Origin of the sequence: Paraburkholderia sp. MM5482-R2, assembly GCF_050436125.1 — a bacterium.
Classification (GTDB): domain Bacteria; phylum Pseudomonadota; class Gammaproteobacteria; order Burkholderiales; family Burkholderiaceae; genus Paraburkholderia; species Paraburkholderia tuberum.
In genome coordinates this window covers 2,930,643-2,988,313 of sequence record NZ_JBNDLP010000002.1, presented here as the reverse complement: position 1 = coordinate 2,988,313, position 57,671 = coordinate 2,930,643, and the positions used below count along the sequence as shown (strand labels likewise).

Genomic DNA, 57,671 nt, shown 5'->3' with positions numbered 1-57,671 from the left:
ATTCGCTTGAAATTTCCCTACGAATGGCAGATTGGCTGGCGCTACACACGCGCCGGCAAACGCACGACCGGTAACGGCTTCATTTCGTTCATCGCGCTGGTGTCGATGTCGGGCATCGCGCTTGGCGTCGCGGCGCTGATCGTCGTGTTGTCGGTGATGAACGGCTTTCAGAAAGAGGTGCGCGACCGCATGCTGTCGGTGCTCGCGCACGTCGAGATCTTTTCGCCGACCGGTTCGATGCCCGACTGGCAACTGACCGCGAAGGAGGCGCGCCAGAACAAGGAGGTGATCGGCGCGGCGCCCTACGTCGAGGCCCAGGCGCTGCTGACGCGCCAGGACGCGGTGAGCGGCGTCGCGTTGCGTGGCATCGAGCCGACGCTCGAGCCTGAAGTGTCCGACATCGGCAAGGAAATGAAAGGCGGGAAGCTGGCCGACCTCGTGCCCGGCGGCTTCGGCATCGTGCTCGGCGCGGATCTGGCGGCCAATCTCGGCGTGCAGTTGAACGACAAGATCACGCTCGTCGCGCCCGAAGGCACGATCACGCCGGCCGGCATGCTGCCGCGCCTGAAGCAGTTCACGGTGGTCGGCATCTTCGAGTCGGGCCATTACGAATACGACAGCACGCTCGCGCTGATCAACATCAAGGACGCACAGGCGCTGTTCCGGCTGCCCGCACCGACCGGCGTGCGGCTGCGCCTCACCGACATGCAGCGCGCGCCGGAAGTCGCGCATCAGCTCGCGCGCACGCTGTCGGGCGATCTGTACATCCGCGACTGGACCCAGCAGAACAAGACCTGGTTCTCGGCGGTGCAGATCGAGAAGCGCATGATGTTCATCATCCTGACGCTGATCATTGCGGTGGCCGCGTTCAATCTGGTGTCGTCGCTGGTGATGACGGTGACCAACAAGCAGGCCGATATCGCGATCCTGCGCACGCTCGGCGCGCAGCCCGGCTCGATCATGAAGATCTTCGTCGTGCAGGGCGTGACGATCGGCTTCATCGGCACGGCGACCGGCGTCGTGCTCGGCTGTCTGATCGCGTGGAGCATTCCGTGGCTCGTGCCGATGATCGAGCATCTGCTCGGCGTGCAATTCCTGCCGCCGTCGGTGTACTTCATCAGCGAGCTGCCGTCGGAGCTGGTTCCGGCGGACGTCGCGCGCATCGGCATCATCGCGTTCGTGCTGTCGGCGCTCGCGACGCTCTATCCGAGCTGGCGCGGCGCGAAGGTCCGTCCGGCGGAGGCGCTGCGCTATGAATGACCGCCTCGTCCATCCCTCAACCGATTCATCCATGACCGCTCAGGACTCCGCGTCGCATCCGTTCGTGCTCGAAGCCACCGGCATTTCCAAAGCGTTCGTGCAGGGCGGGCTGAACGTGCAGGTGCTCAACAATGCGCAACTCGCCGTGCGGCGGGGCGAGAAGCTCGCGATCGTCGGCGCGTCGGGCTCCGGCAAGAGCACGCTGCTGCACGTGCTCGGCGGTCTCGACGATCCGAGCACGGGCCACGTGTCGGTGCTCGGCAAGCCGTTCACGGAACTCTCCGAGCGCGAGCGCAACGTCCTGCGCAATCGCGCGCTCGGTTTCGTGTATCAGTTTCACCATCTGCTGCCGGAGTTTTCCGCCCTCGATAACGTCGCGATGCCGCTGCGGATTCGTCGCGAGACGACTGAAGTCGCGCGCCGCGAGGCCATGGCGGTGCTGGAGCGCGTCGGCATGGGGCATCGCGCGAAGCATCGGCCGGGCGAGCTGTCGGGCGGCGAGCGTCAGCGTGTCGCGATCGCGCGTGCGCTCGTCACGAAGCCCGCCTGCGTGCTCGCCGACGAGCCGACCGGTAACCTTGACGGCGGCACCGCCGACACGGTTTTCAACCTGATGCTCGAACTGTCGCGCACGCTCGAGACGAGCTTCGTGATCGTCACGCACGACCCGGAGCTGGCGGGCCGCTGTGATCGCATCATGCGGTTGCGCGACGGCGTGCTGCACGAAGAGCCGCCGGTGCCGGTCTGAGTGCGGGCCGGCACGGTCCGTCCTCTTGCCAGCGAGATAACCCATGTGGATCGATACGCACTGCCATCTCGACGCTTCGGAGTTCGACGCCGACCGTGATGCGGTTGCGGCGTCCGCACGCCATGCGGGGGTGTCGCGCATCGTGATTCCGGCGATCGGGCGACAGAACTTCGCGGCGGTGCGCGAGCTCGCGCATCGCGTCGACGGCGGCGCGTACGCGCTCGGCATTCATCCGCTCCTCACGCTGCACGCCGTCGATGCCGACCTCGACCTGTTGCGCATGGAGATCGAGGCGAGTCTCGACGATCCGCGCTTCGTCGGCATCGGCGAGATCGGGCTCGACTATTTCGTCGACGGCCTCGACGATGCGCGCCAGCAGTTTTTCTACAACGGCCAGTTGCAGCTCGCGCGCGAATTCGATTTGCCGGTCATCTGCCATGTGCGCAAATCGCAGGATCAGGTGATCAAAGGGCTGCGCAGGCATCAGATTCATCGCGGCATCGCGCACGCGTTCAATGGCAGTTTCCAGCAGGCGCAGGCGTACATCGATCAGGGCATGCATCTTGGGTTCGGCGGCAACCTCACGTTCGAGCGCGCCCGGCAGATCCGGCGACTCGCCGAACAGCTGCCGTTCGATGCGCTGGTCGTCGAGACCGACGCGCCGGATATCGCGCCGTCGTGGATGTACAGGCAGCGCAATTCACCCGAGCAGATTCCGGCGATCGGCGCGAGCCTCGCGCGACTGCGCGGTGTCACTTCCGACGCAGCCGCCCTTGGCACAACGGCTAACGCGCTCGCCGCGCTGCCGCGACTCGCGCTTTCCTCTGCATAATCGATTCCGTTGATCGAAAGGGTTCGCGTCGGGCGATCCCCACGCCCGGCGGGCTCGCTGCTGCCCGTTCGCTGGCGCGGTGACGAGGCCCGGCGCCAGCGGGTACGGAGGGCGGATGAGGGCGGTCTGGTGTGGATTTGCGTTGGGGGTGGTCTGGCTGCAGCGACAGGCGGTGTTGCCGGATACAGGCGCATGGTGCGCGTTGATACTGCTCGGCTGCACGGCGGCCGGCGTTGCGGTGTGGGGTTTGCGTGGCGGCGGAGCGGCTGCGGCGGCGGGTGTGACAGGTGCGGCAGGTGCGGCCGGTGCGGCGCTTCAGCGCGAATACGAGCGGGGCTTCTCGCACCAGCTCGCTAGCCGCGTATGGCGCGACGCTCGCATGCGGCGGGTGGCCGGTTGGGGCGCGGTGTGGTGCGCGGCGATCTGCGTCGGCTTCGGCTACGCGGCCGTGCGCGCGCAAACGCGGCTCGCGGTGAGCCTGCCGCACGAGTGGGAGGGTCGCGATATCGAGGTGGTCGGCACGATCAAGGGATTGCCGACGCGTGACGACAAAGGCGCGCGCTTCCTGTTCGACGTCGATACGAACGGTGCGCGGCTCGCCGCTTTCCCGCGCGTGATCCAGCTAGCCTGGATCGCGCGCGACGCCGCGGCGCCGCGGCTCGAACCGGGCGAACGCTGGCGTCTGACCGTGCGCCTGAAGCGCCCGCACGGCAACGCGAATTTCGGCGTGCGCGATGCAGAGGCGAGTCTGCTCGCGCGCAACGTCCGCGCGACCGGCTACGTGAGCGTGCCGGACCATGCGCGGCGCCTGACCGGTCACGCGCGCGGGCTCGCCGTGCTGGTCGACCGCTGGCGCGCCGGGTTGCGTGCGCGTATCGACACGGTGCTTGCCGATGCGCCGCATCGCGGCATCGTCGTCGCGCTCGCGATCGGCGCGCAGGACGAAGTGAGCCCCGCCGACTGGCAATTGATGCGCGCCACCGGCACGAGTCATCTGGTGGCGATTTCGGGCTTGCATCTCGGCTTGGTCGCGGGGCTGACCGGCTGGCTCGCGGCGGCAATCTGGCGACGTTCGGGGTGGCTCGGCCGCAACTGGCCGCTGCGCTTGCCCGCGCAGCTCGTCGGCGTGACGGCCGGTGCGATGTTCGCCGCACTGCATGCCGCGCTCGCGGGCTTCAACGTGCCAGCGCAACGCGCGCTGTGGATGGCCGCGCTCGTCGCGCTGGCGTTCGTCGGCGGCCGGCAGCTAGCGCGCTCCACGGTGCTCGCGTGGGCGCTCGGGCTCGTGCTGCTGGTCGATCCGTGGGCGGTCGTGTCGGCCGGATTCTGGCTGTCGTTTTGTGCAGTCGGCGCGATCCTGTTCGCGATGTCGGGGCGGCCGCGCGTGCGGGTTCCACTGGCGTCCCGTCATCATGAAGACGAGGAGGGCAGCGCGGCGCGTCCCGTATCGATCCGGCGTCTGCGCGCGCTCGCCGAACGGTTGCGCAGCGCCGCTCACGCGCAGGTCGCGGTGACGGTCGCGCTGGCGCCGCTGACCGCCTACTGGTTCGCGCAAATTCCGCTCGCCGGTCCGCTCGCGAACGCGTTCGCGATTCCCTGGGTGAGCCTGCTCGTCACGCCGACGGTGCTCGCGGGCGTCGCATTGCCCGCGCCGCTCGACGCGTTCGCGTGGCGCGCCGCGCACACGCTGCTCGATGGTCTCGCGGCCGGCCTGCAACTGGCGTCGGGACCGCGCTGGACGCTGTGGTGGCTGCCGCAGCCGCATGCGTGGGCGCTGGCCGCGGCGGCGCTCGGTGTGCTGTGGTGTCTCGCGCCGCGCGGCTGGCCCCTGCGCTGGGCGGCGCCGCTGTCGTGGCTGCCGCTGCTGATGCCCAGCGCAAGCGGCGCACTCGCCGAGCCATCAGGCGCGTTCCGTCTGACTGCGCTCGATGTCGGGCAGGGCTCGTCGGTGCTCGTGCAGACCGCGCATCACGCCTTGCTGTTCGATGCGGGTCCCGGTCCGGAATCGAGCCACGCTGGCGAGCGCGTGGTGGTGCCGTTCCTGCGGGCGCAAGGCGTGACGACGCTCGATACGCTGATGATCAGTCACGCCGATTCGGATCATGCGGGCGGCGCCCCTGCCGTTTTCGATGCGATCGAGGTGCGTCAGCTGGTGGCTGCTCTGGCGCCGGACAATCCGCTGTGGCCGAAGGCAAAACAGCATGGCACGCAGACGCTGCCGTGCGTGGCGGGGCAGCGCTGGCAGTGGGATGGTGTTGAGTTCGCCGTGCTGTGGCCTGACGTCGGGGCACTCACGGGCAAGGCGAACGAGCATTGCTGCGTGTTGAGGGTCAGCTCGTTGCCGCCCACCAACGCAAGCCAGGCGGCGGCGTTCGTCGGTGCGAACGCGCCGCGTTTCACGGCCCTGCTGACCGCCGACATCGAAGCGCCGACCGAACGCGCGCTGCTCGCGCGCGATCCCGCTATGCTGCGCGCGCAAGTGTTGATGGTGCCGCATCATGGCAGCAAAACGTCGTCGACCGAGCCGTTCCTCGACTCTATCGATCCGTCCATCGCGTTATTTCAGGTAGGCTACGAGAATCGCTTCCATCATCCGAATGCGGGCGTGTTCGCGCGCTACGCGGCGCGTCATATCGAACTCGGGCGCAGCGATCGCGATGGCGCCGTGAGGGTCGACGTCGATCCGGGCGCGCGCGGTGAGGAGGGCGCCGCGCTCACGCTCGAGCGCTATCGGGACACGCAGCGCCGCTACTGGATGGAGCCCTGAGCGCGTCGCGGCCCGATGAGCGCAACAGCGCAGACAACAGGCGCAAGCAGCGGTATAAGCAGCGGCACAGGCAAAGCACCGCCCACGCGTAAAAAACACAACGGAGATCGCCGCAGTTGAAAAACATCATCCATTTCACGCATGCGAACGGCTTTCCGGCCTCGACTTACCGGACGATCTTCGCCGAGCTCTCCGACGACTACGACGTGCGCTCGATCGAGCGGATCGGCCATGATCCGCGCTTTCCGGTCACGCAGGACTGGCCCCATCTGGTCGAGCAACTGCTTGACGACATCGCCCGCAAGTACGAGCAGCCGGTGTGGCTCGTCGGGCATTCGCTCGGCGGTTATCTGTCGCTGATGGCGGCGCTGAAAAAGCCGCAGTGGGTGAGGGGCGTCGTGATGCTCGACTCGCCGGTGATCGCCGGCTGGCGCAGCAGCATGCTGCGCGTGTCGCAATGGACCGGGCTCGACGAGCGGCTGTCGCCCGCCGCCGCGACGCGCAAGCGGCGCACGCAATGGACGAGCCGTGACGAAGCATGGCGGCACTTCCATTCGAAGCCCGCGTTCGCGCGCTGGGACGAGCGCATGCTGTCCGACTACATCGACTTCGGCATTCCGCAGAGTTCGCCCGACGGCACCCGGGTGCTCGCGTTCGATCGTCGCATCGAATACCAGATCTACCGGACGCTGCCGCATACGCTCGGCGCGCGGCTCGCGCGCGGCGCGCCGGTGCCGGTCGGGTTCATCGCCGGGACACGCTCGAAGGAAATCCGCCAGGCCGGGCTCGACGCGACGCGACGCGCGACCGGCGGCCATGTCGAGTGGATCGAGGGCAGCCATCTGTATCCGATGGAAAAGCCGATCGAAACCGCGCGCGCGGTGCAACGCATGCTGCGTGAGCTGGAGCGAACCGCCTGACGTGCTGCGCGCACGAAGCGGGCCCCAAACCGCTGCGCCGGCTGCCACGCGAGGCGGCCTCGGCACGCGTGGGTCGGCCGTTTTTTGCTGGGTCGGGACCATCCTTTACGGTATAATCCGTTTTTCCCGCGAGCATCCAGCGATGACCAAATATGTTTTCGTCACCGGCGGCGTAGTATCTTCCCTCGGCAAGGGTATTGCCGCCGCTTCCCTCGCCGCGATCCTCGAATCGCGCGGTCTTAAAGTCACCCTCCTCAAACTCGATCCCTACATCAACGTCGACCCCGGCACGATGAGCCCGTTTCAGCACGGCGAAGTGTTCGTGACGGAAGACGGAGCGGAAACCGACCTCGACCTCGGCCACTACGAGCGCTTCATCAGCACGAAGATGCGCAAGGCCAACAACTTCACCACGGGCCAGATTTACGAGTCGGTAATCCGCAAGGAACGCCGCGGCGATTATCTCGGCAAGACCGTGCAGGTCATCCCGCACATCACGAACGAAATCCAGGCATTCGTCGAGCGCGGCGCAGCGTCTGCGACGTGCGGCGAGCCGGATGTCGCGATCGTCGAAGTGGGTGGCACGGTGGGTGACATCGAATCGCTGCCGTTCCTCGAAGCCGCGCGCCAGATGAGCCTGCGCCTCGGCCGCAACAGCGCGTGCTTCGTGCACCTGACACTGGTGCCCTGGGTTGCCACGGCCGGCGAACTCAAAACCAAGCCCACCCAGCACAGCGTGCAGAAGCTGCGCGAAATCGGCATTTCGCCGCACGTGCTGCTGTGCCGTGCCGACCGCCGCATTCCGGACGACGAGCGCGCGAAGATCTCGCTGTTCTCGAACGTGCCCGAAGACGCGGTGATTTCCGTGTGGGACGCGGACAGCATCTACAAGATTCCGCAGATGCTGCACGACCAGGGTCTCGACGCGATCATCTGCGAAGAGCTGAAGCTCACGCCGAAGGCGGCGGACCTGTCCATGTGGTCGGACCTCGTCGAGAAGCTGCAGAACCCGAAGCACGAAGTGACGATCGGCATGGTCGGCAAGTACGTCGATCTGACCGAGTCGTACAAGTCGCTGATCGAAGCGCTGCGTCATGCGTCGATGCATACGTCGACGCGCGTGAACATCGAGTACATCGACTCCGAAGAGATCGAAACGCAAGGCGTCGGGAGCCTCAAGCATCTCGACGCGGTGCTCGTGCCGGGCGGCTTCGGCCGTCGCGGCACCGAAGGCAAGATCGCCGCGATCCGTTATGCGCGCGAAGCGAACGTGCCGTATCTCGGCATCTGCCTCGGCATGCAGCTCGCCGTGATCGAATTCGCCCGCGACGTCGTCGGCCTGAAGGACGCGAACAGCACCGAATTCGATCAGGAAACGAAGAACCGCGTGGTCGCGCTGATCACCGAGTGGTACGACCGCGAAGGCCGCGTCGAGAAGCGTACCGAAGAGTCGGATCTCGGCGGCACGATGCGCCTCGGCTCGCAGCGCTGTCCGATCAAGCCCGGCACGCTCGCCGAAGAGATCTACGGCACCGATGTGAACGAACGCCACCGTCACCGTTATGAGGTGAATAACCGTTTCGTGCCCCAGCTCGAAGGCGGTGGCCTCATCATTAGCGCCCGTACCCCGAGCGAGGATTTGCCGGAAATGATGGAGCTGCCGCGCAGCATGCACCCGTGGTTCGTCGGCGTCCAGTTCCACCCTGAATTCACGTCTACGCCGCGTGACGGTCATCCGCTGTTCAAGTCGTTCGTCGAAGCGGCGCTCGCGCATCAGCAGTCGAGGGTCGAGGAGAAAGCATGAAACTGGGCGATTTCGACGTCGGGCTCGACAAGCCGTTTTTCCTGATCGCCGGTACCTGTGTCGTCGAATCCGAACAGATGACGATCGACACGGCCGGCCGCCTGAAGGAAATCTGCGCGAAGCTGAACATTCCGTTCATCTACAAATCGTCGTACGACAAGGCCAATCGCAGCAGCGGCAAGTCGTTTCGCGGTCTGGGCATGGACGAAGGTCTGCGCATCCTGTCGGAAGTGAAGCGCCAGCTCGGTCTGCCGGTGCTGACCGACGTGCACGCCGAACACGAGATCGAGCAGGTGGCGTCGGTCGTCGACGTGCTGCAAACGCCCGCGTTCCTGTGCCGTCAGACCGACTTCATCCACGCGTGCGCGCGCTCGGGCAAGCCGGTCAACATCAAGAAGGGCCAATTTCTCGCGCCGCACGACATGAAGAACGTGATCGACAAGGCGCGCGACGCCGCGCGTGAAGCGGGTCTGTCCGAAGACCGCTTCATGGCGTGCGAGCGCGGCGTGTCGTTCGGCTATAACAACCTCGTGTCGGACATGCGTTCGCTCGCGATCATGCGCGAGACCAACGCGCCGGTCGTGTTCGACGCGACGCATTCGGTGCAGTTGCCGGGCGGTCAGGGCACGAGCTCGGGCGGCCAGCGCGAATTCGTGCCGGTGCTCGCGCGCGCCGCGGTCGCGGTCGGCGTCGCCGGTCTGTTCATGGAAACGCACCCGAATCCGGCGCAAGCGAAGTCTGACGGGCCGAACGCGGTGCCGCTCAATCGCATGGCCGACCTGCTCGAGACGCTCGTCACGCTCGACCGGGCCGTCAAGCGCGGGCCGTTCCTCGAAAGCGATTTCAACTGATTCAGGTGTGCGCCGCGTGTCACGATTGCCCTCGATAATCGACCCGCGGCGTTTTCGCATAATGGTCGTCGAACGTATCGGCGCGCGAGCTGTCTGTCGGGGAGACCGGCAGGTGCGCAATGCAAGGCCACAGTAAAGAATTCAACGTCATCCTTTGAGGAAACCATGAGTGCTATCGTAGACATCATCGGTCGAGAGATTCTCGATTCGCGAGGCAACCCCACCGTCGAATGCGACGTGCTGCTCGAGTCGGGCACGATGGGGCGCGCGGCCGTGCCGTCGGGCGCGTCGACCGGCTCGCGCGAAGCGATCGAACTGCGCGACGGCGAAGCCGGCCGCTACGGCGGCAAGGGTGTACTGAAGGCCGTCGAGCACATCAACACGGAAATCTCCGAAGCGATCATGGGTCTCGACGCTTCCGAGCAGGCGTTCCTCGACAAGACGCTGCTCGAGCTCGACGGCACCGACAACAAGTCGCGCCTCGGCGCGAACGCGATGCTGGCCGTGTCGATGGCCGTCGCGAAGGCCGCGGCTGAGGAGGCCGGTCTGCCGCTGTACCGCTACTTCGGCGGCTCGGGCGCCATGCAACTGCCGGTGCCGATGATGAACATCGTCAACGGCGGCGCGCATGCGAACAACAGCCTGGACATCCAGGAATTCATGATCGTGCCGGTCAGCCAGCCGAGCTTCCGCGAAGCACTGCGCTGCGGCGCCGAAGTGTTCCACGCGCTGAAGAAGATCCTGTCGGACCGCGGCATGAGCACGGCAGTCGGCGACGAAGGCGGCTTCGCACCGAACTTCGGCAGCAACGAGGAATGCCTGTCCACTATTTTGCAAGCCATCGAGAAAGCAGGCTACCGCGCCGGTGAAGACGTGCTGCTCGCGCTCGACTGCGCGGCCAGCGAGTTCTACCACGACGGCAAGTACCAGCTCGCGGGCGAAGGCCTGCAGCTGTCGTCGACGGAATTCGCGGACTACCTCGCGAACCTCGCCGACAAGTTCCCGATCGTGTCGATCGAAGACGGCATGCACGAGGGCGACTGGGAAGGCTGGAAGACGCTGACCGACAAGCTCGGCAACAAGGTCCAGCTGGTCGGCGACGACCTGTTCGTGACGAACACGCGCATCCTGAAGGAAGGCATCGAGAAGGGCATCGCGAACTCGATCCTGATCAAGATCAACCAGATCGGCACGCTGACGGAAACCTTCGCGGCGATCGAAATGGCCAAGCGCGCGGGCTACACGGCGGTGATTTCGCACCGTTCGGGCGAAACTGAAGACTCGACGATCGCGGACATCGCCGTCGGTCTGAACGCCGGCCAGATCAAGACAGGTTCGCTGTCGCGTTCCGACCGCATCTCGAAGTACAACCAGCTGCTGCGTATCGAGGAAGATCTCGGCGATATCGCGAGCTACCCGGGCAAGTCGGCCTTCTACAATCTGCGCTAAGCGGTCTTCGCCAGATTGTTCACGCCGATCGATGAGCCGGTTATCCTTCGTTTCTGATTGACCTCGCCGCCCTGCGTATAGCGCAGGGCGGCGCGTATTTATTGTGCTTACTTCATGCGGCTTGTCACTGCTGTCCTGATCGTTCTGCTGGCGTTGATCCAGTACCCGCTCTGGTGGGGGCACGGCGGCTGGCTGCGCGTGCATGAGTTGCAGGGACAACTCGCGCAGCAACTGCAGAAGAATGCCGACGCGAAGCTGCGCAACGAGCGCATCCAGGGCGAAGTGCAGGACCTGCAGAATGGCACGGCCGCGGTCGAAGAGCGGGCGCGCTACGAAATGGGCATGGTCAAGGACGGCGAAGTGTTCGTGCAGTTCGTGTCGCCGAACCAGCCGTTGCCGTTAGCGAATACGCCGTCGGCGAACACCTCGACGCGCGGTGAGGTGTCGGCCGCGCCGCTGCATGTGGTGCCGAATCCGGAGTCGCGCGCGAAGCCGGATCGCAAGCATGGCGGGAAGGCAGCGGCTGCGAAGGAGAAGAAGCCGGTGCACTGAGGTTCGATATTTCGCATCGGCCTCGCAGGAAGGCGCAAAAAAGCGCGGTTCATCCTGAACCGCGCTTTTTTGTTTTTATGCTGCCGTGTTCGCCCTACCAGCCCCAATACGGCCCGAACCCGACGCCGATCCCGGTTCCCCAGCCACGTCCCCAGCCGCCGCTCGAGAAGCCCGCGGAAAACCTCACGGGCGGCGAACGCGAGTAGTAGCGCGACCAGGCTTGCGCGGCGGCGTCCGCGGCCATCGTCTGATTCTGTTCGAACATGACCTGTTGCTCGATCGCGTCATAGCGCGCGCGTTCCTCCGGTGTCAGCGTCTGCGTATGACTGATGGCTTCGGCCTGATCGGGCGGCAGACGGCTCAGAATCGGCGCTGGGCCACGCGGATCGATCGAGCAGCCGGCCAGCACCGCGCTGCCCGTGAGGACGGCAAGGATCAACGAAAGCGTGTGCTTCATGGTCGAATCTCCATCGGTCCGAGGCTCGAGCAAGCTTCTTCCAACGCGCAGTACCGCATCCTTCCAAAGTATCAACGCCGCGCTCAAAAGCAACGCGCCGCCCGAGCCGTGACGAGGCATGGGGCGGCGCGGTCAGGACTTGCGTTGAAGAGCCCGATCAGTTCACGGGCACGTACTCCGCTTCGGCGAAAGCGCGGTCTAGTGCCGTTGCGCGGCCGCCGGCGTCACACCCTGTGAGAGTCCGCCGGCCACGAAAAGTTGCGCGACGTCGACCGGGTCGAACTCGTAGCGCTGATTACAAAACTCGCAGTGAATCTCGACGTGGCCGCGTTCCTCGATCACGCTGTCGACTTCATCGCGGCCAAGCATCTTCAGCATCGCGCCGACTTTTTCGCGCGAACACGTGCATTCGAAGCGCGCGGTAACCGGCTCGAAATGCTGGACGTTTTCCTGCCAGAACAGGCGTCGGAACACCGTCTCAGGTTCTTCCTTCAGCAGCTCGTCGTGCGACAGCGTGCCGCCGAGCGTGCACACGCGTTCCCACGTATCCGCGTCGAGCTCGCCCGGATGCGGGACGATGCCGCCGTCGCCCGGCAGTTTCTGCAGCAGCATGCCGACCGCGCGCTCGGTGTTCGCCGCGAGCCACATGCGCGTGTCGAGCTGCTCGGAGTGATGCATATAGTGCTCGAGCACCTCGGCGATCGACTTCAGCGCTCCGTCCACGCCCGACAGCGGCACGATACTCTGGTACGGCTGCTGGCCGGGCTGCTTGGCGGTCGGGTCGAGCGTGATCACGCAGCGGCCGTAGCCGCTCGCGTTCACCAGATCGATGAGCGAGGTCGTGTCGTCGATCGTATGGGCGGCTTCGCCGGACAGCTTCGCGGTGGCGCGCATCGTCAGGTTCGAGCTGCACTGCACGACCAGCATCTTGACCGGGCCATCGCCGAAAATCTGCATGACGAGCGTGCCGTCGAACTTCAGGTTCGCCGACAGCAGCGCGCACGCGGCCATCATTTCGCCCAGAATCGTTCGCACGGGCGCCGGATAATCGCGGCGCGTCAGGACGTCCTGCCAGGTATTGCGCAGGGAAACGATCTCGCCGCGCACCGGCGCCGCGCTGAACATGAATTTTTGCAACTGGTCGCTCACAACTTTTCCTCGCTGGAATGACGCGGCATGACGCCGCGCCTTTGCGCACCGCGCGCCGGCCGTCTAGCCGATGCGTACGAGCTGCGCCTTGAAATACTCGCGGCGCCCAGCATAGCTTGCCGCGCCGCGCTGCATGTTGGCGATATCCGCTTCCGTCAGTTCGCGTACCGCCTTCGCGGGCGCGCCGAGGATCAGCGTATTGTCGGGAAACACCTTGCCCTCGGTGACGATGGCGCCCGCTCCGACCAGACAGTTGCGGCCGATCACCGCGCCATTCAAGACCACCGCCTGAATTCCGATCAACGCGCCTTCCTTGATCGTGCAGCCGTGCAGCATCGCCTGATGGCCGATCGTCACGTTCGACTCGACCGTCAGCGGATAGCCGGGGTCGGTGTGCAGCACCGCGCTTTCCTGCACGTTGCTGCCGGCGCCGATCGTGATCGGCTCGTTGTCGCCGCGCAGTGTCGCGCCGAACCACACGCTCGCGTTCTCCTCGAGCGTTACGTTGCCGATGATGTTCGCCGAATCCGCGACGAACACGCTTTCATGAATGATCGGGGCGGCTTCGCCCAGCTTGTAAATCGTCACAATGTCTCCTTGTTGGTCAGAGCCGGGCCTTCGGTGACTCCGATCCTGCGCACGATGATGGTCTGATCGGTTGCCACGCATGGGCGGGGCGGCGCGCAGCCGGCGCGGTGCGAGGTTGGCGGTCTTGCGTCGCCAACTGACGGGCGTGCCCGAAAGCGCGCCGGTTGGTCGAATCGGGTATTGTAAACGGTTGTGTGCATGAGCCGCTTGGCCGCTCGCGCGCGGCTCAGCCGCCGTCTGTCCGCCGTCTTTACCGCCTCCAACGCCGATCCGTTTGTCATGACGTCCGCCGCTTCGCCCGTTTCTGTCGCTTCTCGCGCATCGAATTCTCACGACGAGCCGCCGTGTGCGCGCCGCGCCGCGCTCGCGGCGTTGCGCGAGCGGGATCCGGCCGCGAAGGCCGGGGCGGCCCGCGAGTTGTACGCTGCGGTACTCGACGGTCGCGCGCTCTGTGACTCCGGCCTCGATCTCGCCGAGCCCGCTGGCCTGCCGGGCCGCCCCGAACGGCCCGAACTGGTCGAACCGCGCCAACTCGGTCGACGCAGCATGCAGTCGCCGCAGGGCCGCGCGGTGCTGCTCCACGCGCTCGCGCACATCGAGTTCAATGCGATCAATCTGGCGCTCGACGCCATCTGGCGTTTCCCCGGCATGCCCGCCGGGTTCTATACCGACTGGCTCAAAGTCGCCGCCGAAGAGGCGTATCACTACTCGCTGCTCGCCGCGCGTCTCGCCGAATATGGCCACGCGTACGGCGACTTCCCGGCGCACGGCGGCCTATGGGATATGTGCGAGCGCACCCGTGGTGACGTGCTCGCGCGCATGGCGCTCGTGCCGCGTACGCTCGAAGCGCGCGGCCTCGACGCGTCGCCGCCGATCCGCGCGCGTCTGCAGCAGGCCGGCGATCACGCGTCGGCGGCGATTCTCGACGTGATCCTGCGCGATGAAATCGGCCACGTGCTGATCGGCAACCGCTGGTTCCGTCACCTGTGCGACGCGGACGGCCTCGATCCGCACCACACCTATCTGCGTCTCGCCGACCAGTATCACGCGCCGAAACTGCGTGGCCCGTTCAATTTCGAAGCGCGCCGCGACGCTGGTTTCGACGACGCCGAACTCGCCGCGCTCGCGAGTCAGGATGCGCAGCAAGCCATGCAGGCAACGGACGATCGAGCATCGCGTCAATAAACCGTTACCACTTCTTGCGCCGCTGTTCCTATAATCGAACGACCATTCTTTTTTACGGGTGCGCCGTTCATGAATACATCCCGCTCTGAGTTCGTTGCCGCGCGCGGCGTCCGGCTGCACGTGCGGCGCTGGGGCCATCCCGATGCGCGGATACTGTTCATGCTGCACGGCTGGATGGACGTCGGCGCGTCGTTCCAGTTCGTCGTCGATGCGCTCGGTGGCGACTGGCAGGTGATCGCGCCCGACATGCGCGGCTTCGGTCTGTCCGACTGGCCGGTCGCCGAGCGCGGCGGCGGCAGCTACTGGGTGCAGGACTATCTCGGCGATCTCGACGCGCTGATCGACCGCTACGCGCCCGACGGCCAGGTGAACCTCGTCGGTCACAGCATGGGCGCGAACGTCGTGTGCCTGTATGCGGGCGTGCGGCCGCAGCGGGTGCGGCGTGTGGTCGATCTGGAAGGCTTCGGGCTTGCGCGATCGCATCCGGCGCAGGCGCCGAAGCGCCTGCTCAATTGGCTCGACGAATTGCGCGATCCACCCCAGCTCAAGCGCTACGCGTCGCTCGACGAGGTCGCCGCCCGCCTGATCAAAACCAATCCGCGCCTCGTTCCGCGGCGTGCGCAATTTCTCGCGCAGCACTGGTCGAAGCCGGATGGCGAAGGGCGCTTCATGCTGCTCGCCGATCCAGCGCACAAGGTCCGCGGCCCGACGCTGTATCGCCTCGACGAGGTGATGGCGGTGTGGCGTAAGGTCAGCGCGAAGGTGCTGCACGTCGAGGCCGCCGGCTCGCCGACGCTCGCGCAGATCGCCGGCGACATTCCGCTCGATGAATTCAAGGCGCGTTTCCAGGCGTTTCCCGATTGGCGCGAGAAGATCATCGACGGCGCGGGGCACATGGTGCATCACGACCAGCCGGAGCAGATCGCCGCGTTGATCGAGGGGTTCTGCGCCTGACACCGCGCCTGAAGCTACGTTTGAAACGGCGCTCGTGGGTCGCCCGGAGGTCGCGGGATCGGCGCTGACTGGTCTTGACCTCGCGGCACGCCGGCAACCGGCACTGGCGTCGCGAGATACCCCTGCGGCCCCTTACTGCATTGCAGTAAAATGACCGCAGAACCCTTCCAGGACCACGATGAACGCCGATCTTCACTGCCACTCCACCGTTTCCGACGGCCAGTTCGCGCCGGCCGACGTCGCGCGCCGCGCGCACGCTAACGGCGTGACGCTGTGGGCGCTCACCGATCACGACGAAGTGGGCGGCCAGCACGAGGCGCGCACCGCGGCCGAGGCTCTCGGCATGGATTACCTGAGCGGCGTCGAGATTTCGGTCACGTGGGCGGGGCGCACCGTGCACATCGTCGGACTCGGCATCGATCCGGGCAGCCAGATCCTGATCGACGGTCTCGCCCGCACGCGCGACGGCCGCGCTGCGCGCGCCGAAGCAATCGGCGAGCAACTGGCCACGCTCGGCATTCCAGACGCGTACGAGGGCGCGCTGCATTACGTATCGAATCCCGACATGATGTCGCGCACGCATTTCGCGCGCTTCCTGGTCGAGCACGGCCACTGCGCAAACACCCAGGAAGTGTTCGACCGCTATCTCGGCGACGGCAAGCCGGCTTACGTCGCGCACCGCTGGGCCAGGCTCGCCGACGCACTCGGCTGGATCCAGGCCGCGGGCGGCGTCGCGATCGTCGCGCATCCCGGTCGTTACGCATATTCGCAACTCGAATTCGACGCGTTCTTTGGCGAATTCATCGACCTCGGCGGCGAGGCGATCGAGGTCGTGACCGGCAGCCACACGCCCGACCAGTACCGCGAATATGCGGACGTCGCGCGTCGCTATGGCTTCGAGGCCTCGCGCGGTTCCGACTTCCATGCGCCTGGCGAAGGCCGCGTCGAACTCGGTGCACTGCCGCCGCTACCCGCCGATCTGAAGCCCGTTTGGGAACGCTGGCTGTGACCGCGCGCCGTGCCGGAGCGGCACGGCGCGCGCGGGCCGGCTGGATGCGGCACGCGCTCTGCTCGCCGCAGCCCATCCGCCGCAGTTCGTCTGCCGCCATCGTGAGTCTCCATGTCCCAATACTTTCGGCTTCACCCCGACAATCCGCAACCGCGTCTCGTCAAGCAGGCCGTGCAGATCATCAACGGCGGCGGCGTGGTCGCCTTGCCGACCGATTCGACCTACGCGCTCGCCTGCCGTCTCGACGACAAGGATGCGGTCGAACGGCTGCGGCGCATCCGCGGACTCGACGAAAAGCAACTACTGTCGCTGCTCGTGCGTGATCTGTCGGAGCTCGCCAATTTTGCTATGGTGGACAACTGGCAGTACAGGCTCCTTAAGTCGGTGACCCCGGGTCCGTACGTGTTCGTGCTGCAGGCCACCAAGGAAGTGCCGCGGCGCGTGTCGCATCCGTCGCGCAAGACGATCGGCCTGCGCGTGCCGGATCACGCGATCACGCTCGCGATTCTCGAGGAGCTTGGCCAGCCGCTGCTCGGCTCGACACTGATCATGCCCGGCGAAACCGAGCCGCTGAACGACCCCGAGGAAATCCGCGCGCGGCTCGAAAAGCAGCTCGATCTGGTGATCGACGGCGGCGCGTGCGTGTGCGAGCCGTCCACCGTGATCGATCTGACCGGCTCGGAGCCGGTGCTGGTGCGGGCAGGGCGCGGCTCGCTCGCGCCGTTCGGTCTCGAGGAAACGGCGTGAGCGTCGTGAGCGAAAGCGGACAGACACGCGCGAGCGCATTGTTACAATAGCGAGCTATGGATTCTTCCCTGATACAGACGATTGCGGTGTACGCGCTGCCGGTGATCTTCGCGATTACGCTGCACGAGGCTGCGCACGGCTACGTCGCGCGCTGGCTCGGCGACAACACCGCGTACGTGCTCGGCCGCGTGTCGCTGAACCCGATGCGGCACATCGATCCGCTCGGCACGATTGCCATTCCGCTGCTGCTGTACTTCGCGACGAGCGGCGCGTTCGTGTTCGGCTATGCGAAGCCGGTGCCGGTCGCGTTCGGCAATCTGCGCAACCCGCGCTGGGGCAGCCTATGGGTCGCGGCGGCCGGGCCCATGTGCAATTTCATCCAGGCGCTGTTCTGGGGCGTGTTCGGCGTTGCGCTCGCGGGGCTCAATGTCAACGAACCGTTTTTCACGCGCATGGCGGGCGCGGGCGTCGGCGTCAATCTCGTGCTCGGCGTGCTGAACCTGTTTCCGCTGCCGCCGCTCGATGGCGGCCGCGTGGTGATGGCCCTGTTGCCGCCGAAGCAATCGATCGCGTTGTCGCGGCTCGAGCCGTACGGCTTTTTCATCGTGATGGCGCTGGTGATGACGGGTACGCTCACGCGTTTCTGGTTGAGGCCACTCGTGACGCTCGGGTATAGCGCGATCACCGCAATTCTGACTCCACTTGTTTCGCTTTTCTAAATAACCATGTTCCCAGACCGTATCTTCTCCGGCATGCGGCCCACCGGGTCGTTGCACCTCGGCCACTATCACGGCGTGCTGAAAAACTGGGTGCGGCTGCAGTCCGAATACCCGTGCTTCTTCTGCGTGGTCGACTGGCACGCACTGACGACGCACTACGAAACGCCCGAAGTGATCGAAAAGAACGTGTGGGACGTGCTGATCGACTGGCTCGCTTCCGGCATCGATCCGGCGCAGGCGACGCTGTTCATCCAGAGCAAGGTGCCCGAGCATGCCGAGCTGGCGCTGCTGCTCGGCATGAGCACGCCGCTCGGCTGGCTCGAACGCGTGCCGACCTACAAGGAGCAGATGGAAAAGCTGAAGGACAAGGACCTGTCCACCTACGGCTTCCTCGGCTATCCGGTGCTGATGGCGGCGGACATTCTGCTGTATCGCGGCTCGCTCGTGCCGGTCGGTGAAGACCAGGTGCCGCACGTCGAGATGACGCGCGAAATCGCCCGTCGTTTCAACTACCTGTACGGCCGTGAGCCGGGCTTCGAGGAGAAGGCGAACGAAGCCGCGAAGAAGCTCGGCGGCAAGCGCTCGAAGCTGTATCACGAGTTGCGCAACGCGTATCAGCAGGAAGGCGACGACGAAGCGCTCGAACGCGCGCGGGCGATGCTGCAGGAATCGCAAAGCCTGTCGATGAGCGATCGCGAGCGCCTGTTCGGCTATCTCGAAGGTTCGCGCAAGATCATCCTCGTCGAGCCGCAGGCGATGCTGACGGAGGCGTCGCGCATGCCGGGTCTCGACGGCCAGAAGATGTCGAAGTCGTACGGCAACACGATCGGCCTGCGCGAAGACGCGGAAACCATCACGAAGAAGGTCCGCACGATGCCGACCGACCCCGCGCGCGTGCGCCGCACCGATCCGGGCGACCCCGACAAGTGTCCGGTGTGGCAGTTGCATCAGGTCTATACCGACGAAGCGACCCACGAGTGGGTGCAGAAGGGCTGCCGCTCGGCAGGCATCGGTTGCCTCGATTGCAAGCAGCCGGTCGTCGAAGGGATTCTGCGCGAGCAGCAGCCGATGCTCGAGCGCGCGCAGAAGTACATGGACGACCCGTCGCTGTTGCGCGCGATCGTCGCCGATGGCTGCGACAAGGCACGCCGGTTCGCGACCGAAACGATGCGCGACGTCCGTGAGGCGATGGGGCTGTCGTACAGCTGATGCGCACCCGACGCGCCGCGGTGCAGCGATGAGCACGCCCGTTACCAGTGGCTTGCATGGCCTCGGTGAACCGTCGCGCTGGGTGCGTCACTGGGCGCACCTGATCGCGCCGGGCGGCGCGGTGCTCGACGTCGCGTCGGGGGCCGGGCGGCATGCGCGCTTTTTTGCGTCGCTCGGCCATCCGGTCACCGCGATCGATCGCGACGCGGTTGCTCTCGACCTGCTGCGCGACGCGCCGCTCGTCACACTTCTCGTGGCCGATCTCGAAGGCGCGACGTGGCCACTACCGGCCGATGCGGCGTTCGCCGCCGTCGTGGTCACCAACTACCTGCACCGGCCGCTTTTTCCGCAGTTGCTGCGCGCGCTCGCGCCCGGCGGCGTACTGGTTTACGAGACCTTCGCGCAAGGAAACGAAAGCGTCGGCAAACCCTCCAATCCGGCGTTTTTGCTCGCGCCTGGCGAGCTCCTCGACACCGTGCGGGGCCACCTGCGGGTGATCGCATTTCAGGACGGATTTCTCGCCGAGCCGCGTCCGGCCTACGTTCAGCGCATCTGCGCGGTTCGGGAAACGGCCCGGGCGCATGATCCCGCACGGGCAACAGCGCCACCTTGTTACGAGTTGGCTGGCTAATCCGCTACAATCGCGGTTTACCTGATCATATTCATGGCGTTTCATGACTAACGGCAACCACAGCGGTCACCAGGACGGCGTTCAGATCCGCGGCAGCATTCCTGCCATCATCACTCCGATGCTCGAAGACGGCAGCCTCGATCTGCCGGCGTTTCGCAAACTGATCGACTGGCACGTCGAGGAAGGCACGAATGCGCTCGTCGTGGTCGGCACGAGCGGCGAGTCGGCCACGCTGTCGGTCGAAGAACACGTGCTCATGGTCAAGACCGCAGTCGAGCACACCGCTGGACGCATTCCTGTCATCGCGGGCGCGGGTGCCAATTCCACCGCTGAGGCGATCGAACTCACGCAACACGCGAAGGACGTCGGCGCGGATGCCACGCTGCAGGTCGTGCCGTACTACAACAAGCCGACCCAGGAAGGCATCTACCGCCATTTCGCGAAGATCGCCGAAACCGTCGATCTGCCAGTGATTCTGTACAACGTGCCGGGCCGCACCGTCGCCGACATGAGCAACGAGACCATCCTGCGCTGCGCACAGGTGCCGGGCATCGTCGGCGTGAAGGAGGCCACGGGCAACATCGACCGCGCCGCGCATCTGATCAAGTCGGCGCCGGCGCATTTCGGCATCTATAGCGGCGACGACCCCACCGCGATCGCGCTGATGCTGCTCGGCGGTCACGGCAATATTTCGGTCACCGCGAACGTCGCGCCGCGCGCAATGAGCGAACTGTGCAAGGCCGCGCTCGCCGCGGACGTGAAGACCGCGCGCGACATTCATCTGAAACTCCTGTCACTGCACAAGTACCTGTTTGCCGAAGCGAATCCGATTCCGGCGAAGTGGGCGCTGCAGCAACTGGGGCGTGTGCAGGGCGGCATCCGCCTGCCGCTCACGCCGCTCGACGCGCAATACCACGAAGTGGTGCGCGGCGCGCTGCGCGAAGCGGGCCTGCTCGGCTGAACGGGCGACCGTCCCGCCGCCCACGCAAGACCGCCACCGGCATTTCATTAACCGACGTCGCTTCAGCCCACGTTCCCGGCAGATCGAACGAGGCATCGCGTTCCAGCATCACGAAGGACCTCATGAAACGTTCCGCACTTTCCCTCCACGCAACCGGCATGGCGGCGCTGGCGCTTGCCCTGTCGACGCTCGCCGGCTGTGACACGCTGAACGACTGGTTCGCTTCCGACCGCGTCAACTACAAGGCGACCTCGAGCGCGCCGCCGCTCGCCGTGCCGAGCGATCTGAGCACGTCGCCGAACGACCAGCGCTATGTGGCACCGCCGGCCAATCTGGCGCTTGGTGGCACGCCGACGCGCGCTGTCACGGCGGCCGGCAACGCGACCGAAGGTCAGCCGAACGCGCAGGATCCGCTCGGCATGCATATCGAGCGCGACGGCGACCGTCGCTGGCTGGTGGTAGACGGCCGTTCCCCGGAACAGCTCTGGCCGCAGCTGCAGGAGTTCTGGCAGGAAAACGGCTTCGTGCTGAAGACCGATGCGCCGGCCACCGGCATCATGACGACCGACTGGGCGGAAAACCGCGCGAACATTCCGGACGACTGGTTCCGCCGCACGATCGGCAAGGTCATCGACTTCGCCTATTCGTCGGGCACCCGCGACAGTTTCCGCACGCTGGTATCGCGCGGTCCGGACAGCGCGACCGATATCTCGATCACGCACAGCGCGATGGAAGAGGTGATGACCGGGCAGGACAAGACGTCTTCGCGCTGGGAAGAGCGTCCGCGTGATCCGGCGCTCGAGGCGCTGTTTCTCGCCAAGCTGATGCAGAAGTTCGGCCTGACTGAAGCACAATCGAAGCAGTTGCTGACCGACGCGCGCACCGCCGCCGCGCCGACCACGATCGAGCAGAACGCGGGTGCGTCGACGCTCGATCTGCAGGAGTCGTTCGACCGTGCCTGGCTGCGTGTGGGCCTCGCGCTCGATCGCACCAACTTTACGGTCGACAACCGCGATCGCGAGAAGGGCATCTACTACGTGCGCTACGCGGATTCGATGCAGGAACTGAAGAAGGAAGGCCTGTTCGGCAAACTGTTCTACAGCGGCAATTCGACGCGCAAGCCGGGCCAGGAATTCCTCGTCAACGTGCGCGCGAAGGGCGACGCAGTGACGCAGGTCGCGGTCGTCGACGCGAATGGGCAGATCGACACGTCGTCGGACGCGCAGCGCATCGTGTCGCTGCTGCACGCGCAACTGAACTAAGGCGGGTCGTGCGCTTCGCAAGTCTCGGCAGCGGCAGTGAAGGCAATGCGCTGCTGGTGGAGGCGCGCAGCGGTGCGGTCACCACGCGTGTCCTGCTCGATTGCGGTTTTTCCGCGCGCGAAGTCGAGCGGCGTCTGACGCGGCTCGGCGCGAGTGCCGAGCACCTCGACGCGATCCTGATTACGCATGAACATAGCGATCACATCGGCAGCGCATTGACGCTGGCGCGCAAGTGGTCGATTCCGCTGTACATGAGCTGGGGCACCGCGCGCGCGGTGGGCGCCGACGAAGCCGATGTTGACCTGCAGGTGCTGTGGGGCGACGAGGCGGTATCGATCGGAGAGCTCAGCGTTCTCCCTTATACCGTTCCGCACGACGCCCGCGAACCGCTCCAATACGTGTTCTCGAACGGCGCGAGCCGGCTTGGCGTGCTCACCGACGTGGGCACGTCCACGCCGCATATCAGCGCGGTGCTGAGTGGCTGCGACGCGCTCGTGCTCGAATGCAATCATGACGTGCAGATGCTCGCGGGCAGTCGTTATCCGCCGTCGCTGAAGGCGCGTATCGGCGGCAATCACGGGCATCTGAACAATCACGCGGCGGCTGAAATCCTGGCGTCGCTCGACCGCTCGCGCTTGCGGCATCTGGTCGCGGCGCATCTGAGCCAGCAGAACAATCTGCCGGAACTTGCGCAGGCGGCGCTGGCGGGCGTGCTTGACGCGGCTCCCACGGAGGTGGTGGTTGCGTCGCAGAGCGAAGGTTTCGCGTGGTTGACGGTGTGACTGTGGCGCCCGGTTGGCGTCCAGTCGCGCTGCACGCCATGCACTGGGTGGTCAGGTAATGAAAAGGCCCATAACGAGCAATCGTTATGGGCTTCTAATTTGAGCGTCGAGTGCGGCGTGGGGCACGCCGCACGACCGGGCAGGGCAAACTTAATTGCGGTTGCCGCCAAAAATGCCGAGCAGCGCAAGCAGATTGACGAACACGTTGTACAGATCCAGGTAGATCGCCAGCGTCGCCGTGATGTAATTCGTCTCGCCGCCGTTCACGACGCGCTGCACGTCGAACATGATGTAGGCGGAAAAGATCACGATTGCCATGACTGAAACCGTCAGCATCAGCGCCGGCAGTTGCAGGAACACGTTCGCGACCGAAGCCAGCAGGATCACGATCACGCCCATGAAGAGCCACTTGCCGAGGCCTGAGAAGTCACGTTTGCTGACCGTGGCGATGGTCGCCATGGCCGCGAAGATCACACCGGTGCCACCAAAAGCGAGCATGATCAGCGACGGGCCGTTCGAGAAGCCGAGCACGAACGCGAGAATGCGCGACAGCATCAGCCCCATGAAGAACGTGAAGCCGAGCAGTACGAAGACGCCGACGGCGCTGTCCTTGGTGCGCTGGATCGCGAACATGAAGCCGAAGGCGATCGCGAAGAATGCCAGCATGCTCATGGCGGGGCTGGTGGCGGCGAACAGTGAGAAGCCGGTGGCAAGACCCACCCACGCGCCGAGCACGGTCGGAATCATGGACAGCGCGAGCAGCCAGTAGGTATTCCGTAGCACGCGGTTGCGTGTTTCGACCGTGCTGACCGCGCCGTTGCGGCCAAACATATACGGATGTTCGTTCATGATCTCTCCTTACCTCGGAAGCGTGTTTCGTGATGGTGATACGGCAATTTGCGAAGCGCCGGCGGGCGCACCGTTCATCCGTAAGATTAGCGCGGCAGCACGGAGTTTCAATACCTCCAGTCGCCCACATCGCCTACGCTACCAGTATTTCGCGCCCTTTGCTTTGATCCTTTCAGTGCTGTAAGGGTTCAATCGCAATGATGCACGGGAACATGCTACAATAGCGGATTCATTTGAATCTGTAACTTCTTAATTTTTTGGAGTTTTTATGGCGATCGAGCGCACCCTGTCGATTATCAAACCGGACGCAGTGGCCAAGAACGTGATCGGCCAGATCTATACCCGTTTTGAAAACGCTGGTCTGAAGATCGTGGCATCGCGCATGGTTCATCTGTCGCGTGCTGACGCCGAGAAGTTCTACGCCGTGCACGCAGCACGTCCGTTCTTCAAGGACCTCGTTGAATTCATGATCTCGGGTCCGGTGGTCGTGCAGGCGCTGGAAGGCGAAAACGCGATCCTGAAACACCGGGATCTGATGGGTGCGACTGACCCGAAGAAGGCAGAAAAGGGCTCGATCCGTGCCGACTTCGCGGACAGCATCGACGCCAACGCGGTGCACGGCTCGGACGCACCGGAAACGGCCGCGATTGAAATCGCATTCTTCTTCCCCCAAGTCAACGTCTACTCGCGTTGAGCGCCTCGCGCTGAGGTCAGGCGGTGGCCTCGGTCGTACGCCGTGTCCGCCTGGCGCGTTTCGTGCAGCCGAGTTGTTTTATCGCATGAATCGCGCGCGTTGCACGGCAAAGTAGTAAGGTAAAAGCAGCAGGAATGGGCGCGAACGGGCACGGCGTTCATGCAGCTTGTTGCATGAACGTAGTCTCGCAATGAAATGGCAGGATTCGATATGACGAGCAGTCCCTCCGTCAACCTTCTCGACCTCGACGCCCAAGGGCTCGTCGCCTATTGCGACAGCCTGGGCGAGAAACCGTTTCGCGCCAAGCAATTGCAGCGCTGGATTCATCAATACAACGCTGCCGACTTCGACGGCATGACCGATCTCGCGAAGTCCTTGCGCGAAAAGCTCAAAGGGCGCGCCGCGATCACGATGCCGGGCGTCGTCAGCGACCACGTTTCGTCGGACGGCACACGCAAGTGGCTGATCGACGTCGGAAACGGCAACGCCGTTGAAACCGTCTACATCCCCGAAGAAACGCGCGGCACGCTGTGTGTGTCGTCACAGGCTGGGTGTGCGGTCAACTGCCGGTTCTGCTCGACCGGCAAGCAGGGGTTCTCCCGCAATCTCACCACCGGCGAAATCATCGGCCAGTTGCGCATGGCTGAGTTTGCGCTGCGCGCGTCGCGTGGTGATGCTGGCGGCCGCGCGATGGGCGGCGACGGCAAGGGCGAGCGCGTCGTCACGAACGTCGTGATGATGGGGATGGGCGAGCCGCTGCTCAATTACGACGCGGTCGTGCCGGCCATGCGCCTGATGCTCGACGACAATGCGTACGGCCTGTCGCGCCGGCGCGTCACGTTGTCCACTTCGGGTGTCGTACCGATGATGGACCGGCTCGGCGCGGATCTGCCCGTGGCGCTCGCGGTGTCGCTGCATGCCTCGAACGACGCGCTGCGCGACGTGCTGGTGCCGCTCAACAAAAAGTATCCGCTGCGCGAGCTGATGGCGGCGTGCGAGCGCTATCTGAAAGTCGCGCCGCGAGATTTCATTACGTTCGAATACTGCATGCTCGATGGCGTGAACGACAGCGAGGCGCACGCGCGCGAGTTGCTCGCCGTCACGCGTAACGTGCCGTGCAAGTTCAATCTGATTCCGTTCAATCCGTTCCCCGAATCGGGCCTTATCCGTTCGAAGCCGGAACAGATCAAGCGGTTTGCGCAGGTGTTGATGGACGCTGGCGTGGTCACCACTGTGCGCAAGACCCGCGGCGACGATATCGATGCTGCCTGCGGTCAGCTGGCCGGCGCGGTCAAAGACCGCACGCGTCTTGCTGAGCGCACCGGGAAGGCGGCGAAGGTGATTGAGGTTCGCGCCGTGTAATCGCGAGGGGCGGCAGGGCGTCGGCGTTCGGCGGAAAATACCGCGAGCGCAAAAATGCTCCCATGCCACCGGCGATTAAAAGAAAGTTTGCAGAATCGATCGGGAGCGGTACACAAAGCCGCACATTTTGTTATAAACGGTCTGCGATTTGGACGTGACGCTCGAGCCCGTCCGGTCGCACGATTAAAAGAATCGACGCGAAAGGATTTGGGATGAGTGAGCCGCAGCACCCGCAGCCGCACGAGACAGACACGAGCGATGGCCATCCGGCACCCGTTGCAAGGGCGGTGGTCCAGCCTGTCGTGCAGCCGGCCCTTGATTCGTTGGCAGCGGTTGGCGCGCGCTTGACCCAGTTGCGCGAGTCGAAAGGCTGGACTATCGAGGACGTGTCGGCGCGGCTGAAGGTGTCGGTCGTCAAGCTGAGCGCGCTCGAGGCGGGCGACGTCAACCATCTGCCGGACACGACGTTCGCACTCGGCGTCGTGCGCAGCTACGCGAAAATGCTGGGCGCCGATCCGGCGCCTTTTACGGCGGCGCTGCGTCGCGAGAAGGGCGTGCCGGCGCCGAATCTGTCGATGCCGGCGTCATCGGGCAAGGATCTGCCGCGCGGTAAGGTTTCGCTGTCGCTCGGCGACAGCGGGCATAAGAGCCGTTCGTGGCTGTGGGGCATTGCGGCGATCGTCGTCGCGGTCATCGCACTCGGGATGTGGCGCACTAACGGCGGTGATTCGTCCGCGTGGCTCGCGCGCCTGAAGGCAAGCGCGAATAGTTCGACTATCAGCGACACGGCGGCTTCGGGCGCGGTCGCTCAGGGTCCGGCGACGGCGGCGGAAGGGGCATCGGCGCCCGACGCGGCGGCCACGGCTGACAACGCGGCGAGCGCGGATAATGCGGTGTCTGCGTCGGCAACGCCGATGCCGGCTCCGCTTGCCACTGGCACCGCGCCGGGCTCGGCCCCGGCAGCGAATACAGCGGCAACGCCGGCACCGACGGCCGGCTCGCAGGCTCGGGCACAGGCCGCCATGGAGAGCGCAATTGCACCGGCGGTCGTGGCGAACGCGTCGGCACCGGCGGTCACGCCAGCGCTCGGCGAGGCGGTCGTCGCGCTGCGCGTGACGCAGGACAGCTGGTTCAGCGTGCGTGACAAGAACGGCAAGGAACTGTTCTCCGGCCTCGTGCATGCCGGCGATCCGAAGCAAGTGACGGGTGTCGGTCCGTTCAAGGTCACGGTCGGCAACAAGGCGGGTCTCGAGTCGGTGACGCTCGACGGCCAGCCGGTCGATCCGTCGAAATATGCGACAGCCAAGGGCAACGTGGCGCGCTTTGCGCTGCCTTGACAGATACGGTACGCGCCGCGGTCAACCGGTCCGCGGCGCTTTTTCAATTCAGGCGCTGCGTTTTTGCATAGCGCGTGCGGCGTAAATGGGTTTTTCGATGAAAACCGAAGCTCAATCCCAATCCTGTAGCAAGATCGTTTCAGACGAGCCGGTGTTCGGCGGCCCCGCGATGCGGCGCAAGTCGCATGCGGTCAACGTCCGCTGGGGTGGTCAGCTCGTGACCATCGGCGGCGATGCGCCGGTGCGCGTGCAGTCGATGACCAACACCGACACCGCCGACGTGATCGGTACCGCTATCCAGATCAAGGAACTGGCGCAAGCCGGGTCCGAACTGGTGCGTATCACCGTGAATACGCCGGAAGCGGCGGCGGCCGTGCCGGCGATCCGCGAGCAACTCGACCGCATGGGCGTGATGGTGCCGCTCGTCGGCGACTTCCATTACAACGGCCACCTGCTGCTGCGCGACTATCCGGGCTGCGCGGAATCGCTGTCGAAGTACCGGATCAATCCGGGCAACGTTGGGCACGGCGCGAAGCGCGACACGCAGTTCGCGCAGATGATCGAGACGGCGGTCAAATACGACAAGCCGGTGCGCATCGGCGTGAACTGGGGCAGCCTCGACCAGGACCTGCTTGCGAAGATGATGGACGAAAACGGCTCGCGCGCCACTCCGTGGGAAGCGCAAAGCGTGATGTACGAAGCGCTGATCCAGTCGGCGATCGGCTCGGCGGAACGTGCGGTCGAACTCGGCCTCGGGCGCGACCAGATCATCCTGTCGTGCAAGGTTAGCGGCGTGCAGGATCTGATTGCCGTGTACCGCGAACTCGCGCGCCGTTGCGATTTCGCGCTGCATCTTGGCCTGACCGAAGCGGGCATGGGCTCGAAGGGCATCGTCGCGTCGACCGCGGCGCTGTCGGTTCTGCTGCAGCAGGGCATCGGCGATACGATCCGTATTTCGCTGACGCCGGAACCGGGCGCGTCGCGCACAGGCGAAGTGATCGTCGGTCAGGAGATTCTGCAGACCATGGGCCTGCGCTCGTTCACGCCGATGGTGATCGCGTGCCCCGGCTGCGGGCGCACCACGAGCACGCTGTTCCAGGAACTCGCGTCGCAGATCCAGACCTACCTGCGTCAGCAGATGCCGGTGTGGCGCGACCAGTATCCCGGCGTCGAGCAGATGCACGTCGCGGTGATGGGCTGCATCGTCAATGGTCCGGGCGAATCGAAGCAGGCGAATATCGGCATCAGCCTGCCGGGCTCGGGCGAGAATCCGGCCGCGCCGGTGTTCATCGACGGCGAAAAGGTGAAGACGCTGCGCGGCGAGAACATCGCGCAAGAATTCCAGCAAATCGTGAGCGACTACGTCGAGCGCCGCTATGGCCGCGCCGACGCGCTCAACTAAAAACCGGCTATCGAAACACAGATGACTGAACAGAAGAAAAAGCTCGAGAAGCTGTCTGGCGTGAAGGGCATGAACGACATCCTTCCGCAGGAAGCCGGGCTCTGGGAATTTTTCGAAACCACCGTCAAGTCGATGCTGCGTTCGTACGGATACCAGAATATCCGCACGCCGATCGTCGAGCATACGCAGCTGTTCACACGCGGTATCGGCGAAGTGACCGACATCGTCGAAAAAGAGATGTACAGCTTCACCGACGCATTGAACGGCGAAAACCTGACGATGCGCCCGGAAAACACGGCGGCCGTGGTGCGCGCGTCGATCGAACACAACATGCTGTACGATGGCCCGAAGCGTCTGTGGTATATCGGTCCGATGTTCCGTCACGAGCGTCCGCAGCGCGGCCGTTATCGCCAGTTCCACCAGGTCGGTGTCGAGGCGCTCGGTTTCGCGGGTCCGGATGCGGACGCGGAAATCATCATGATGTGCCAGCGTCTGTGGGACGACCTCGGCCTGACTGGCATCAAGCTCGAAATCAACTCGTTGGGCCTCGCTGAAGAGCGCGCCGCGCATCGTGTCGAACTGATCGCGTATCTCGAAAAGCACATGGACGTGCTCGACGAAGAGGCGAAGCGCCGTCTCTATACGAACCCGCTGCGCGTGCTCGATACGAAGAATCCTGCGCTGCAGGAAGTCGCGCGGAACGCGCCGAAGCTGATCGATTTTCTTGGGGAAGAATCGCGCGCGCACTTCGAAGCTCTGCAGCGTCTGCTGAAGGCGAACAACCTTCCGTTCACGATCAATCCGCGTCTCGTGCGCGGTCTCGATTACTACAATCTGACCGTGTTCGAGTGGGTGACCGACAAACTCGGCGCGCAAGGCACGGTCGCGGCGGGCGGCCGCTACGATCCGCTGATCGAACAGCTCGGCGGCAAGCCGACGGCTGCGTGCGGCTGGGCGATGGGCGTCGAGCGGATTCTCGAGCTGCTGAAGGAAGAACAGCTCGTGCCGGAAGACGAAGGTTGCGACGTGTACGTGGTCCATCAGGGCGACACCGCGCGCGAGGAGGCGTTCATCATCGCCGAGCGTCTGCGCGATACCGGTCTCGACGTGATCCTGCATTGCAGCGCGGACGGTCAGTCGGCAAGCTTCAAGTCGCAGATGAAGCGCGCCGACGCGAGCGGTGCCGCGTTCGCGGTCGTGCTTGGCGAAGATGAGATCGCCAACGGCACGGTCGGCGTGAAACCGCTGCGCGATACGCAAGCCCACGGCGGTAAGAACGAGCAACAGAACGTGCCCGCCGAAGACTTGACCGAATATCTAATCAATGCGATGGTTGCATCCGCCGAAGACGGCGACGACTGATCGCGATGTCGTTGGGCCGGCTGGCTCGACACGCACATGTAGCAAGAATGAGGAAATCGCCGGGCAATGAGTTACCACGACGAACAAGAATCGATTGAAAGTCTGAAGGCATGGTGGACGCAGTGGGGCAATGCGACCACGTGGATCGTGCTGGTGGTGTTGCTGGCAGGCGCGAGCTGGAACGGTTGGAATTTCTGGCAGCGTCGTCAGGCCGCGGAAGCCGCGGTGCTGTATGACCAGGTTCAGCAAGCCGCGGCATCGGGCGATAAGGCGCAGATTGCGCGCGTCGCCGCCGACATGGAAGACAAGTTCGGCCGTACTGCCTACGCGCAGATGACCGCGCTCGGCGCCGCCAAGGCGCTGTACGCCGCTGGCGACGAAGCCGGCGCGAAAGCGCAGCTGCAATGGACGATCGATCACGCGAAGGACGACGAGTTCAAGCAGATCGCGAAGCTGCGCATGGCATCGCTGCTGCTCGACGACAAGGCATACGACCAGGGCCTCGCGCTCCTGGCCGAGCCACAATCCGATGCCTTCAAGGGCGTCGTGGCGGACCGCCGCGGCGACCTGCTCGCCGCCCAGGGCAAGCGCGACGACGCGCGCGCGGCCTACAAGCTCGCGCTCGACTCGCTGTCGAACAGCGACAGTTCGGCGCGCCAGCTGATCCAGTTCAAGCTGGATGCGCTTGGCGGCTGAGCGTCCCGCGCGGCGCGCCGCGAGCCACGACCGCAAGGCGGTCTCCTTTAATCCAATTTCCTGAATGCTTCGTCCACCGATGAATCTGCTGAAACGTTACGCCGTGCCCGTTATCTGTGCGATGACCGTTCTCACGCTGGCGGCTTGCTCATCCACGAAAGACGAGCGCCGTGTGCCGACGCCGCTCACCGAGTTCAAACCCGTGCTCGACGTGCAGCAGTCCTGGTCGGCGAGCGTCGGCAAGGCGGGCCGCTACCTGTTCTCGCCGGTTGCGCTCGGCAATGCCGTGTATGCTGCCGGCACGAATGGCACGGTCGCCAAGATCGACGCGCAAACGGGCAAGGACGTGTGGCGCGTCAAGTTGCACGATGATCTGTCGGCGGGCGTCGGCAGCGATGGCACGCTCACCGCGGTCGGCGGCTTGAAGGGCGACGTGTACGTGCTAGGCGCGGACGGCAAGCAGCTGTGGACCGCGAAGGCGCCGGGCGAGATCATTACGCCGCCGCTCGTCGGCAACGGCCTCGTGATCGTGCGCACGATCGACGGCCAGATCGTCGCGTTCAACGCGCAAACCGGCGAGCAGAAGTGGAACTTCCGCAACCGCGCGGTGCCGCTGAACCTGCGCGTGTCGTCGGGCATGACGTTCGCAGGTGACGCGGCCGTGCTGGCCGGCTTCCCGGGCGGCTCGTTCGCCGCGATCAACTTGCAGACGGGCGACGCCTACTGGCAGACACCGGTGTCGTATCCGAAGGGCGTGACCGAGGTCGAGCGTATCAACGACGTGACCGGCCCGCCCACGCTGGTGGGTTCGGAGACCTGCGCGGTGACGTTCCAGGGCCAGATTGGCTGTTTCGACGCCAACTCGGGCCGCGCGCTGTGGGGCAAGCCGTTCTCGAGCACGACCGGCCTCGCGCAGGATGAGCGCAGCGTGGTCGCCGCCGACGACTGGTCGGTCGTGTCCGCATTCGACGTGAACAACGGCTCGGTGCTGTGGAAGAACGACACGCTGAAGAACCGCGACCTGAGCGTGCCGACGCTGCTCGGCCGCGCGGCCGTGTTCGGCGACTACAAGGGCTTCGTGCATTTCCTGTCGACCGTCGACGGCACGCTCGTCGCACGAGTGAAGACCGACGGCAGCGCGATTACCGCGGCGCCGGTGCTGGCTGGCGACACGCTGGTCGTACAGACGCGCGACGGCGGCCTGTTCGGCTATCGTCCGCGCTGATCGCGATAGATGATGTCAGGCGCGCAGGCCGGCTTTGCCGGCCGCGCGCTTTTTAATTGAAGTCTGCGCCGACTTTGGCGTGCGGCTCCTGCGTCGGGTTGCCACGCTGCCCGTCGCGTGATCGGGCAGGCTCAACAGAAAAAATCGCCGGACGGGCTGGTCCGGCAAGTCGGATCGAGGCTGTGGCCGCCGGCATGCAAGGCGGCGCGTGCGCTTCGTCGACGGCCTTGCAAATTAAAGACGCCCTCGAACACGAGCGCGTCAGCCGTCGAGCAGCCCGGTCTGAAGCAGGCGCCCCCGGCGGCGTCTGTGCAGCCCACGCCCGTCCGCCTGGATGCGCATATCGATCGCGCATCCGGAGCAGGCTGAATTCGTGATAATTTCGTCAGAACGCCACCCCGTGGCGCCCGCCTGGCGTCGCTACGCGCGCGATCGGTTGCGATCCCGCGTTTCACCGTGAACAACATCAGATGAAACCCGTTATTGCCCTCGTTGGGCGCCCCAATGTGGGGAAATCCACGCTGTTCAACCGCCTTACGCGTTCGCGTGATGCGCTGGTTGCCGACCTGCCCGGTCTCACGCGCGATCGCCATTACGGCGAAGGACGCGCCGGCGAGCGGCCGTATCTGGTCGTCGACACCGGCGGCTTCGAGCCGGTCGCGAAAGACGGCATCCTGCACGAGATGGCGCGCCAGACCCGCCAGGCGGTCGAAGAGTCGGACGTCGTCGTGTTCATCGTCGATGGGCGCAACGGTCTCGCGCCGCAGGACAAGTCGATCGCCGACTATCTGCGCAAGGTCGGCCGGCCGATCTTCCTCGTCGTGAACAAGGCCGAGGGCATGAAGTACGCCAACGTCGCGGCCGACTTCTACGAACTCGGTCTCGGCGATCCGCGCGCGATTTCGGCCGCGCACGGCGACGGCGTCACCGACATGATCAACGAGGCGCTCGAAGTCGCGTATGCCGGTCAGCCGGAAGAGAGCGAGGAAGACAAGGAAGCGCGCGGCGTGAAGATCGCCATCGTCGGCCGGCCGAACGTTGGTAAGTCGACGCTGATCAATGCGCTGGTCGGCGAAGAGCGCGTGATCGCGTTCGACATGCCCGGCACTACGCGCGACTCGATCTACGTCGATTTCGAGCGCAACGGCAAGCCGTATACGCTGATCGACACGGCCGGCCTGCGCCGCCGCGGCAAGGTGTTCGAGGCGATCGAAAAGTTCTCGGTCGTGAAGACGCTGCAGTCGATCTCCGATGCGAACGTCGTGATCCTGCTGCTCGACGCGCGTCAGGACATCTCGGATCAGGATGCGCACATCGCTGGCTTCGTCGTCGAGCAGGGCCGCGCGCTGGTGGTTGGCGTGAACAAATGGGACGGTCTCGATCCGCATGTGCGCGAGCGCACCAAAGCCGACCTCGAACGCAAACTAAAATTTCTGGACTTCGCCAAATTCCATTTCATTTCCGCCGCGGAAAAAACCGGAATCGGGCCGCTGATGCGTTCGGTCGACGACGCGTACACGGCCGCGATGTCGAAGCTACCGACGCCGAAGCTGACGCGCGCGCTGATCGAGGCGGTCGAATTCCAGCAGCCGCGCCGTCGCGGTCCAGTGCGTCCGAAGCTGCGTTACGCACACCAGGGCGGACAGAATCCGCCGATTATCGTGATTCACGGCAATGCGCTCGACGCGATCACCGACACGTATAAGCGGTACCTCGAAAATCGCTTCCGGGAAACTTTCAAGCTGACGGGGACTCCATTGCGAATAGAGTTCAGATCGTCGACGAACCCTTACGCGGACAAAGGCTGAAGCAAGCTGAAGCTGGTCTTAAACCTGGGCTGAAACCCGCGTGTATGCTGGGTTTGGCCGGGGGTCCCGGGCCCGCGCGTCGAAATGAAAATCAGCTATAGTGTAGCGGTTGGCGGCGGATCTCTTTTTCTTCGCCGTCAATTCAGTCAACCTGCAAAAAAATACGGAGTTTGCTATGAGCAACAAAGGGCAATTGTTACAAGACCCGTTTTTGAACGCACTGCGTAAAGAGCATGTGCCGGTGTCGATCTACCTGGTCAACGGCATCAAGCTTCAAGGGAACATCGAATCGTTCGACCAGTACGTCGTGTTGCTCCGGAATACGGTCACCCAGATGGTCTACAAGCACGCCATTTCGACGGTCGTGCCTGCCCGTCCGGTGAATTTCCACCCGGATTCCGAACAGTCCTAACCCTCGCCGCGGCCGGCACACTGTCGCCCGTTGGCGATCACTCCCGGCCGCGTCATTTTGATACCCTCCAATTTGATCAATGCAGCGCTCGTTGGCATCGACTTCGGCAAGATCGATTTCGAAGCCAGTCTCGAAGAACTCAGCCTGCTCGCGCAAAGCGCGGGCGCGAACCCCCTGGTCACCCTCACCGGACGCCGTTCCAGTCCCGACGCGAAGATGTTCGTCGGCAGCGGCAAGGCCGAAGAATTGCGCCTTGCGTGCGAAGCAAACGACATCGAACTCGTGATCTTCAACCATGCTCTGGCGCCTGCGCAGCAGCGCAATCTGGAGCGGGCGCTTAATCTGCGCGTGGTCGATCGCACCAGTCTGATCCTCGACATTTTCGCGCAGCGCGCGCGCAGCCACGAAGGCAAGCTGCAGGTCGAACTCGCGCAGCTGCAATATCTATCGACCCGGCTGATTCGCGCGTGGACCCACCTCGAACGTCAGAAGGGCGGTATCGGATTGCGCGGTCCAGGCGAGACGCAGCTCGAAACCGACCGCCGGCTCATCGGCGAGCGCATCAAGGCGCTCAAGATCCGCCTCGACAAGCTGCGCCGCCAGCATGGCACGCAACGCCGGGCGCGGCATCGCAACCAGACGATGTCGGTGTCGCTCGTCGGCTACACGAACGCCGGCAAATCGACGCTCTTCAACGCGCTGACCAAGGCGCAGGCGTATGCCGCCGACCAGTTGTTCGCCACGCTCGATACCACCTCGCGGCGCGTGTATCTGGGCGACGAAGCGGGGCAGGTGGTGGTGTCCGATACCGTCGGTTTCATCCGCGAGCTGCCGCACCAGCTCGTCGCCGCGTTCCGCGCGACGCTCGAGGAAACCATTCACGCGGACCTGCTGCTGCATGTCGTCGATGCATCGAGCGCGGTGCGGCTCGACCAGATCGATCAGGTCAACGAGGTGTTGCACGCGATCGGCGCGGACACGATCCGTCAGGTGCTCGTGTTCAACAAGATCGACGCGGTGCCAGAGCTGGCAGCCCGTGGCGACGCGGTCGAGCGGGACGAGTATGGTAATATTTCGCGCGTCTTTTTGAGCGCGCGCACCGGGCAGGGGCTGGATGCATTGCGCGCTGCCATCGCCGAAATCGCTACAGCCGAACCGCTTGCCGACATGCCGTTCGATGCGTCGCAAGATGACCGCGCGGCGCAACTGCGCGACGACCACAAGGTTCCAGAACTCGGGCACTGACCCGTTCCAATTGCACTGACCCGCTGTCTACTCTGGTGAACGAACACAGGTGAACGATTACAACGAGCGGAGTATCTGGCTGCGTATGCGCGCCTTGCTTTCACTGAACGATCCGCGTTGGGGCCGGGGCGACGGCAACGGCGACCGGCAACGGCCGAACGATCCGAAGCGACCGGCACGCGACGGTGAAGGTCCGCCCGATCTCGACGAAATGTGGCGTGATTTCAATCGCCGTCTGTCCCGGATTTTCGGGCGCAGGGGCGGCGGTGTCGGCGGTGGCCGTCCTGACAACGGCCGTGGCGCGCGCATCGGCGTCGGCATCGTGATCGGCGTGCTGATCGCGATCTATCTCGGCAGCGGTGTGTTCGTCGTGCAGGATGGCCAGGCGGCCGTCGTGCTGCAGTTCGGCAAGTATCGCTATACCGCGGCGCCGGGCGTGCACTGGCGTCTGCCGTTTCCGTTCGAGTCCCACGAGTTCGTCAATGTCGGGCAGATCCGCCAGGTCGAGATCGGCCGTAGCAATGTGGTGCGTCTCGCGAACGTGAAGGACGCGTCAATGCTCACGCACGACGGCGACATCGTCGACGTGCGCTTCGCCGTGCAGTACCAGGTGCGCAAGCCCAACGACTTTCTGTTTCGCAGCGTCGATCCCGATCAGAGCGTGATGCATGCCGCGCAGGCGGCGGTGCGCGGCATCGTCGGCGCGCAGAGCACTAGCGATATCCTCGATCAGGATCACGAAACTTTGCGCCAGCAGCTGATCGCGGCAATCCAGCAATCGCTCGATCAGTACCAGTCCGGTCTGGCAGTCACGGGCGTGACGATTCAGAGCGTGCAGGTGCCCGAGCAGGTGCAACCCGCGTTCGCCGACGCTGCGAAGGTGCACGACGAAAACGAACGCGCGAAACGCGATGCGCAGGCTTATGCGGCCGATCTTCTGCCGCGCGCGCAGGCCGACGTCGATCGTCAGGTCCAGGAAGCCAAAACCTATAGCCAGACCACGGTCGCGCAGGCGCAGGCCGAGGCCGAGCGCTTCAACCAGGTCTACGCCCAATACGCGAAGGCGCCGGCCGTCGTGCGCTTCCGCCTGTACATGGAAACCATGCAGCAGATTTACGCGAACGCGACCAAGGTGTTCGTCGACGCGAAGAACGGCAACAACGTGCTGTATCTTCCGCTCGACAGGCTCGTCGAGCAGAACCGCGAACGCCAGGCCGCGGCGGCGGGCGCCGCCGCTTCGGGTCCCGCTGTCGCGGGCGCGCCGCAAGCGGCGAGTGCGGCCGCGCCGTCGGCCGCGTCGGCCGCTGAGACCGGTGCCGCGGCAGGCTCCGCCGCCGCTGGCGCATCCGCACCCGCCGCTTCCGCGCCTGCGCCAGCGAGCCGGCCGAGCGCCGCGTCGCTGCGCTCGCGCGAAGCGTTCCGCAATCGCATGCGCGAAGACGACGTTCAATAAGGAGCGCACAAGAATATGAACCGAATCATTGCGCTCGTCGTCGCGCTCGTCATCGTGCTGTTCGCGGCAACGTCGATGGTGTTCGTCGTCGATCAACGGCATATGGCTGTGTTGTCCGCGCGCGGCGACGCGACGCCCACGCTGCTCGGCCCGGGGCTGCACGTGAAGCTGCCGCCGCCGCTGCAAACGGTCGCGTTCGTCGACAATCGCATCCAGTCGCTCGACGCACCCGACGAAGATCATTACGTCACGTCCGACAAAACCGATCTGCTGGTCAACCCGGTGATCAAGTTCCGCGTGACCGATCCGCTGAAGCTGATCGCCGAAACGAAGGGTGATCCGCAGAGTCTGCCCGACCGGCTCGCGCTGCTGTCGCGCGGCGCGCTCGGCGACGCGTTCGGCAAGTTCACGTTGTCCGACGCGCTCGCCAAACAACCGGCGATCGCCGAACAGGCCCGCGGTGCGATGGACAAGGGCGCGGCATCGCTCGGCGTATCGGTCGTGGATGTGCAACTCACGCGCGTCGATTTCCCGGCAGCGGTGGCCGACTCGGTATTCAAGCGCATGATCGCCGCGCGCCAGCAGGTCGCGGCGGACGAGCGAGCGAAGGGCGCCGCCGAAGCGAACCAGATCCGCGCGGACGCGCTCGCGAAGCAGCAGGCGGTGCTCGCCGACGGCCTCGCGCAGGCGCAGGGCATTCGCGGCGAAGGCGATGCAAAGGCCGCGGAGATCGCTGCCGAAGCGTTCGGCAAGGATCCGCAGTTCTACCAGTTTTATCAAAGCATGCAGGCGTACCGGAAGACCTTCAAGCCGGGCGACCTGATCGTGGTCGACTCCAGTAGCGAGTTCTTCCGCTTCATGCGTAGCCCGACCGGCGGCGTCGCCCCGGACGCTTCCGCGCCTGCTGCGCGCAAACGCTGATTACCGAAGGCCGCGGCATCCGCATCGCGGCCGCTTCACTCGCATGGACATAGCTGGTTCGTTATTGCTCGCGATCGCGCTGATGCTGATTATCGAGGGGATGTTTCCGTTCGTTTTTCCAACCGCCTGGCGCGACACGTTCCGTAAAATAGCGGAACGACCGCCGCATCAGATTCGTGTCGGAGGGCTCATCGTGATGTTGCTCGGGCTGGTTCTACTGTTCATCGCGACCTGAAGCCGGCTTGCTTGTCTGATGAACGCCGCGTGTTGCGGCGTGTTTTGCCGGCCCGAGCAAAACGCGTACTGACCTGCCACGCCGCCGCGCGTCGCGCGCGTGCCGCAAAGCGCCGCCCGAGCGTCTGTGTCAGCCGCCAGAATCAAGCCGCTCTACGTCATTCACACTCATCATCGGCGCTGCAAGACGCCGTGTTCAACGCCGTAGGACTGTATCGATGTCGACCTGGTTGCTTCCTGAGAATATCGCCGACGTGCTGCCGTCGGAGGCCCGCAAGATCGAAGAATTGCGGCGTCATCTGCTGGACCGTTTCCGCTCGTACGGCTACGAGATGGTGATGCCGCCGCTGCTCGAATACCTCGAGTCGCTGCTGACGGGCGGTGGGCACGATCTGAATCTGCGCACCTTCAAGCTCGTCGATCAGCTGTCGGGCCGCACGCTCGGTCTGCGCGCCGACATCACGCCGCAGGTCGCGCGCATCGACGCGCATCTGCTGAACCGCCAGGGCGTCACGCGTCTTTGCTATGCGGGCAACGTCGCGCATACGCGCCCGCGCGGCCTGCATGCGACGCGTGAGCAGATCCAGATCGGTGCGGAAATCTACGGCCACGCGGGGCTCGAAGCGGACCTCGAAATCCAGCAGCTGATGCTCGACGCGCTGCGTCTCGCCGGCCTCGCGAAGGTGCGTCTGGACCTGTGTCACGCGGGTGTGCTGGCCGCGCTGATCGAAGCCGAGCCGGCCGCCGAGGAACTCGGCCAGGCGCTCTACGACGCGCTGGCCGGCAAGGACGTGCCGCGCCTGGTCGAGATGACCGCGCAATTCTCGCCGGTGATTCGCGATGCGCTGCGCGCGCTGCCGACGCTGTACGGCGACGCGTCGGTGCTCGAAGAGGCCCGCGCGCGTCTGCCGAATTCACCGGCGATCGCCCGCGCGCTCGACGACCTCGCGTTCCTCGCGAGCCAGGTCGACGGCGCCGAAGTGATGATCGACCTCGCCGATCTGCGCGGCTACGCGTACCACAGCGGCGTGATGTTCTCCGCTTACGTGGACGGCGTGCCGAACGCGGTCGCGCGCGGCGGCCGTTACGACCACGTCGGTCAGGCCTATGGCCGCGCTCGCGCGGCAACCGGCTTTTCGCTGGATCTGCGCGAAGTCGCGCGGATCTCGCCGGTCGAAGCGCGCAGCAGCGCGATCCTCGCGCCGTGGCGGCACGACGAAGCGTTGCGCGTGGCGGTCGCGGCATTGCGCGATGGCGGTGAAGTGGTAATCCAGGCGCTGCCTGGCCACAAGCACGATCTCGATGAATTCGCGTTCGACCGAGTGCTGGTCGAGCGCAATGGCGCATGGGTGGTCGAACCGCGCGCTTGAGCCGCGCGTTCCGATCTACGCTGCCGGGGACCCGTCCCCCGACGTTCGCCCGAGGGCGGCGCAACCACCGCCCGAATCGCGCGCGGTCGAGCGAGACTCTGCGCGGCCGCGCATCCCTCCCAATACTCAACATAACGTGCATACCGTTGAGCGGAAACGGAAAAATTCCGGAAGCTTCCGCGAACCCAGGTAAAATACGTTTTTAACCAGCTTACGAAACAACATGTCTGCCAGCGCAGTGAATGTGAACCCCGGGCGCAACGTCGTCGTCGTGGGTACCCAATGGGGTGATGAGGGCAAGGGCAAGATCGTCGACTGGCTGACGGACCACGCTCAGGGCGTCGTTCGCTTCCAGGGCGGTCACAATGCCGGTCACACGCTTATCATCGGCGGCAAGAAAACCATCTTGCGTCTGATTCCGTCGGGCATCATGCATCCCGGCGTCGCGTGCTACATCGGCAATGGCGTCGTGTTGTCGCCGGAAGCGCTGTTCAAGGAAATCGGCGAACTCGAAGCCGCCGGCATCGACGTCCAGAAGCGCCTCTTCATTTCCGAAGCCACCACGCTGATCCTGCCGTACCACATCGCGATCGACCAGGGCCGCGAAGCGCGCCGCGGCGCGAGCAAGATCGGCACGACCGGCCGCGGCATCGGCCCGGCCTACGAAGACAAGGTCGCGCGCCGCGGCCTGCGCGTGCAGGACCTGTTCGACGCGCCAGCCTTCGCCGAGCGTCTGCGCGAAAACCTCGACTATCACAACTTCGTGCTCACGCAGTACCTCGGCGCTGCCGCGGTCGACTTCCAGCAAACGCTCGACACGATGCTGAGCTACGCCGACCGACTGAAGCCGATGGTCACCGACGTGTCGCGCCGTCTCTACGACGTCAACGCGAACGGCGGCAATCTGCTGTTCGAAGGCGCGCAGGGCACGCTGCTCGACATCGACCATGGCACCTATCCGTTCGTCACCTCGAGCAACTGCGTCGCGGGTGCCGCGACGGCGGGCGCGGGCGTCGGTCCGCAGAAGCTCAACTACATCGTCGGCATCACGAAGGCGTACTGCACGCGTGTCGGTTCGGGCCCGTTCCCGAGCGAACTGTACGATGCGGACAATGCCTCGCGCCAGGACCCGATCGGCCTCGAACTCGCCACCGTCGGCAAGGAATTCGGCTCGGTCACCGGCCGTCCGCGCCGCACCGGCTGGCTCGACGTCTCCGCGCTGCGTCGCTCGATCCAGATCAACGGCGTGACGGGGCTGTGCATGACCAAGCTCGACGTGCTCGACGGTCTCGACGAAGTGAAGCTGTGCGTCGGCTACACGATCGACGGCCACAACGTCGATCTGCTGCCGCGCGGCGCGACGGAAGTCGCGCGCTGCGTACCGGTCTACGAAACCTTTGCGGGATGGAAGGAAAGCACGGTCGGCATCAAGGAGTGGGACAAGCTGCCCGCCAACGCGCGTGCGTACCTGACGCGCGTGCAGGAAGTCGCGGGCATTCCAATCGACATGGTCTCCACCGGTCCGGACCGCGACGAAACGATTCTGCTGCGTCATCCGTTCAAGGTCTAAGCGATGCAAGGTGTACCCATGATCGCGATGAAAGATCCGCGCAACGACGACAAGAACCTGTGGGTCGGCTGGGACGAATATCACCGGCTGATCGAGGTGCTCGCACTTGCCGTGCACGAATCGGGCTGGAAGTTCGACAAGATCCTGTGCCTCGCGCGCGGCGGTCTGCGCGTCGGCGACCAGCTGTCGCGCATCTACGATCTGCCGTTGGCGATTCTGGCAACGAGCTCTTATCGCGAGGCAGCGGGCACGCAGCAGGGCGAACTCGACATCGCGCAATACATCACGATGACGCGCGGCGAACTGCACGGTAACGTGCTGCTCGTCGACGACCTCGTCGATTCGGGCGTCACGCTCGCGCGCGTGCAGCAGCATCTGAAGGAACGCTATCCGGCCATCACCGCGGTGCGCTCGGCCGTGCTGTGGTACAAGGGCTGCTCGAAGGTGAAGCCCGATTACCACGTGGAGTATCTGCCGACCAACCCGTGGATTCATCAGCCGTTCGAGGAGTGGGACACGGTGCGTCCGCATAACCTCGGCGCGTGGATCAAGCGCGGCATCGCCAAGGCCGATGAGGCGTCGGGCAATTGACGCGAAGCCGCGCGCCTCACGCTTTGTCGCATCGGATCTCGTGCGTCATCGCGGTGTCACAAAACGGAGCCCAGTCGGGCTCCGTTTTTTTATGCGTCACGCGCGGCGCCAGGACGTCCGCGCCGCGACAGGCGCGTCCATATCGCAGTGCTACACTGCGCGGACATCCACGTGGCGTATCCACAACAAGCCGGGCGGTACCGGATTGGCAGTTTAAAATAGCGGTCGTTTTTTCCGCCCGGGAACGGATTTCCTCGCGTCCATGACAGATAACAATCACGTACACAAACAGCCACTGCCTTCCCTTGCGATTGCCGCGATCGGAGTGGTGTTCGGCGACATCGGTACGAGCCCGTTGTACGCGCTGAAGGAAGCCTTCAGTCCGTCGCACGGCATCCCGTTGACCGATCAGTCGATCCTTGGGGTTATTTCGCTGCTGTTCTGGGCAATCGTGATCGTGGTCGGCGTCAAGTACGTGCTGTTCGTGATGCGCGCCGACAACAACGGCGAGGGCGGCGTCCTCGCGCTGATGGCGCTGGCGATGCGCTCGGTCGATCAGAAATCGAAAATGGCCGGCCTTCTGATGATGCTCGGCATCTTCGGCGCCTGCATGTTTTACGGCGACGCGGTGATCACGCCGGCAATCTCGGTGATCTCGGCGGTCGAAGGTCTCGAAATCGCCGCGCCGCATCTGGCGCATCTGGTGATTCCGCTGACCGTCGTGATCCTGATCGTGCTGTTCTGGATCCAGCGGCACGGCACGGCCACGGTCGGCCGTCTGTTCGGGCCGATCATGACGCTTTGGTTCCTCGTGCTCGCCGTGCTCGGCCTGTGGCACATCATGCAGTCGCCGAATGTGATCCAGGCGCTCAATCCCTACTACGCGTACTCGTTCATGGCCGCGCACGTGCTGCAGGCCTACGTGGTGCTCGGCTCGGTCGTGCTGGTGCTGACCGGCGCGGAGGCGCTGTACGCGGACATGGGCCACTTCGGCGCGCAGCCGATCCGCATGGCGTGGTACGTGCTCGTGATGCCTTCGCTCGTGCTGAACTACTTCGGCCAGGGCGCGCTGCTGATGCACGACCCAAAGGCGATCGAAAATCCGTTCTTCCTGCTCGCGCCGGACTGGGCGTTGTTGCCGCTCGTCGTGCTGTCGACGGTCGCGACGGTGATCGCGTCGCAGGCGGTGATTTCGGGCGCGTACTCGCTGACGAGCCAGGCGATCCAGCTCGGCTACGTGCCGCGCATGAAGGTCCTGCACACGTCCGAACTCGCGATCGGGCAGATCTATGTGCCGGTCGTGAACTGGATGCTGCTGTTCATCATCCTGTGCATCGTGATCGCGTTCAAGAGCTCGGACAATCTGGCGGCCGCGTACGGTATCGCGGTGACGGCAACGATGGTGATCACGACGATCCTTGCCTGCGTCGTGATGGTGAAGGTGTGGAACTGGAACAAACTGCTGGTTGGGCTCATCATCGGCGTGTTCATGGTGGTCGACCTGGGCTTTTTCGGCGCGAACCTGCTGAAGGTCGAAGAGGGCGGCTGGTTGCCGCTGTGCATCGGCGGCCTGCTGTTCTTCCTGCTGATGACGTGGTTCAAGGGCAGGATGATCGTGAAGGAACGCACGGCCGCCGACGGTATTCCGCTGATGCCGTTCCTGCAAGGCCTGCTCGCGCATCCGCCGCATCGCGTGTCGGGCACCGCGATCTATCTGACCGGCAGCGATTCGCTGGTGCCGGTGAGCCTGCTGCACAATCTGAAACACAACAAGGTGCTGCACGAGCGCACGATCTTTCTGACCTTCGTCACGCGCGACATTCCGTACGTGAAGGACGCCGATCGCGTGACCGTGAAGGACATGAACGGTGGCCTGTGGCTGGTGAAGGCAGCCTACGGCTTTAACGAAACGCCCGACGTGAAGGCGGTGCTGCTCGACGTCGGCCGCACGCACGACATGAGCTTCGAATTGATGGACACGTCATTCTTCCTCGCACGCGAAACGGTGGTGCCGACGCAATTGCCGGGCATGTCGGTATGGCGCGAGCGTGTGTTCGCGTGGATGCATCAGAACGCCGCGAAGCCGACCGACTTCTTCAGCATCCCGGCTAACCGGGTCGTGGAACTGGGAACGAAGATCGAGATTTGACGGCTCGCGCGTGACGTGCGGGTGCGCAAACAAAAAGCCCACGCAATGCGTGGGCTTTTTGTTCATGCGCGCGTGCAAGCGGTTGAGCGCGCGACGCAGTCATGTCACGGACCGGAGCGCGTGCGACGACGTGCTCCGGTCCGTGACGCTCACTTCTGCTTGAGCTTCGCAAACGCAGCCGCCATCGCGCCGCCCGGCTCCGGTTCGCGCGAGCGTTGCGGCGCACCGCGTCCCGCTCCGCCGCGATTGAAGCTGCCGCCCGAGCCACCGCGATCCTGCTGCGCACCGCCGCCGCTGCGCGCGGCCGCTGCACCGGGTTCGTCGTCGAGACGCATCGTCAGTGCGATACGCTGGCGCTTCACGTCGACTTCGAGCACCTTGACCTTGACGATCTGACCGGCTTTCACGACCTCATGCGGGTCCTTCACGAACTTCGTCGACATCGCCGACACGTGCACGAGGCCATCCTGATGCACACCGATGTCGATGAACGCGCCGAACGCCGCGACGTTCGTCACGACGCCTTCGAGCACCATGCCCGGGATCAGATCGCTGACCTTCTCGACACCTTCGCGGAACGTCGCGGTCTTGAACTCGGGACGCGGATCGCGGCCCGGCTTCTCGAGTTCGACCAGGATGTCGCGCACGGTTGGAAGACCGAAACGCTCGTCGACGAATTCGGTGGGTGACAGTCCGCGTAACGCGTCGCGATTGCCGAGCACTTCGCCGACCTGCTTACTGATCTTCGCGAGGATGCGCTGGACGACCGGATACGCTTCCGGGTGCACCGACGAACGGTCGAGCGGATTCTCGCCGTTATTGATGCGCAGGAAGCCGGCAGCTTGCTCGAAGGTCTTGTCGCCGAGACGCGGCACCTTGCGTAGATGCTCGCGCGACGGGAACGGCCCGTTCGCATCGCGATAGTCGACGATGTTGCGCGCGAGCGTTGCGTTTAAACCCGACACCCGCGCGAGCAGCGCGACCGACGCGGTGTTCGCATCGACGCCGACCGCATTCACGCAGTCTTCGACGACCGCGTCGAGCGAGCGCGCGAGTTCGCGCTGGTTCACGTCGTGCTGATACTGGCCGACGCCGATCGCCTTCGGCTCGATCTTCACGAGCTCGGCGAGCGGGTCCTGCAGACGTCGCGCAATCGACACGGCGCCGCGCAGCGACACGTCCATGGCGGGGAATTCCTTCGCGGCAAGCTCGGACGCCGAGTACACCGACGCGCCGGCTTCGGACACGACGATCTTCTGCAGCTTCAGCTCCGGGTGACGCGCGATCAGCTCGCTCGCGAGCTTGTCCGTCTCACGCGACGCGGTGCCGTTGCCGATGCTGATCAGCTCGGCCTGCGTTTGCGCGGCGATTCGCGCGAGCTTCGCGAGCGAGCCGTCCCAGTCGCGGCGCGGCTCGTGCGGGTAGATCGTGTCGGTCGCGAGCACCTTGCCGGTGCGGTCGACCACCGCCACCTTCACGCCGGTGCGCAAGCCCGGATCCAGACCGATCACGGCCTTCGGACCAGCCGGCGCCGCGAGCAGCAGGTCCTTCAGATTGCGCGCGAACACGCGGATCGCTTCGTGTTCGGCTTCGTCGCGCAGATTGGTCAGCAGCTCGTTTTCGAGGTGCGGCTGCACCTTCACGCGCCAGCACCAGCGGCACACGTCGGAGAGCCACTTGTCGGCGGGGCGGTTCTGATTGGCGATGCCGAAGTGCCGCGCGATCAGCGCTTCGCCCGGGTGCGGCACCTGCGCGTCGAGTTCTTCGCCGAGGCCGAGCTTGATCATCAGCACGCCGGCATTGCGGCCGCGGAACAGTGCGAGCGCGCGATGCGACGGCACCGTGCGGATCGTTTCGGCGTAGTCGTAGTAGTCGCGGAATTTCTCTTCTTCCGCGGTTTCCTTGCCTTCCACGACCTTCGACGACACCACGCCCTGGTTGAACAGATAGTCGCGCAGCTTGCCGAGCAGTTCGGCGGTCTCGCCGAACTGTTCGGAAAGGATGTCGCGCGCGCCGTCGAGCGCGGCCTTCACATCGGCGACGCCTTTGTCCGCGTCCACGTACGCCGCGGCTTCGGCTTGCGGATCGAGCAGCGGATTGCCGAGCAGCGCGTCGGCGAGCGGCTGCAAGCCGGCTTCGCGCGCGATCTGCGCGCGCGTGCGGCGCTTCGGTTTGTATGGCAGATAGAGGTCTTCGAGCACCTGTTTGCTGTCGGCGCCTTCGATCGCGCCGCGCAGCTCGTCGGTGAGCTTGCCCTGTTCGTCGATGCTCGCGATGATCGCCGCGCGCCGGTCTTCCAGCTCGCGCAAATAGACTAGGCGTTCCTCGAGATTGCGCAGTTGCGTGTCGTCGAGATTGTCGGTCACTTCCTTGCGATAACGGGCAATGAACGGAACGGTCGCGCCTTCGTCGAGAAGTTCCACTGCGGCCGCGACCTGGCGCGGCTGGACGGACAGTTCGGTGGCGATGCGCTGGACGATCTTGAGTGCTACGGTTTCCGTCATAAGGTCTTGGTGTTCCTGCGGACTCAGTGATGGGCCGCGCGCGGGCGGCAAATCGGGACAGGCCGGGCGTGCGCCGCGACCAGGTTGCTAGAGCGGGGCATTTTGCCATAAATGCCAAAGGGCTCAACCGTGGGGTGTTAGAATTTCGGGCATGTTCCGTTGACCCTCTACGACGTTGCCAATCTCCTTGTCCCTCAACCGCCTGGTCTCTTCGCTGGCGTCAGGTTCACTGCCGGGTTCACTGCCGGGTTCGTCTCAATTGCCGCTGGTTTCTTTGCGCTCGTTCGGTCGGTCGGCTTTAACGGCTGCCGCGTCGTGCGTGATCGCCGCAGCGCTCGTCGTGCCGGTGTCGGCCGTGGCGCAAAGTGCGACGCCGGCGCAAGGTACGGGACCCGTCGCGGCCTCGGGCCCGCAAGCCGCCGCAACCGCCGACGGCCCTCAAAGCGCAAGTGACGTAGCCGTGCTGGACAAGTCGTTCGACGAGCGGCAACAGGTGCTCAATCAGCGCACCGACGACAACAACTATCAATTCGCTGTCGCGCAACACAACTGCTACAGCCGCTTCTTCGTCAATCACTGTCTGAACCGCGCACGCGACGCGATGCGCAGCGTGCAGGCGGACATCCGCAAGGAACAGCTCGCGCTCGACGCCGAGCAGCGTGCGCAGCGCGCCCGTGAACGCGACGAACGCACCGCGTTGCGGCGCGCGCAAAACGAGGCGGAAGCGCCGCAACGTGCCGCCGAAGACGCGCGCAACGAGCAGGCGTATCAGGAAAAGCAGCGTCAGCACGCGCTCGATCAGGCGCAGCACAACGCCGAGGCGCCGCAGCGCGAAGCCAATGCGCAGGCCTACGCGGAGAAGCAACGTCAGCACGCGCTCGATCAGGCGCAGCGCAACGCCGCGGCACCGCAGCACGAAGCCAATGCGCAGGCCTACGAGGAGAAGCAGCGCCAGCACGCGCTCGATCAGGCGCAGCATGGTGTCACGCCTGCGCAGGCGGCGGCCAATCAGAAGGCCTACGACCAGAAGCAGAGCGACTACCAGCGCAAGCTCGAGGAAGCGCGTCGGCAGGGTGCGCAAAAGGCCGCGGAGCGCCAGCAGAAACAGGAGACTTTCGAGCGGAAGCAGGCCGAGGCCGCGCAGCACAAGCTCGATGTCGAAGCACGTCAAAAGCAGGCCACCGAGAAGGCCGAGCAGAAGCGTCAGGACGAGTTGAAGCAGCAACAGCTCGAAGAGCAGCAAAAGCAGCAACAAGAGCAACAGTAAGCGTGCTGTAGTGGCTGTATCGTAGAGTAAGCCGTGGCGGTCGTGGCCAGGGCCGCCGTAGTCGCCATAATGCGTTTTGAGGCGGACAGCAACCTCAGGCATCGGACCGCGCGCACGCGGTTCGTGCCGCCGACCAGAGGAGGCGAGCATGCGCGATCGTCATCACGTCATCGACGCAAACACACTTCGCGACCGCATTCTGCAACTGGAATCGGAGCATAGTGGACTCGACCGGTTGATCGACCGGATGTCGGATGAACCCGGCATCGACGACTTCGAGTTGCAGCGCCTGAAAAAGCGCAAACTTAAAGTCAAGGACACCATCATCTTGCTGCAATTGCAGCTCGAACCGGACGCGCGCGCCTGAGTTCGCGGCCTGGCAGGCGCCGGGCGCGCAGCGCGCGAGCCGGACTTAGCAGGAACGCTTGCCTTGAATTCATCGCATGACACTTCATCCCGGGCCGCGCCGGACAACGCATCTGCTTCGGGCACGCCCGCGCCGCGCGCGGCAGCACCGGTGCCAGGTGTGTCGCTGAATCGGCGCCGCGCGAGCGAGCTCGACGACATCTTCGCCGACAACGGTCTGCTCGCACGGCAGATCGACGGTTATCGGCCGCGTGCGTCGCAGATCGAGATGGCGCGCGCGGTTGCCGCGGCGATGGAGGCGTCGGGCCGCGCGATGCCCGACCCCGCGATGTTCGAGACGCAGAAGCGCCCGGCGCGGCGCCTGCAGCAGACCGGCGCTGAAGCCGTCTCTGAGTCGACCGGGAGCAACGCACAAGCCGACGGCGTCGACGGTGGTGAGAATACGCTGATCGTAGAGGCGGGTACCGGCACCGGCAAGACCTATGCGTACCTCGTGCCAGCCATGCTGTGGGGCGGCAAGGTGATCGTCTCGACCGGCACCAAGCATCTGCAGGATCAGCTGTTCCAGCGCGACATTCCGACCGTGCGCGACGCGCTCGCGGTGCCGGTGTCGGTCGCGATGCTGAAGGGCCGCGCGAACTACCTGTGCCATTACTACCTGCAACGCACCGCGGACAACGGCCGTCTGCCATCGCGCCAGGAGACCTCGTATCTGCAGGACATCGTGCGCTTCGCGAAGATCACGCGCACCGGCGACAAGGCCGAACTCGCGAGCGTGCCGGAAACGGCGCAGGTGTGGTCGATGGTCACGTCGACGCGCGACAACTGTCTCGGCCAGGAGTGTTCCCACTACAAGGACTGCTTCGTGATGCAGGCGCGCCGCGAAGCGCAGCAGGCCGATATCGTGGTGGTCAACCACCATCTGTTTTTCGCCGACATCATGCTGCGCGATACCGGCATGGCGGAGCTGCTGCCGACTGCGAATACAGTCATCTTCGACGAAGCGCACCAGTTGCCCGAAACCGCGACGCTGTTTTTCGGCGAGACGCTATCGACCGCGCAGTTTCTCGAACTCGCACGCGATTCGGTCGCCGAGGGCCTCGGTCACGCACGCGATGCGGTCGATTGGGTCAAGCTCGGCGCGGCGCTCGAGCGCGCCGCGCGCGACGTGCGGCTCGCGTTCAAGGAAGACTCGGTGCGTCTGTCGATCGGCCAGCTGCCCGACGATCACCCGCTGTTCGCCGCGCTCGAGACGCTCGAGGCCGAGCTCGACGCGTTGGCCTCGGCGTTGGCGGGCCAGGCCGAGCGAGCCGAATCGCTCGGCGCGTGTTTGCGTCGCGCGCGCGAGTTGCAGGACGTGCTGAGCGGCTGGACCACGCCACCCACGAGTGCAGAACGCGACGCGGTTGCGACCCGCGAGGGTGACGCCAGCGCGGAGCGCGCCGATCCGAATGAAAAGGTGCGCTGGATCGAGGTGTTCTCGCACACGGTGCAACTGCACGAAACGCCGTTGTCGGTCGCGCCGATTTTCGCGAAGCAGCGCGCCGGCGTGCCGCGCGCGTGGATCTTCACATCGGCGACGCTGTCGGTGCGCGGCGACTTCACGCACTATGCGGCGCAGATGGGCTTGAACTCGAAGCGCTCGATGACATTGCCGAGCCCATTCGACTATCCATCGCAAGGACTTCTGTACGTACCGCGCAATCTGCCACAGCCGTCATCGCCGATGTTCACCGACGCCGTGTTCGATGCCGCATTGCCCGCGATCGAAGCCTCGGGCGGCGGCGTCTTCATGCTGTGCACGACGCTGCGCGCGGTGTATCGTATCTCGGCGAAGCTGCGCGACGCGATCGAGTCGCGCGGCTGGGACTATCCGCTGCTCGTGCAGGGCGATGCGAGCCGCACCGAACTGCTCGACCGCTTTCGCGCCTACGGCAATGCGATCCTGGTCGGCAGTCAGAGCTTCTGGGAAGGGGTGGACGTGCGCGGCGACGCGCTGTCGCTGGTCGTGATCGACAAGCTGCCGTTTGCGCCGCCGGACGATCCCGTGCTGGCCGCGCGGCTCGACGCACTGACGAAGAAGGGCTTGAGCCCGTTCGCCGTGCATCAGCTGCCGCAGGCCGTCATCACGCTGAAGCAGGGCGCCGGCCGGCTGATTCGCGCGGAGACCGATCGTGGCGTGCTGATGATCTGCGATACACGTCTCGTCGATAAACCTTATGGCCGCCGCATCTGGCAGAGTCTGCCGCCGTTCAAGCGCACCCGCGAGATCGACGTGGTGCGTGAGTTCTTTGAGGAGAGCGCTGGGCCAGCGGCGCCGGTTCGATAGGGGGATGTGTTCCACACATGCGACGAGCTCCGCAGCGGAAAGCGGCCCTGAATGACAAAACGCCACGGATGTGAATCCGTGGCGTTTTTCTTTGCCCGTTTGCGGCCCGCGCCGTTTCCGGCCAGCCTCCAAACGTTTCGTGCGCAGGCGCTGTAGCGGGAGCGCCGCTACAGCGCCGAACCGTTGCGGCTTACTGGCTTGCGCCTGCTGCCGGCGATGCTGCTTCAGCCGGCGATGCTGCCTCGGCCGGCGATGCTGCTTCGGCCGGCGATGCTGCTTCGGCCGGCGATGCCGCAACTGCCGGCGATGCTGCTTCAGCAGGCGATGCTGCCGCCGGTGCGGACGCAGCTTCCGACGGTGCAGCAGCCTGATCGTTGCTCTTGTTGCATGCAGCGAGTGCCACAACTGCCAACAGGGATGCTACGAGGAGGGATTTCTTCATGATCACGTCCTTTTATGGTTTAAAGGTAAGCAACAGCGCAAAATAAAACCGGTAATGTGCTCCAACACCGACCTGGGCCGCTGGTGGAGATGCTCTTTTGACGAGCTGGAATCTTCCCTACGGCTTGGGCGGAAATTATATGCACTTTCGTACTGACAGTCGATAAATGCGGGTCAATACGTTGTCTTTCTCATACAAAATTTCACCGTACGGTATAACAGGCGGGCAGAGTTACGCAATCTCGCCTACCTGTATCCAGCCCGCACAATACCACTCGTGTAGCAGTGCTGTCACCGATGAATCGTGTGATAGTGTTACAAAGCGTATCGCACTCATGCACCGCAGATTTGCGAGTTCAAACAGCCATTTTTTCACGCCGGTCCACGATATTTCTTCTCCATTTACGAAGAAAAAACGTCGTTCATACAACAGGTTAGTCTTGCGATCGAGCCGTAGACCGGATCTCGACGCCGCGCCGATGAAACGGGCTTCGTTGAGCGGCCGTTGCGGCGGATCGAAGACGACACTCGGCTTGGGTTCGCTGAGGTACGTGCCAAGGAACGACGCAATGTCCTGCTCATTCCATCGCACTTTAGCAAGCATCGCGCCCACCCGTTCGACGAGCGCCGCGGGCAACTCGGCCGGCTGTTCGACGGCGGCCTGCCGTGGGTCGCGATAAAGGGCGCCCGCCTTGCCCGTGGCCTCTCCGCGCTCGGCCAGGTGGTACAGGAACTGCGCGGTCAGCTCGCTTTCGGAGGGCGCGCGAAAACCGATCGAGCAGGTCATGCATTCGCCCTCGGCGATGCCGTCGTGCGCGATGTGCGGCGGCAGGTACAGCATGTCGCCGGGCTCGAGTACCCACTCCTGTTCGTGCTCGAAGTGCTGTACAAACCTTCAACGGCAAGCCGGGCTGCAGCGTCAGATCTTTCTGCGCGCTAATGCGCCAGCGGCGCTTGCCTTTTACTTGCAAAAGAAACACATCGTAGGAATCGAAGTGCGGGCCGACGCCGCCGCTATCGGTCGCATACGAAATCATCAGGTCGTCGAGACGCGCGTCCGGCACGAAACGGAAACGGTCGAGCAACGCGCGCGCGCGGTCGTCCTGCAGATCCACGCCCTGCACGAGCAGTGTCCATGCGCGCTGTTTGACGGACGGCAGTTCGTCGGGCGCGAACGGGCCGTGCTCCAGCTGCCATTTGTTGCGGAAGTGCGTGATCAGGCGCGCTTCGACGTCGTCCCGATCGGCCAGCTCGAACAGCTCGTCGCGCGACAGCGGCGCTTCGATGTCCGGAATCGCCTGACGGATCAGCAGCGGCTTTTTCTGCCAGTAGCGGCGCATGAATTGCGACGGGCTCAGATGGCCGAGAAGTGCGGTCGGAACGTCGGGCGAGGGCGGAAGAATGGGCCGCGTGGCCGGCTTTGCAGCAGACGGCGAATTGCGTGCCGAACCTGCATCGGCCGGGAGGTGGGTGGGCCGCCTGGGCATCGTATAATGTGAGTTGTATTCTGGAGAATCGAATGAAAATCGCAAAGAACACCGTCGTGTCGGTCGCCTACAAGCTGTCGGATGCGCAGGGCAATCTGATCGAGGAAAGCGAAGAGCCGATGGTCTATCTTCACGGCGGCTATGATGGCACGTTCCCCAAGATCGAGGAAGAGCTCGACGGCCACGAGGCTGGCTTCGAGACCCAGATCCAGCTTGAGCCGCAAGACGCGTTCGGCGAATACGATCCTGACCTTGTGAAGATCGAGCCGCGCGATCGCTTCCCGGAACCGCTCGAAGTCGGCATGCAGTTCGAAGGCACCCCCGAAGATGGCGACGAGGAAATCGATGCGCTGGTGTACGTGGTGACCGACGTCGCGGAAGACAAGGTCGTGCTCGACGGCAATCATCCGCTCGCCGGCATGGCGCTGCGTTTCGCGTTGACCGTCAAAGACGTGCGTCCGGCAACTGAAGACGAAATCCAGCACGAGCACGCGCATGGCGCGGACGGCCTCGAAGTTCTCGACGACGATGAAGACGAGGACGAAGAAGACAGCTCAAAACCGACCCTGCACTGAGCTTGCGGGCATGCGCGGTGTCGTCGCGGGGGCAGACGGCACCGATGCGGGCAACGCAGGCGAGGCTGGCAGTATCGACCCCGGCGGCATCGAGATAGCGGGCCCATAGTCGCCGCCGCCCTGGTCGGACGGGATGCGCGGCTGCTGCTCCTGCGACTCTCCAGGTGTCTGCAATACGGGCGGCAATTCCGACGCCGGCCCGAAACCTTCCACATTCGGCATCTCCGGCGCAACCGGCATCGACGCGCCGGATTCGTCGCGCGGCGATGCGGGCGGCAAGACCGGCGGCGTGGTGGGCAGCGGCATCTGCTTCGGCACGTCGCGCACGCTGACTCTGAACGGCGGCTTCCTGCCGAAATCCGCTTCTATCTGAATCCATTGGTTGAGACGATCATGCGGCGCGAGCGCAATGCGCGTGAGGTTCGTCACGACCATCCCCTTGTCGTTGCGTAGCGGCTGATCGATGACGAAACCGCCGGCCGGCCGGTCCTCGTCTGCATGAATGACGACCACGGGTCCGGGGAAAATCTGCGCGAGCTTGAGCAGACTGCGCTTGAATTCCAGAAAGCCGTCGCGGCGCGAGCTATGTGCGAAGTGCAGCCAGGCGAACCGTTCGGGTCGCTCGTAGCGCTCCGGGTCGAAGTCGCCTTGAATGAACACGACGATCGCGCGCGCGTCGCGGCGCTTCGCGTATTCGGCCGCGTGCTCGAGCCAGAATGCGTTGGCGATCACGCGATCTTCGAACTCGCCGTTGCGGCCGCCCGCGCTCAGGTAGCGGTTGTTCGGACCCGGCGCGTTCAGGCCGATGAAGACGACGTCGCCGGCGTTGGTGTTCGCTTTGTCGTTCGTTTTTTCGTTGACTACCCAGCGCACGTTTTCACGGAACGGGCGGAAGCGCGACACCTCGCTCTCGCGCGTCAACGCGATCGGGTTCTGCCCCATCGACGTTGGATCGGCGAACAGCGTTTGCCGCAACTGGTCGAGCCGCTCGACCGGATCGAAGCCGCCGGCTTCCGCCGTGCCGCAATCGACCCAGTCATGCTGGCCGGGGATAAAGAAGAGGGCAGTGCGCGAGCTGTCGAGCAGCGCGTGGCGGCGCTCGAACAGCGCGTCGCGGCAAACTTCCTTCGGCCCCTTCAGATTGCCGTCGTAGACGATGAAGCGCACGTCGCGCTCGCGGCCGATCGCCTCGAGCAGCCGTTGCGTGGCGGCTTCGTCGGCGGGGCTGTGCATCGTGCCGGAAATCACCGCGAACGCGAAGCGCGAGGCCTCAGCGTGCGCCGGCACGGTCCATGCGCACACTGCCACGAGCACGACGATGCCGCCCGCTGGTGCGAGCACGTGGCGCAGCGCCGCGCGAAGCCCGCGCGGGCGCGGCGGGTGTCCCGGCGTGTCAGTGGTCCGCATCCGGCGCGACGGCCAGTTCATGCAGTTCGTACAGCAGATCGAGCGCTTCGCGCGGCCGCAGATCGTTCGGATCGATGCCGCGCAGACGCTCGACGAGTGTCTGCATCGCGGGCGACGCAGGCGTTGCGTCGCTCGCCGCCTCGTGGTCGTCGTCCGCGTCTTCGGCGAGCATGGCAGGCTGCGTCGCGAACAGATCGAGTTGCGGCGCGGGCTGCGCGGCCGATTGCTGCTCCAGATGCGCGAGATGCTTGCGTGCCGCGCGGATCACCGCGTTCGGCACGCCGGCGAGCTGCGCGACCTGCAGACCGTAGCTCTGATTGGCGGGCCCTTCGTTGACCGCGTGCAGGAACACGATGCCGTGCCCGTGCTCGACTGCCGACAGATGCACGTTGGCCGCGTGCGGAAACTCCGCGGGTAGTTGCGTCAGCTCGAAATAGTGCGTCGCGAACAGCGTGTAGCAGCCGTTGTGGGCGAGCAGGTGGCGCGCGATCGCCCACGCGAGCGCGAGGCCGTCGAACGTCGACGTGCCGCGGCCGATCTCGTCCATCAGCACGAGGCTTTGCGGTGTCGCGTCGTTGAGGATCGCGGCGGCTTCGGTCATCTCCACCATGAAGGTCGAGCGGCCACCGGCGAGGTCGTCGGCCGCGCCGATGCGCGTGAAGATGCGGTCGATCGGTCCGAAGGCCGCGCGCCGCGCTGGTACATAGCTGCCCACGTAAGCGAGCAGCGCGATCAGCGCGGTCTGGCGCATGAAAGTCGACTTACCGCCCATGTTGGGACCGGTGATCAACAGCAGCTTGCGCTCGGTCGCGAGTGAGCAATCGTTGGCGATGAACTGCTCGACTTGCGCCTCGACCACCGGATGACGACCCTGCTCGATGTCGATCCCCGCGTTCGCCGAGAACGTCGGCGCAACCCAGTCGAGCGCGCGAGCGCGTTCGCCGAGCGCGGCCAGCAGATCGAGTTCGGCGAGCGCGAGCGCAACGCGCTGACAGTCGGGAATGAACGGCAGCAACGATTGCAGCAACGCGTCGTACAGTGCGCGTTCGCGCGCGAGCGCGCGTTCCTGCGCGGACAGCGCTTTGTCCTCGAAGGTTTTCAGCTCGGGCGTGATGTAGCGCTCGGCATTCTTCAGCGTTTGCCGACGGCGATAGTCGTCCGGCACCTTGTCGGTCTGGCCGCGCGTGACTTCGATATAGAAGCCGTGCACCTTGTTGTACTCGACGCGCAGATTGCTGATGCCGGTGCGCGCGCGTTCGCGTGTTTCGAGATCGATCAGGAACTGTCCGCAGTTCTCCGAAATATCGCGCAGTTCGTCGAGCTCGGCGTCATAACCACGCGCGATGACGCCGCCGTCGCGCACCATCGCGGCCGGCTCTTGCGCGACCGCGAGCTTCAGCAAATCGGCGCACGCGTGCGGCGGTTCGAGCGCCGCGTCGATGCGCGCGAGCGAATCCGCGTTCGAGGCCACCGCTGCGAGCTGCGCGCGCAATGCAGGTAGCGCGATGAAGGTATCGCGCAGGCTCGACAGATCGCGCGGCCGCGCCGACAGCAGCGCGAGACGTCCGGTGATCCGTTCGATGTCCGAAATCTGCCGCAATGCGCTGCGCAATGTATCGAGATCGGCGCCCGGCGGCGCGTCGAGCAACGCGCCGATCGCCTGCTGACGTGCCTGCGCCACCGCCGAATCGCGCGGCGGATGATGCAGCCAGTGCCGCAGCAGGCGGCTGCCCATCGTCGTGCAGCAGGTGTCGAGCAGCGAGCACAGCGTCGGCGATTCGGTGCCGCGCAGTGTCTCCGTGAGTTCGAGGTTGCGGCGCGTGGCCGGATCGAGGCCGATGTATTCGGATTCGTATTCGACCTTCAGGCTGCGCACATGGCGCAGTTGCTGGCCCTGCGTGGACGCCGCATACAGCAGCAACGCGCCGGCCGCGCCGCACGCGCAACCGAGCGAATGCGCGCCGAAGCCGTCGAGGCTCGCGACTTCGAGCTGGTCGCACAGGCGCTTCGTGCCCGAGGTGATATCGAAGTGCCAGGCCGGTACACGCTTGAGCGCGCTGGCGTTGACAGGCGGTGTCCAGCTGGTCGAATCGGCGGTGGCGTCGGCGACCAGAATTTCCGCGGGACGGATGCGCTCCAGCGCGGCGGCGACCTGATCGGGCGCGACTTCGGCGAGGCGCAGCGCGCCGCTCGCGAGATTGAGCCATGCGAGACCGACGCTCGTGGCGACACCGCGGCGATTGTGCGCGACGCCCAGCGCGAGCAGATAGACGTCGCTCTTGTCGGACAGCAGCGCGGCGTCGGTCAGCGTGCCAGGCGTAACCACGCGCATGACCTTGCGCTCGACCGGGCCTTTCGAGGTGGCCGGGTCGCCGATCTGTTCGCAGATCGCGACCGATTCGCCGAGCTTCACGAGCCTGGCCAGATACTGTTCGACAGCGTGATGCGGCACGCCGGCCATCTTGATCGGATTGCCCGCCGACGCGCCGCGCTGCGTGAGCGTCAGGTCGAGCAGGCGCGCGGCTTTTTCCGCGTCGTCGAAAAAGAGTTCGTAGAAGTCGCCCATCCGGTAGAACACCAGCGTGCCCGGATGCTCCGCCTTGATGCGCAGGTACTGCTGCATCATCGGCGTGTGTTGTGCGACGTCGTTGGCCGCTGCGGTTTGAATACCCATCCTTCGTGTCTTCTTGCGGTAGATGCTCAGGGCGTGAGTTTAACCCGCCGGCGCGGCGAGCGGACCCTGGCCGAACGGACGATGCCCAACACAAGAGCTGAATGTCAGCATGACCGATTCGATCAAAGCGGGGGGTGCGCGCCGTCGCGGCGGGTTACGGCCGTCGAGCCGAGCCTCGCGCTGTCATTGCTGGAGCACCGTGATGCATTCATTCCTCGATCATCGCCCGCATGTCCACCCTGCGTTCGTTCGCCGCGCTGCGGCGTTTCGCGAGCCACATCAGCAGCGTGACGAAGGTGCCGAACACGACGATGATCCACTGCGCGGGCATCTTCGCCGTGAGCAGCAGCGCGTACACGCCGAGCATCAGCAGCACCGCGAGGTTCTGGTTGAAATTCTGCACGGCGATCGAGTGACCGGCCGACAGCAGCGTCGCGCCGCGATGCTGCAGGATCGCATTCATCGGCACGATGAAAAAGCCCGACAACGCACCGAGCACGATCATCAGCGGATAGGCCAGCAGAATGTAGTAGGGCGCGACGTGCGTGCCGAAGCGCAGGCCCGCGCCCGCCGGGAACAGGTCCTTGTTGTAGAAGGCCATCGCGATCGCCACCGCGCCCGTCAGCACGCCGACCGGCAACACCTTCAGCGAGTGGCGCAATGGAATCAGCGCGGCCGCGCCCGCCGCGCCGATCGCGATGCCGAAGCCGGTCACGCCTTGCATCACCGCCGCCTTCGACAACGACAGCCCGAGGTTCACGTTCGCCCATTTGAGCACCAGCAGCTGCATCGTCACGGCGGCGCCCCACATCAGCGTGGTCACCCACAGCGCGATCTGCGCGAGCTTGTCGGCCCACAGCACCCGGAAGCAGTGATGGAAATCGCCGACCAGCTTATTCGGCTCGGTCAGCCGGTTCGGATAGCGCGCGCCAGTGTCCGGAATGAAGATGTTGATCGCGGCGGCGATCGCGTAGGTGAGCATGACCGCGCCCATCGCGAGATCGGCGGCCGAGCGGATCAGCGGCATATGCGCACGCGTGACGAAATGCTCGAAGACGGTGCTGATCAGCGCACCGCCGAGCATCGTGCCGGCGATCGTCGACAG

49 protein-coding genes and 1 pseudogene (1 of these 50 only partly in view) are annotated in these 57,671 nt (G+C 64.8%); 40 read left to right on the top strand and 10 right to left on the bottom strand.

The window, feature by feature from the left end:
- Positions 1-6 precede the first annotated feature (6 nt).
- The 9 genes from OKW37_RS16585 to ftsB all read left to right on the top strand — a co-directional run bounded on the left by OKW37_RS16585 (position 7) and on the right by ftsB (position 11,183).
- Positions 7-1,260, top strand: a complete 1,254-nt coding sequence (locus OKW37_RS16585) for a lipoprotein-releasing ABC transporter permease subunit (RefSeq protein WP_184048864.1) — start codon at positions 7-9, stop codon at positions 1,258-1,260.
- 31 nt (positions 1,261-1,291) lie between these two features.
- Entirely contained in the window at positions 1,292-2,008 is a 717-nt protein-coding gene (lolD, locus tag OKW37_RS16580) for a lipoprotein-releasing ABC transporter ATP-binding protein LolD (protein WP_429405224.1), read from the top strand.
- A gap of 43 nt (positions 2,009-2,051) precedes the next feature.
- Entirely contained in the window at positions 2,052-2,840 is a 789-nt protein-coding gene (locus tag OKW37_RS16575) for a TatD family hydrolase (protein WP_429405226.1), read from the top strand.
- A gap of 115 nt (positions 2,841-2,955) precedes the next feature.
- A complete protein-coding gene (locus OKW37_RS16570; protein ID WP_429405227.1) occupies positions 2,956-5,607 on the top strand; it encodes a DNA internalization-related competence protein ComEC/Rec2 in 2,652 nt (883 codons plus the stop codon).
- A gap of 116 nt (positions 5,608-5,723) precedes the next feature.
- Positions 5,724-6,527 (top strand): alpha/beta fold hydrolase, encoded by an 804-nt coding sequence (locus OKW37_RS16565; RefSeq protein ID WP_429405229.1) that lies wholly within the window; start codon positions 5,724-5,726, stop codon positions 6,525-6,527.
- Between the two features lie 142 nt (positions 6,528-6,669).
- Entirely contained in the window at positions 6,670-8,331 is a 1,662-nt protein-coding gene (locus tag OKW37_RS16560; protein ID WP_090800767.1) for a CTP synthase, read from the top strand.
- Complete coding sequence (gene kdsA / locus OKW37_RS16555; RefSeq protein WP_090800765.1) at positions 8,328-9,182, top strand: 3-deoxy-8-phosphooctulonate synthase; 855 nt, start codon at positions 8,328-8,330, stop codon at positions 9,180-9,182. Before OKW37_RS16560 ends, kdsA begins: the two co-directional genes overlap by 4 nt.
- A 165-nt stretch (positions 9,183-9,347) precedes the next feature.
- Positions 9,348-10,631: a phosphopyruvate hydratase gene (gene eno / locus OKW37_RS16550; protein WP_018417543.1), complete on the top strand. Its 1,284-nt coding sequence runs from the start codon at positions 9,348-9,350 to the stop codon at positions 10,629-10,631.
- Positions 10,632-10,745: 114 nt separating this feature from the next.
- Complete coding sequence (gene ftsB, locus OKW37_RS16545; RefSeq protein WP_090800763.1) at positions 10,746-11,183, top strand: cell division protein FtsB; 438 nt, start codon at positions 10,746-10,748, stop codon at positions 11,181-11,183.
- A gap of 94 nt (positions 11,184-11,277) precedes the next feature.
- Here the strand turns inward: ftsB and OKW37_RS16540 are convergent, their stop codons facing one another.
- The 3 genes from OKW37_RS16540 to OKW37_RS16530 form a co-directional block, all read right to left on the bottom strand.
- Complete coding sequence (locus OKW37_RS16540) at positions 11,278-11,640, bottom strand: hypothetical protein (RefSeq protein ID WP_090800761.1); 363 nt, start codon at positions 11,638-11,640, stop codon at positions 11,278-11,280.
- Positions 11,641-11,838: 198 nt separating this feature from the next.
- Positions 11,839-12,789, bottom strand: a complete 951-nt coding sequence (gene hslO / locus OKW37_RS16535; RefSeq protein ID WP_090800759.1) for an Hsp33 family molecular chaperone HslO — start codon at positions 12,787-12,789, stop codon at positions 11,839-11,841.
- A 63-nt stretch (positions 12,790-12,852) separates the two neighbouring features.
- Positions 12,853-13,377: a gamma carbonic anhydrase family protein gene (locus OKW37_RS16530; RefSeq protein ID WP_184004143.1), complete on the bottom strand. Its 525-nt coding sequence runs from the start codon at positions 13,375-13,377 to the stop codon at positions 12,853-12,855.
- Between the two features lie 279 nt (positions 13,378-13,656).
- Between OKW37_RS16530 and OKW37_RS16525 the strand changes: the two genes are divergently transcribed.
- The 10 genes from OKW37_RS16525 to OKW37_RS16480 all read left to right on the top strand — a co-directional run bounded on the left by OKW37_RS16525 (position 13,657) and on the right by OKW37_RS16480 (position 22,836).
- Entirely contained in the window at positions 13,657-14,562 is a 906-nt protein-coding gene (locus tag OKW37_RS16525) for a ferritin-like domain-containing protein (RefSeq protein WP_184057405.1), read from the top strand.
- 69 nt (positions 14,563-14,631) lie between these two features.
- Positions 14,632-15,516: an alpha/beta fold hydrolase gene (locus OKW37_RS16520; protein WP_184057309.1), complete on the top strand. Its 885-nt coding sequence runs from the start codon at positions 14,632-14,634 to the stop codon at positions 15,514-15,516.
- Between the two features lie 178 nt (positions 15,517-15,694).
- Positions 15,695-16,525: a 3',5'-nucleoside bisphosphate phosphatase gene (locus tag OKW37_RS16515; protein WP_187626672.1), complete on the top strand. Its 831-nt coding sequence runs from the start codon at positions 15,695-15,697 to the stop codon at positions 16,523-16,525.
- A 111-nt stretch (positions 16,526-16,636) separates the two neighbouring features.
- Complete coding sequence (locus tag OKW37_RS16510) at positions 16,637-17,272, top strand: L-threonylcarbamoyladenylate synthase (RefSeq protein WP_090800752.1); 636 nt, start codon at positions 16,637-16,639, stop codon at positions 17,270-17,272.
- Positions 17,273-17,328: 56 nt separating this feature from the next.
- A complete protein-coding gene (locus OKW37_RS16505; RefSeq protein WP_090800750.1) occupies positions 17,329-17,991 on the top strand; it encodes a site-2 protease family protein in 663 nt (220 codons plus the stop codon).
- Positions 17,992-17,997: 6 nt separating this feature from the next.
- Positions 17,998-19,200, top strand: a complete 1,203-nt coding sequence (locus OKW37_RS16500; RefSeq protein WP_129959391.1) for a tryptophan--tRNA ligase — start codon at positions 17,998-18,000, stop codon at positions 19,198-19,200.
- Between the two features lie 28 nt (positions 19,201-19,228).
- Positions 19,229-19,831, top strand: coding sequence for a class I SAM-dependent methyltransferase (locus OKW37_RS16495; RefSeq protein ID WP_184057305.1), 603 nt, complete (start codon positions 19,229-19,231; stop codon positions 19,829-19,831).
- 43 nt (positions 19,832-19,874) lie between these two features.
- A complete protein-coding gene (gene dapA, locus OKW37_RS16490) occupies positions 19,875-20,792 on the top strand; it encodes a 4-hydroxy-tetrahydrodipicolinate synthase (protein ID WP_184004131.1) in 918 nt (305 codons plus the stop codon).
- Between the two features lie 122 nt (positions 20,793-20,914).
- Positions 20,915-22,054, top strand: a complete 1,140-nt coding sequence (gene bamC / locus OKW37_RS16485) for an outer membrane protein assembly factor BamC (protein ID WP_429405235.1) — start codon at positions 20,915-20,917, stop codon at positions 22,052-22,054.
- A gap of 8 nt (positions 22,055-22,062) precedes the next feature.
- Positions 22,063-22,836 carry an MBL fold metallo-hydrolase gene (locus tag OKW37_RS16480; protein WP_090800741.1) on the top strand — a complete coding sequence of 258 codons (774 nt, stop codon included), beginning with the start codon at positions 22,063-22,065 and terminating at the stop codon, positions 22,834-22,836.
- A 150-nt stretch (positions 22,837-22,986) separates the two neighbouring features.
- Here OKW37_RS16480 and OKW37_RS16475 read toward each other — a convergent pair whose 3' ends face one another.
- The gene (locus OKW37_RS16475; RefSeq protein WP_018417558.1) at positions 22,987-23,685 is read right to left on the bottom strand and encodes a Bax inhibitor-1/YccA family protein; all 699 of its coding nucleotides are present in this window, start codon (positions 23,683-23,685) and stop codon (positions 22,987-22,989) included.
- Positions 23,686-23,953: 268 nt separating this feature from the next.
- Between OKW37_RS16475 and ndk the strand changes: the two genes are divergently transcribed.
- The 17 genes from ndk to OKW37_RS16390 all read left to right on the top strand — a co-directional run bounded on the left by ndk (position 23,954) and on the right by OKW37_RS16390 (position 43,516).
- Complete coding sequence (gene ndk, locus OKW37_RS16470) at positions 23,954-24,379, top strand: nucleoside-diphosphate kinase (RefSeq protein ID WP_184057303.1); 426 nt, start codon at positions 23,954-23,956, stop codon at positions 24,377-24,379.
- Positions 24,380-24,589: 210 nt separating this feature from the next.
- Complete coding sequence (gene rlmN / locus OKW37_RS16465) at positions 24,590-25,741, top strand: 23S rRNA (adenine(2503)-C(2))-methyltransferase RlmN (RefSeq protein WP_184057301.1); 1,152 nt, start codon at positions 24,590-24,592, stop codon at positions 25,739-25,741.
- A 212-nt stretch (positions 25,742-25,953) separates the two neighbouring features.
- The gene (locus OKW37_RS16460; protein ID WP_429405238.1) at positions 25,954-27,078 is read left to right on the top strand and encodes a helix-turn-helix domain-containing protein; all 1,125 of its coding nucleotides are present in this window, start codon (positions 25,954-25,956) and stop codon (positions 27,076-27,078) included.
- Between the two features lie 85 nt (positions 27,079-27,163).
- Positions 27,164-28,480 carry a flavodoxin-dependent (E)-4-hydroxy-3-methylbut-2-enyl-diphosphate synthase gene (gene ispG, locus OKW37_RS16455; protein WP_429405240.1) on the top strand — a complete coding sequence of 439 codons (1,317 nt, stop codon included), beginning with the start codon at positions 27,164-27,166 and terminating at the stop codon, positions 28,478-28,480.
- Positions 28,481-28,501: 21 nt separating this feature from the next.
- Positions 28,502-29,842 carry a histidine--tRNA ligase gene (gene hisS, locus OKW37_RS16450; RefSeq protein ID WP_429405242.1) on the top strand — a complete coding sequence of 447 codons (1,341 nt, stop codon included), beginning with the start codon at positions 28,502-28,504 and terminating at the stop codon, positions 29,840-29,842.
- 66 nt (positions 29,843-29,908) lie between these two features.
- Positions 29,909-30,538: a YfgM family protein gene (locus OKW37_RS16445; protein ID WP_090800729.1), complete on the top strand. Its 630-nt coding sequence runs from the start codon at positions 29,909-29,911 to the stop codon at positions 30,536-30,538.
- A gap of 79 nt (positions 30,539-30,617) precedes the next feature.
- A complete protein-coding gene (gene bamB, locus OKW37_RS16440) occupies positions 30,618-31,763 on the top strand; it encodes an outer membrane protein assembly factor BamB (protein ID WP_184057293.1) in 1,146 nt (381 codons plus the stop codon).
- 470 nt (positions 31,764-32,233) lie between these two features.
- Complete coding sequence (gene der / locus OKW37_RS16435) at positions 32,234-33,571, top strand: ribosome biogenesis GTPase Der (RefSeq protein WP_184022435.1); 1,338 nt, start codon at positions 32,234-32,236, stop codon at positions 33,569-33,571.
- A 175-nt stretch (positions 33,572-33,746) separates the two neighbouring features.
- Positions 33,747-33,983, top strand: a complete 237-nt coding sequence (hfq, locus tag OKW37_RS16430) for an RNA chaperone Hfq (protein WP_006051315.1) — start codon at positions 33,747-33,749, stop codon at positions 33,981-33,983.
- A gap of 30 nt (positions 33,984-34,013) precedes the next feature.
- On the top strand, positions 34,014-35,228 hold the full coding sequence (hflX, locus tag OKW37_RS16425) for a GTPase HflX (RefSeq protein WP_429355744.1): 1,215 nt from the start codon (positions 34,014-34,016) through the stop codon (positions 35,226-35,228).
- A gap of 49 nt (positions 35,229-35,277) precedes the next feature.
- The gene (gene hflK / locus OKW37_RS16420; protein WP_184057289.1) at positions 35,278-36,681 is read left to right on the top strand and encodes an FtsH protease activity modulator HflK; all 1,404 of its coding nucleotides are present in this window, start codon (positions 35,278-35,280) and stop codon (positions 36,679-36,681) included.
- A gap of 15 nt (positions 36,682-36,696) precedes the next feature.
- Positions 36,697-37,602 (top strand): protease modulator HflC, encoded by a 906-nt coding sequence (gene hflC / locus OKW37_RS16415; protein ID WP_184057287.1) that lies wholly within the window; start codon positions 36,697-36,699, stop codon positions 37,600-37,602.
- A 43-nt stretch (positions 37,603-37,645) separates the two neighbouring features.
- On the top strand, positions 37,646-37,837 hold the full coding sequence (locus tag OKW37_RS16410) for a DUF2065 domain-containing protein (RefSeq protein ID WP_090800720.1): 192 nt from the start codon (positions 37,646-37,648) through the stop codon (positions 37,835-37,837).
- A 217-nt stretch (positions 37,838-38,054) separates the two neighbouring features.
- Positions 38,055-39,206, top strand: a complete 1,152-nt coding sequence (locus OKW37_RS16405) for an ATP phosphoribosyltransferase regulatory subunit (protein WP_184048948.1) — start codon at positions 38,055-38,057, stop codon at positions 39,204-39,206.
- 223 nt (positions 39,207-39,429) lie between these two features.
- A complete protein-coding gene (locus OKW37_RS16400) occupies positions 39,430-40,776 on the top strand; it encodes an adenylosuccinate synthase (RefSeq protein WP_090800717.1) in 1,347 nt (448 codons plus the stop codon).
- A gap of 18 nt (positions 40,777-40,794) precedes the next feature.
- Positions 40,795-41,367 carry a phosphoribosyltransferase gene (locus OKW37_RS16395; protein ID WP_429405246.1) on the top strand — a complete coding sequence of 191 codons (573 nt, stop codon included), beginning with the start codon at positions 40,795-40,797 and terminating at the stop codon, positions 41,365-41,367.
- A 262-nt stretch (positions 41,368-41,629) separates the two neighbouring features.
- Positions 41,630-43,516, top strand: coding sequence for a potassium transporter Kup (locus OKW37_RS16390; RefSeq protein ID WP_429405248.1), 1,887 nt, complete (start codon positions 41,630-41,632; stop codon positions 43,514-43,516).
- Between the two features lie 149 nt (positions 43,517-43,665).
- On the opposite strand, the gene OKW37_RS16385 is transcribed toward OKW37_RS16390, so the two are convergent.
- Positions 43,666-46,020: a Tex family protein gene (locus OKW37_RS16385; RefSeq protein ID WP_187612655.1), complete on the bottom strand. Its 2,355-nt coding sequence runs from the start codon at positions 46,018-46,020 to the stop codon at positions 43,666-43,668.
- 319 nt (positions 46,021-46,339) lie between these two features.
- Between OKW37_RS16385 and OKW37_RS16380 the strand changes: the two genes are divergently transcribed.
- From OKW37_RS16380 to OKW37_RS16370, 3 genes are all read left to right on the top strand, one after another.
- On the top strand, positions 46,340-47,287 hold the full coding sequence (locus tag OKW37_RS16380; protein ID WP_429405251.1) for a hypothetical protein: 948 nt from the start codon (positions 46,340-46,342) through the stop codon (positions 47,285-47,287).
- Between the two features lie 148 nt (positions 47,288-47,435).
- Positions 47,436-47,654, top strand: coding sequence for a DUF465 domain-containing protein (locus tag OKW37_RS16375; protein WP_013089766.1), 219 nt, complete (start codon positions 47,436-47,438; stop codon positions 47,652-47,654).
- 63 nt (positions 47,655-47,717) lie between these two features.
- Complete coding sequence (locus OKW37_RS16370; RefSeq protein ID WP_429405253.1) at positions 47,718-49,982, top strand: ATP-dependent DNA helicase; 2,265 nt, start codon at positions 47,718-47,720, stop codon at positions 49,980-49,982.
- 190 nt (positions 49,983-50,172) lie between these two features.
- Here the strand turns inward: OKW37_RS16370 and OKW37_RS16365 are convergent, their stop codons facing one another.
- Both OKW37_RS16365 and OKW37_RS16360 read right to left on the bottom strand, forming a co-directional pair.
- A complete protein-coding gene (locus OKW37_RS16365; protein ID WP_167368596.1) occupies positions 50,173-50,424 on the bottom strand; it encodes a hypothetical protein in 252 nt (83 codons plus the stop codon).
- A gap of 231 nt (positions 50,425-50,655) precedes the next feature.
- Positions 50,656-51,910, bottom strand: a pseudogene (locus OKW37_RS16360) (JmjC domain-containing protein).
- A gap of 32 nt (positions 51,911-51,942) precedes the next feature.
- On the opposite strand from OKW37_RS16360, the gene OKW37_RS16355 reads away from it, so the two are divergent.
- Positions 51,943-52,485: an FKBP-type peptidyl-prolyl cis-trans isomerase gene (locus tag OKW37_RS16355; protein WP_184048969.1), complete on the top strand. Its 543-nt coding sequence runs from the start codon at positions 51,943-51,945 to the stop codon at positions 52,483-52,485.
- On the opposite strand, the gene OKW37_RS16350 is transcribed toward OKW37_RS16355, so the two are convergent.
- The 3 genes from OKW37_RS16350 to lplT form a co-directional block, all read right to left on the bottom strand.
- Complete coding sequence (locus OKW37_RS16350) at positions 52,465-53,913, bottom strand: hypothetical protein (RefSeq protein WP_429405255.1); 1,449 nt, start codon at positions 53,911-53,913, stop codon at positions 52,465-52,467. The two genes, OKW37_RS16355 and OKW37_RS16350, sit on opposite strands and share 21 nt — an antisense overlap.
- Positions 53,879-56,566, bottom strand: coding sequence for a DNA mismatch repair protein MutS (gene mutS, locus OKW37_RS16345; RefSeq protein WP_429405257.1), 2,688 nt, complete (start codon positions 56,564-56,566; stop codon positions 53,879-53,881). Before mutS ends, OKW37_RS16350 begins: the two co-directional genes overlap by 35 nt.
- A 208-nt stretch (positions 56,567-56,774) precedes the next feature.
- Positions 56,775-57,671 carry the 3' portion of a lysophospholipid transporter LplT gene (gene lplT, locus OKW37_RS16340; RefSeq protein ID WP_429405259.1) on the bottom strand. Its footprint extends 402 nt past the window's final position, so 897 of the gene's 1,299 nt are visible here — the last part of the coding sequence; the start codon falls outside the window, past its right edge; it ends in the stop codon at positions 56,775-56,777.

Excerpts from the sequence above, each read along its gene's own strand:
- OKW37_RS16390 (WP_429405248.1), top strand. The coding sequence starts at position 41,630 with ATGACAGATAACAATCACGTACACAAACAGCCACTGCCTTCCCTTGCG.
- rlmN (WP_184057301.1), top strand. The coding sequence starts at position 24,590 with ATGACGAGCAGTCCCTCCGTCAACCTTCTCGACCTCGACGCCCAAGGG.
- lolD (WP_429405224.1), top strand. The coding sequence starts at position 1,292 with ATGACCGCTCAGGACTCCGCGTCGCATCCGTTCGTGCTCGAAGCCACC.
- mutS (WP_429405257.1), bottom strand. The coding sequence starts at position 56,566 with ATGGGTATTCAAACCGCAGCGGCCAACGACGTCGCACAACACACGCCG.
- ndk (WP_184057303.1), top strand. The coding sequence starts at position 23,954 with ATGGCGATCGAGCGCACCCTGTCGATTATCAAACCGGACGCAGTGGCC.
- ispG (WP_429405240.1), top strand. The coding sequence starts at position 27,164 with ATGGGTTTTTCGATGAAAACCGAAGCTCAATCCCAATCCTGTAGCAAG.
- kdsA (WP_090800765.1), top strand. The coding sequence starts at position 8,328 with ATGAAACTGGGCGATTTCGACGTCGGGCTCGACAAGCCGTTTTTCCTG.
- OKW37_RS16355 (WP_184048969.1), top strand. The coding sequence starts at position 51,943 with ATGAAAATCGCAAAGAACACCGTCGTGTCGGTCGCCTACAAGCTGTCG.
- der (WP_184022435.1), top strand. The coding sequence starts at position 32,234 with ATGAAACCCGTTATTGCCCTCGTTGGGCGCCCCAATGTGGGGAAATCC.
- OKW37_RS16460 (WP_429405238.1), top strand. The coding sequence starts at position 25,954 with ATGAGTGAGCCGCAGCACCCGCAGCCGCACGAGACAGACACGAGCGAT.
- OKW37_RS16540 (WP_090800761.1), bottom strand. The coding sequence starts at position 11,640 with ATGAAGCACACGCTTTCGTTGATCCTTGCCGTCCTCACGGGCAGCGCG.
- dapA (WP_184004131.1), top strand. The coding sequence starts at position 19,875 with ATGACTAACGGCAACCACAGCGGTCACCAGGACGGCGTTCAGATCCGC.
- bamC (WP_429405235.1), top strand. The coding sequence starts at position 20,915 with ATGAAACGTTCCGCACTTTCCCTCCACGCAACCGGCATGGCGGCGCTG.
- eno (WP_018417543.1), top strand. The coding sequence starts at position 9,348 with ATGAGTGCTATCGTAGACATCATCGGTCGAGAGATTCTCGATTCGCGA.
- OKW37_RS16510 (WP_090800752.1), top strand. The coding sequence starts at position 16,637 with ATGTCCCAATACTTTCGGCTTCACCCCGACAATCCGCAACCGCGTCTC.
- OKW37_RS16525 (WP_184057405.1), top strand. The coding sequence starts at position 13,657 with ATGACGTCCGCCGCTTCGCCCGTTTCTGTCGCTTCTCGCGCATCGAAT.
- OKW37_RS16445 (WP_090800729.1), top strand. The coding sequence starts at position 29,909 with ATGAGTTACCACGACGAACAAGAATCGATTGAAAGTCTGAAGGCATGG.
- hfq (WP_006051315.1), top strand. The coding sequence starts at position 33,747 with ATGAGCAACAAAGGGCAATTGTTACAAGACCCGTTTTTGAACGCACTG.
- ftsB (WP_090800763.1), top strand. The coding sequence starts at position 10,746 with ATGCGGCTTGTCACTGCTGTCCTGATCGTTCTGCTGGCGTTGATCCAG.
- OKW37_RS16560 (WP_090800767.1), top strand. The coding sequence starts at position 6,670 with ATGACCAAATATGTTTTCGTCACCGGCGGCGTAGTATCTTCCCTCGGC.
- OKW37_RS16375 (WP_013089766.1), top strand. The coding sequence starts at position 47,436 with ATGCGCGATCGTCATCACGTCATCGACGCAAACACACTTCGCGACCGC.
- OKW37_RS16500 (WP_129959391.1), top strand. The coding sequence starts at position 17,998 with ATGTTCCCAGACCGTATCTTCTCCGGCATGCGGCCCACCGGGTCGTTG.
- OKW37_RS16475 (WP_018417558.1), bottom strand. The coding sequence starts at position 23,685 with ATGAACGAACATCCGTATATGTTTGGCCGCAACGGCGCGGTCAGCACG.
- OKW37_RS16365 (WP_167368596.1), bottom strand. The coding sequence starts at position 50,424 with ATGAAGAAATCCCTCCTCGTAGCATCCCTGTTGGCAGTTGTGGCACTC.
- hisS (WP_429405242.1), top strand. The coding sequence starts at position 28,502 with ATGACTGAACAGAAGAAAAAGCTCGAGAAGCTGTCTGGCGTGAAGGGC.
- OKW37_RS16515 (WP_187626672.1), top strand. The coding sequence starts at position 15,695 with ATGAACGCCGATCTTCACTGCCACTCCACCGTTTCCGACGGCCAGTTC.
- OKW37_RS16350 (WP_429405255.1), bottom strand. The coding sequence starts at position 53,913 with ATGAACTGGCCGTCGCGCCGGATGCGGACCACTGACACGCCGGGACAC.
- bamB (WP_184057293.1), top strand. The coding sequence starts at position 30,618 with ATGAATCTGCTGAAACGTTACGCCGTGCCCGTTATCTGTGCGATGACC.
- OKW37_RS16505 (WP_090800750.1), top strand. The coding sequence starts at position 17,329 with ATGGATTCTTCCCTGATACAGACGATTGCGGTGTACGCGCTGCCGGTG.
- OKW37_RS16405 (WP_184048948.1), top strand. The coding sequence starts at position 38,055 with ATGTCGACCTGGTTGCTTCCTGAGAATATCGCCGACGTGCTGCCGTCG.
- OKW37_RS16400 (WP_090800717.1), top strand. The coding sequence starts at position 39,430 with ATGTCTGCCAGCGCAGTGAATGTGAACCCCGGGCGCAACGTCGTCGTC.
- OKW37_RS16575 (WP_429405226.1), top strand. The coding sequence starts at position 2,052 with ATGTGGATCGATACGCACTGCCATCTCGACGCTTCGGAGTTCGACGCC.
- OKW37_RS16570 (WP_429405227.1), top strand. The coding sequence starts at position 2,956 with ATGAGGGCGGTCTGGTGTGGATTTGCGTTGGGGGTGGTCTGGCTGCAG.
- OKW37_RS16495 (WP_184057305.1), top strand. The coding sequence starts at position 19,229 with ATGAGCACGCCCGTTACCAGTGGCTTGCATGGCCTCGGTGAACCGTCG.
- OKW37_RS16395 (WP_429405246.1), top strand. The coding sequence starts at position 40,795 with ATGATCGCGATGAAAGATCCGCGCAACGACGACAAGAACCTGTGGGTC.
- OKW37_RS16410 (WP_090800720.1), top strand. The coding sequence starts at position 37,646 with ATGGACATAGCTGGTTCGTTATTGCTCGCGATCGCGCTGATGCTGATT.
- OKW37_RS16385 (WP_187612655.1), bottom strand. The coding sequence starts at position 46,020 with ATGACGGAAACCGTAGCACTCAAGATCGTCCAGCGCATCGCCACCGAA.
- hflC (WP_184057287.1), top strand. The coding sequence starts at position 36,697 with ATGAACCGAATCATTGCGCTCGTCGTCGCGCTCGTCATCGTGCTGTTC.
- OKW37_RS16520 (WP_184057309.1), top strand. The coding sequence starts at position 14,632 with ATGAATACATCCCGCTCTGAGTTCGTTGCCGCGCGCGGCGTCCGGCTG.